The sequence below is a fragment of the Pseudomonas sp. EYE_354 genome (assembly GCF_023148575.1).
In the GTDB taxonomy this organism is placed as follows: domain Bacteria; phylum Pseudomonadota; class Gammaproteobacteria; order Pseudomonadales; family Pseudomonadaceae; genus Aquipseudomonas.
Map to the genome: position 1 here is coordinate 173,015 of NZ_JAHXNQ010000005.1, position 56,108 is coordinate 229,122.

Sequence of the window (56,108 nt, forward strand, 5' to 3'; positions counted from 1 at the left end):
ATTTCCTACCGGGCCTGTGGCTGATGGTGGTGCTGGCGTTTGCCGAGTACCTGCTGGTACTGCGCGGCATGCCGGCGCTGGAAGCGATGAAGGAAAGCTTTCGCCTGACCCGTGGGCATTTCTGGCGAATCCTGGTGTGTCTGCTGTGTGTGATGACACCCCTTTGGCTGCTCAAGGGCGCCAGCGTCGCGGCCTATCCCGACCCGGCGCCGCTGCTTGGGCTGTTGATGGACAGCGTCCACAGCTTCCTGCAACTGTTCACCAGCGTGGTGCTGTTCCGTTTATTCATGCTGATCGGTGGCGATGCCGACGCACGGTGATATGCTCCGTGCCATTCCTGAAACGCCATAAGCCGAGCCGATGACCCGTTTATTGCGCATCACCCTGTTGGGCCTGTTGATCATCGCAGGCCTGCTCACCGCCCTGATCTACAGCCTGACCTGGCGCCCCGCCGCCAAGGAGACCCTGCCGGTGAGCTGCGTCGCGCCTCGTGCGCCGACCCTGCTGCCGGGGCAGGCGCTCAAGGTGATGACCTGGAACGTGCAATACCTGGCCGGCAAGAACTACGTGTTCTGGTACGACACGCCCGACGGCAGCGGCCCGGACGATCGCCCTACCGTGGAAGACATGGCCGTGAGCCTGGACGAGGTGGCGCGGGTGATTCGCGACGAGCAGCCCGACATCCTGCTGTTGCAGGAACTCGACGAAAACGCCAAGCCCTCCCACTACCAGGACCAACTGGCGCTGTTGCAAGAGCGCCTGGTCGACCTCTACCCCTGCAGCACCCAGGCGTTCGACTGGAAAGCCGACTTTGTGCCCGACCGGCATATCTTCGGCAGCGTCGGCCGCAAACTCGCGACCCTGAGCCGCTACCAGATCGAACACGCCGAACGCCTGCAACTGCCAGCGCCGGACACCAACTTCATCAGTCGCCAGTTCCAGCCCAAGCCTGCCTTGCTGCTGACCTACCTGCCCCTGAGCGACGGCGGCCAACTGGCGGTGCTCAACACGCGCCTGGACGACGACGCGCCGGGCCGCAGCGCGGTGCAAGAGCAGGTGCAAGCCGCCGTGAAGTTGCTGGATAAATTCGAAGGCCGTGGCACGCCATGGCTGATCGGCGGTGACTTCAACCTGCTGCCCCTGGGGCAATTCCTGCGCCTGGACGCGGGCAAGCGCGGCCAGTATTCACCGGACAGCGAGCTGCACCTGCTGTGGGACAAATACCCGATGATCCCGAGCAACAGCGAATCCAGCGGCATCGACCGCGAAAAATGGCTGACCTATTTCCCCAACGACCCCAGCCTGGACAGCCCGGATCGCACGGTGGACTACCTGTTCTACAGCTCGCGGATCAAGCGGCTGGAGGCGAAAGTGCGGCAGGACGATACCTTGCGTATCTCCAACCATTTGCCGGTGATTGCACGGTTCCTGCTGCCCGCCGCGCAGTAGCCGCAAATTATCCCCGCAAAGGGGACAATTAATTTCATTCCTGCCCAATTGTCGCTCACTCGATTCGACCGTACATTCACTGCCAAGCCAACAGGCGGCCAGGATGCAAAAAAGCCCGCGTTCAACGCGGGCTTTTGCTTATTTGCGCGGTTTGATCCGCGCGATGGCTGCTCATGGCCGTGAGACTTCCGGTTTTCATCAATGCCTGTTCTGTACTCCGGGCACATCCATGTTGATCTTGCGCCAGAAGGCTTCAGAGAAACTGTAAACCGAGAAAGCAATCAGCCCTGAGGCCATCACCATCAAAAGCAACCAACCGGCAGGTAGGTTTTGGAGCGCATCCAGTGACTCCTTCATACCAGGCGGATCCATGGCTTGATAAGCGGAACCGCTGATTGCGAGCAGCAACGCAATCTCTATAAAAACAACCCCGCGCGCGATTAGGCCGAACCGCGAGACCGGGCGAACGTAGCGCATGACGTCTTCGTCGGCCTCAAAATATTTCTCGAACGAGGCCTTCCATCCCTTGATGAGGTGAGCAACACCCACACCAAGCGGGACGAGTGCGATCAGGTACACCACCAAACTCGAGTGATCCCAAGACAAAAAATGCGCCAGCCAGTCTTTGGTCTGCCCACCGGAATGACCCGAGCTTCTAACGCCGCTAATGAGTAGACCCAGCGCAAAAACCGCTAGAGCACCATTGACCACACCTCCGGCAAGCAGACCTGCGCGAATCACCAAGCCTTTGAGTTTTTTCCCATGATGATCGACATCACGCGTAGCTTGCAGAACGCGCCAAGCCGCAAACGCAAGAAGACCTGCCACAACAAGCCCAACTAAAAAATAGCCAAACGGTTGGCTTAGCAATGCTTCCAGGCTTTTGTGGCTGTCTTTGGGCTTCGTCGAATCTTGTGCTGCCAGGAGCGCGAAGATACCGATGATCAAATAAAGCAATCCTCGAGCGGCGTAGCCTCCTCGAGCGAGTATTACCAGGCTATGTTGCGCGGACATTCGATGCATTCCCAGATCTGATAAAGAGCAGACCCTTCTTGCGGGATGGGGTTCTATTTCAGTGTCAGACGAGCGCCCTCTATGTCCCTCTCGGCTTCGCACGGGCCGTCGCCTCGGCAACCAGTGGATCATCCGGCCAGTAATGCTTCGGATACCGCCCCTTCAAATCCTTTTTCACCTCGGCGTACGTGCTGCGCCAGAAGTTCGCCAGGTCCTGCGTCACCTGCACCGGCCGCCGCGCCGGGGACAGCAGGTGCAACTTGACCACCTGACGCCCGCCGGCGATGCGCGGGGTGTCCGCCAACCCGAACAATTCCTGCAAGCGCACCGCCAGAATCGGTGGCTGTTCGCTGTAGTCCAGACGCACCGATGAGCCCGACGGCACTTTCACATGCTGCGGCGCCAGTTCGTCCAGGCGCTGGGGCAGCGGCCAGGGCAACAGGTTGTGCAGGTAGCTGGAAATATCCAGGCTGGCGAAATGGCTCAGGCGCGAGACTTTGCCCAGGTAGGGCATCAACCAGTGTTCCAACTCGGCGAGCAAGGCCTTGTCGCTGACATCTGGCCACTCGCTGGTTTTGTCGGCGCCCAGTTGGCGCAGCAGCATCACCCTGGCCTGCCATTGACGCAGCTCGGGGGTCCAGGGCAGCAGTTCCAGGCCTTTACGGCGCACCAGGTTGACCAGCGCCTGGCTGCGCGCGGATTCGTCCAGGCCCGTGAGCGGCTCGCGGCTGAGCACCAGTTCGCCGACTTTGCGTTGGCGTTCGGCGCGCAATACACCTTCGCGCTCGTCCCAGTCCAGTTGATCGACGTTGCGCACTTGCTCGGCGAGTACCGTGTCGAACAGGGCCGGATCAAAGTCCGCCGCCAGGTAGATGCGCTCTTCGCGCTGGCCCTGGCGGCTACCCAGGTCTGCAATCACCAGCCAGGCTTGTTTCATCAGGCTGTCGGCTTCTGCGAACAGCGCCGCGCGGCCATTGGCCAGGCGGTATTCGGCGCCGCCTGGGCGACGTTGCTGGGCGACGCGGTCGGGGTAGGCCAGCGCCAGCAAAGCCCCCAGCCAGCGCGGGTGATCGGGATCGGCCACCGGTTGCGTCGGCTGGCCTCTTAGATAACTGCGATATTGCCGCGCCAGTTGCTTGGCCCGCTGCACACCACCTTGGGTGCCGCGTGCACGCTCTTCGCCGGACAACAGCGCCAGGCGACTGTGCAAGTCCGCGCCAGCACCGCGCAAGATATCGCGCTCGCCCAACAGCGCGGCGACGTCACAGGCCATCGCCGCCAGCCCCAGGTCCTGCCCACGCAACAGCAAATGGGCAATACGCGGGTGGGCCGGCAACTCGGCCATGTTCTGGCCATGAGCGGTGAGCGTGTCTTCGTTTAATGCGCCAAGACGCACCAACAGGTCCTGGGCCTGGGCGTAGGCGGCGCTCGGCGGCACATCCAACCACACCAGTTGCGTCGGCGTGACGCCCCAGCGCGCCAGTTGCAAGGCCAAGCCGGCCAGGTCGGCGGCGAGGATTTCCGCACTGCCGTACGCGGCCAGGCCTTCATGCTGGTCCTCGGACCACAACCGATAACACACCCCCGGCTCCAAACGCCCTGCCCGGCCAGCACGCTGGGTGGCGCTGGCGCGGGAAATACGCTGGGTGTCGAGGCGGGTCATGCCGCTGCCGGGGTCGAAGCGCGGCACCCGTGCCAGCCCGGCGTCGATCACCACGCGCACACCGTTGATGGTCAGGCTGGTTTCGGCAATGTTGGTGGCCAGCACCACTTTGCGCTTGCCGGCGGGCGCCGGGTCAATGGCGGCGCGTTGGGCGTTGAGGTCCAGCTCACCATGCAAGGGGCATAGCAGGACGTCGGCGCGATCACCCAACGCGTCAGCCAATTGCTGATGCACACGGCGTATCTCGGCCTGCCCCGGCAGAAACACCAGCACGCTGCCGGGTTCGTCATGCACGGCTTCAAGGACGGTCTGCACCACGCGTGGCTCGATAAATTCGCCCGGTTGGTAAGGCCGCCCCCAACGCATCTGCACCGGGAACATGCGCCCTTCGCTGCGCAGGATCGGCGCGTCGTCGAGCAAGCTGGCCAGGCGTTCGCCTTCGAGGGTGGCGGACATGAGCAGGATTTTCAGCGGTTGCTCGTCACGGAACAGCTCTCGGCCGTTGAGGCTCAGGGCCAGCGCCAGGTCGGCGTCGAGGCTGCGCTCGTGGAATTCGTCAAAAATCAGCAACCCCACGCCTTCCAGCGCCGGGTCATCCTGCAAGCGGCGGGTAAGGATGCCTTCGGTGACCACTTCGATGCGCGTCGTGGGCCCGACTTTGCTGTCGAGGCGGATGCGGTAGCCCACGGTCTGACCGACCTTTTCTCCCAGCTCACTGGCCAGGCGTTCGGCAGCCGCACGGGCGGCCAGGCGCCGCGGTTCGAGCATCAGGATGGTTTGCCCGGCCAGCCAGGGCTCGTTGAGCAAGGCCAATGGCACGCGGGTGGTTTTACCGGCGCCGGGGGGCGCTTCCAGCACGGCTTCATGGCGATTCGCCAAGGCGTCACGCAGGGCGGATAAAACATCATCGATCGGCAACGAATTCATACTGGCTCCAAAGCAGAGCGGCGAGTATAACGGCGAACTGCCGCCTGCCGACGCTGGTCTCAAGGTCAGTGTTATATAGTCGCGTATCAACCGAATTCAGGAGAGTCCCTATGCGTATCGCTTCCCGTGTTATCGGCGGTGTTCTGGCCGTCACCCTGTTGAGCCAGCTCACCGCCTGCGGTTCGATTTTCTACCCTGACCGCCGTGGCCAGATCGACGGCAAGATCGACCCGGCGATTGCCGCGCTCGACGCTGTGGGCCTGCTGTTCTACGTGATCCCTGGCCTGATCGCATTTGGCGTCGACTTCGCCACCGGTGCGATTTATTTCGAGCCAGGCAAGACCGCCCAAGTCGCGCCGGAAAAACTCCAGCAAGCCATCGGCGCCGATGGCAAGGTCGACAACGCCAAGCTGCAGACCATCATCCAGACGGAAACCGGCCGCACCCTGCCCCTGGACGACCCGCGCATGATTCAGTTCAAGGGCAGCGTGCAGCAACTGGCGGCCCTCGGCCTGCAACCCGCCGCGTAAGGACTGCTTATGACCAGCAGCCCCGAACACGCAAGGCTCCTGCGCCTGGCCACCCGCGCCTCTGTCGGCGTGGCCTGTGCGTTGATCATCACCAAAGCCATTGCCTGGTGGTTCAGCGGCTCGGTGAGCATGCTCGCCGGGCTGACCGACTCACTGCTCGATGGCGTGACCTCGCTGTTGAACCTGCTGGCGGTGCATTACGCACTGCGCCCGGCCGATGACGACCACCGTTACGGGCATGGCAAGGCCGAGTCATTGGCGGGCATGGCCCAGGCCATGTTCATTGGCGGCAGTGCGGTATTGATCGCGCTGCAGGCCTACGAACGTTTGCAGCATCCGCAACCGGTGGGTGCGCCGTGGCTGAGCATTGGGGTGATCGTCTTTTCGCTGGTGCTGACCGTGGCGCTGCTGATGCTGCAACACCGGGTCGTGCGCGAAACCGGCTCCAACGCCGTGCGCGCGGACTCGCTGCACTATCGCTCCGACCTGCTGCTCAACGGCAGCATCCTGGTGGCATTGGTGCTGGCCGCCATCGGCCTGCATCAGGTGGATGCGTGGTTCGGCCTGGGCATCGCCGCCTACATTTTGTGGAGCGCGATCCACATCGCCCGGGAGAGCTTTGCGGTGCTGATGGATGAGGAACTGCCGCCGGAGGTGAGCCAGCACATGCTCGACCTGGCGCGCGGCGTGCCGGGTGTCCTGGGCGCCCATGACCTGCGCACGCGGGTCTCGGGCAACCATTGGTTCGTGCAGTTGCACCTGGAGTTACCGGGCGAACTGACCCTGTCGGTGGCCCACGGCATCAGCGATAAAGCCGCCGATGCCATCCACGCGGCCTACCCTAAGGCCGAAGTGCTGGTGCATGCCGATCCTGCGGATCAGCTTCAAGCCACAGGCCTCAAGCCGCACGTTTGAAACCTGCCGCTTGAAGCTTACGGCTACCATTGCACTTGATAGCCGCGACTGCCCAGGCAGTTGCCCTGGGCCTGGCGGTAGGTTTGCACCACTGCAGGGTCGGGGGCGTAGGTGACGGCCTGCGGGTCGAAGCCGCTTTGCTGCACCGCCCAGCGATAACAGTCATAGCCGTCCTGCTGCACTTGGGCCGGTGACTGTCCGTTGGCGGGATACGCCACCACGTCATAGCCATTGCCTTGCGGCGCGGGCGGCGGCGATGGCACTTGCGCCGGCGGTTGCACCACCACGTACTGTTGGGTGCTTTGTTCGTAGGCGTAGTAGGCGCCGGCGGCGAGGAACAACAGCGAGCCGCCCACCCACACTTCGCGCGCATAGTCGGGCAAATAATGCACGCGAATGCCATAGGGCGGCGCCACTACCACGTAGCGCGGGCCTTGAGGACGGTACCAGTAGCCGCCCGAGAAAAAATAGTCCTGGCCGCGATAGGGCACGCGGTAATTGCGGTCGGGGAAGCGGTCGACGACATAGCCCGGACGATACTGCGGGCCGGGGCCCCAACCGTTGCCATGGCCGTCCGGACGTCCCGGCCAGCGATGATCATCCGGACGTGGACCGGGGCGCGAGCCTGGGCCGCCGGCGTCCCAATGCCGGTTGTCGTCGTTGCGCCGAGGGATATCGCGGTAGTAGCCCTGGCGCGGTTCCTGGGTCTGGCGCACGGTGTCGGGGCGCCCCTGGATCGGCAGGTTGTTCGATGGCTGCGGCTGCGGCGCCGGCCGGCTCTGTTCATTGCCTTGTGGACGAGCTTGCCACTGCCCGCCGCCATTGTGAGCGCCACGTTCGCCCGGCTGATTCTGCTGGCGTGGCTGATTGTTCTCAGGGCGTGGCGCGTTATTTTGCGGCCGTGGCGGCTCATTGCCCTGCCGCCCGCCCTCCGGCCCTCGTTCATGCTGACCACCGCCTTCTGGGCGCGGTGCGTTATCACGCTCGTCGGCCGCTACGTGGCTGCCCACGGTGACCATCAGCAAACCTACACCTGCCAAACGCCAGATGCGCTTCATGCTATTCCTCACTGCGGATTAGGGCCTGTCCATGAGACTGGAAAAGCGCGGCCCGGTTCTCGCACAGGTTATCAGTCACGAGAAGATTGTTCGCAGGCAAAAGAAAAGGGGTGACCCGTCGGCCACCCCTTGAGAACTTCGTCCGTGCTCAACGCTTTTGGCGCTGGCTCACCTCACGCAGCCTTCTGGGCCGTGTGCAGCCTGGAGGCCGGCTCAACCCTGCTGGGGTGGCGGCCGCAGCGGGCCTGATTGGGCGGGCTGCTGTGGACTGTTGTCCAGGCGGTGATTCTGTTGATAAAGATACAGTCCCGCGCCCGACAGATGATTGCGAAGATTGCGTCAATAAACAGTGCTTGCGCAATTTTTAACCCTTCATGGATAATTCGCCGCAATAGTTACGACAAAGGCCAACCCAATGAGCAAGCTTGACCGATACGACCTGAGTATTCTGGCGGAATTGCAGCGCGACGCGAGGATCTCCAACCAGGAGTTGGCCGAACGTATTGGCCTGTCGCCGTCGCCCTGCTCGCGCCGGGTCAAGCAACTGGAAGACGACGGCTACATCTCCCGCCAGGTCGCGCTGCTCGACCGCAAGATGCTCGGCCTGAGCCTCACTGCCTATGTACTGATCGGCATGGACCGCCACACCCCCGAGCGTTTCGAGAACTTCGAAGCTGCCATCCGTACCCTGCCCCAAGTGCTCGAATGCAGCCTGGTCACCGGTATGGATGCGGACTATCAGTTGAAAGTGGTGGTGCCGGACATGGATCACTATCAGAAACTGCTGCTGGGCCACCTCACCCGAATCGAAGGCGTGACCAGCGTGCGCTCGAGTTTTGTGCTCAACCAGGTACTGAACAGCACCGAGCTGCCGCTGACTCACCTGCGTACTTAACATCGGCGAGGGTCAGATGTGGGAAGGGGTGAGCCCACTCCCACACCTGGCTTGCACGTCGATCCAGGTCAATGTTGCAGCCGCGACGCTGCCGTATACTTGCCGCCTGCCCACCGGAAGAGTTCCATGAATAACATCGACCCCGTCCTGTTCGAAGAATGGATGATGACCGGCCTGGTTACGATCCTGATCATTTTCATGGGCTTTATCGTCTGGGACCTGGCGAAAAAATCCAAGGCCGGGCGCTTTGGCTCGTTCATTCTGTTTTTCGTGCTGGGCCTGGGCGTGGCCGCGTTCATCATCAAGAGCGTGGTGATCGGCCTGATCGAGTCCGGCGCTTTATAAGCGCGCCGGCACCGCCTTCCATTGGCCTTGATCGAGGCCTTCGATCGACCAGTCCCCAATGCGCACGCGCACCAGGCGCAACGTCGGCAAACCCACCGCCGCGGTCATGCGCCGCACCTGGCGGTTACGCCCCTCCCGAATCACCAGTTCCAGCCAGTGGGTCGGCACGCTCTTGCGAAAGCGCACCGGCGGGTTGCGCGGCCATAACGCGGGCTCTTCCAACTGCCGCGCTTGGGCGGGCAAGGTCTTGCCGTCGTTAAGTTCGACGCCGTCGCGCAAGCGCTGCAGTTGCTCTTCCGTCGGCTCACCTTCCACTTGCACCCAGTAGGTTTTCGCCAGTTTGTGCTTGGGGTCGGCAATGCGCGCCTGCAACTGGCCGTCGTTGGTCAGCAACAACAGGCCTTCACTGTCACGGTCCAGGCGGCCGGCGGGGTAGATGCCGGGGATGTCGATAAAATCCTTGAGGGTAGCGCGCCCGCCTTCGTCGCTGAATTGGGTCAACACGTCAAAAGGCTTGTTGAACAGGATCAGCTTGGGCTCGGCCGGTGGCGCCTTGGCGACACGACGCGCAGCGGAATGCGGAGGTTTCACACCGGGGCGGCGCGAATCAGGGCGAGTAGGACGGGACATGGCAAAGGAACATCTAACGGTCAGGACCGACAATGCTAGTGGCCTGACCGTTAAATAACCATCCCAACCGCTTAGCGGAACGGCGGTTCGTCGAAGCTGCGCAGTTTGCGCGAGTGCAGCGAGTTGAGTTCGGTGCGCAGCAGGTCCACCGCCTCGATGCCGATTTTCAAGTGCTGGCTGACCGCGCGCTCATAGAACGCGTTGGCCGAACCCGGCAACTTGATCTCACTGTGCAGCGGTTTATCCGAGACACACAGCAAGGTGCCGTAGGGCACACGCAAACGGTAGCCCTGGGCTGCGATGGTGCCGCTTTCCATGTCCACGGCAACGGCGCGAGACAGGTTGATCAGCGGCCGTTCCTGGGCCCAGCGCAGTTCCCAGTTGCGGTCGTCGTAGGTCAGCACAGTGCCGGTGCGCAGGCGTTTTTTCAGCTCTTCGCCTTTTTCGCCGGTGACGTTCGCCGCGGCCTGCTGCAAGGCCATCTGCACTTCGGCCAAGGCCGGGATCGGAATGTTCGGCGGCACCACACGGTCGAGGATCCCGTCGCGACGCATATAGGCGTGGGCCAGTACGTAGTCGCCGATGGTTTGCGATTGGCGCAGGCCGCCACAGTGGCCGATCATCAGCCAGCAGTGCGGGCGCAGCACGGCGAGGTGGTCGGTGATGTTCTTGGCGTTGGACGGGCCCACGCCGATGTTCACCAGGGTCACGCCATGGCCGTCGCTGGCCTGCAGGTGGTAAGCCGGCATCTGGTAGCGATGCCAGACCACGCCCGCCGCGATGGCCGACGCTTCGCCGTGGTCCATGCTCTTGTCGATGACCACGTTGCCCGGCAGCACCATGCGGATAAACCGCGGGTCGCTGCGCAATTGCTCCAGACCATGCACGATGAACTGGTCAACGTAGCGGTGGTAGTTGGTCAGCAGAATCCACGGCTGCACATGGCGCCAGTCGCTGCCGGTGTAATGCACCAGGCGGCGCAGGGAAAAGTCCACGCGGGCCGCATCGAACAGCGCCAGGGGCAGCGGGTCGGTGTTTTCCCAGTCGTAGAGGCCATCGGCGATGCCGTCGGTGGCGGCCGACAGGTCGGTACTGGGAAACACACGTGCCAGGGTCGCAGCGGTGACGCCGGAACCGGCCAATTCATCGCCCTGCTCCACTACGTACGGGTACGGAATGTTCTGCTGGCTGACGCCCACTTCCACCGTCACGGTGAAGTCGTGCATCAAGGGCACCAGTTGCTCAAGCAGATACTTACGGAACGCTGCCGGATGGGTGACGGTAACGCTGTAGGTCCCCGGCAATTGCACCTTGGCATAGGCCCGGGTGGTCTGTGGGACTTCGCCGTGGCAGTGGTAGGTCAGGCGCAGTTCCGGGTAGCGAAACAAGGCGCGTTGTGCGGCGTCGGGTTCGACGCGGTCCTTGAGGTATTGCTTGAGGGCCTGATTGAGTGCGCCGGTAGCGCGCTCATGCAGAGCCGCCAGCCGATCCACGGCTTCTTCGGCGGTTTGAACGACAACAAAAGCTTCGGTCACGGTAAGCATCCTGTGTTCTGACGTGCAGGCCTTTATCTTGCCTGTATCCCCGCCTCACTGAAACAGCGGCGTTGGATTGCGCTCGATAATGTGGGACGGCGCTCGCCACCGATTGCAGCGCGTCCGCCGGCCACGCGTTCGATGACTTACCGAGCCTCCTCTCACATCTGAACAGCGTCTACAGGGATGAATGAGGGGTGGAGCGCGCGACGATGGCTTCCACGTCCACGCCACGCGGCAAGGTGCCATACACGCGCCCGGAGGACGCTCCCAACCGGCTGGCAATAAACCCATCACTGACCGCCGCATTCCCGGCCTCCAGCAGCAATTTGGCCTGGAGTGCCACCGCAATATCTTCGGTCAGTTGCCGCGCACGGTACTGAATACCCTGAGTGTCCATAAACGCCGTTTTAAGCTGCTCGATATGCTGCGCCAACTGTCTGTCGCCATGGCCAGTGCCGAGCTCGACAAACAACGCCTCCAGCACGCCCGGCTCCTTGGACAGGGCGCGCAGCACGTCCAGGCACTGCACATTGCCCGAACCTTCCCACGTTGAATTCACCGGTGCCTCACGGTACAGGCGCGGCAGGATGCTGTCCTCCACGTAGCCGGCCCCCCCCATGCACTCGGCGGCTTCGTTGATCATCGCCGGCGCGCGCTTGCAGATCCAATACTTGCCCACCGCGGTGACCAGCCGGGCGAACTTGGCCTGCTGCTCATCACCCAGGTGATCCAGGGCAAGCCCCATGCGCATGCTCAAGGCCAGGGACGCTTCGCTTTCCAGCGCCAGGTCGGCCAGCACGTTCTGCATCAACGGCTGTTCGCTGAGGACGCGGCCGCCGACCGAACGATGGGCACAATGATGGCTGGCCTGGGTCAGCGCCTGACGCATCAAGGCGCTGGAGCCGACCATGCAATCGAAACGGGTCATGGCGACCATCTCGATGATGGTTGGCACGCCACGGCCTTCTTCACCGATCATCCAGGCCAGAGCGCCGCGAAACTCCACTTCGCTGGAGGCGTTGGAGCAGTTGCCGAGCTTGTTCTTCAGGCGCTGGATGTAGAACGCGTTGCGTGTGTCATCCGGGCGGTGCCGGGGCAGCAGGAAACAGCTCAGGCCTTTGTCGGTCTGCGCCAGGGTCAGGAACGCATCGCACATCGGTGCCGAACAGAACCACTTGTGGCCCACCAGTTCATACGCCTGACCAGGGCCGCCCGCCCCCACCGGGTAGGCGCGGGTGGTGTTGGCGCGCACATCGGTGCCGCCTTGTTTCTCGGTCATGGCCATGCCGATAGTGGCACCGGCCTTGTGGGCGATGCCGACATTGCGCGGGTCGTAGTCGGTGCTGAGTATCTTCGGCAACCAGGTCTTTGCCAGGTCCGGTTGCAGGCGCAAGGCCGGGACGCAGGCGAAGGTCATGGTCAACGGACAACCGCTGCCGGCTTCGGCCTGGCTGTGCAGATACGTCAGCGCGGCGCGGGCCACATGGGCGCCGGATTGCGGGTGGGCCCAGGGCAGCGACGGCAGACCGTGTTCGACGGCGGTGCGCATCAACTCGTGGTAAGCGGGATGGAATTCCACCAAGTCGATGCGATGGCCGTAGCGGTCATGGCTGTTGAACACCGGTTTGTTCTGGTTCGCCAAAAAACCCGCCGCCATCAAGGGCCCGCCGGCCAGGGCGCCGTAGGCATCGATCCGCGCTTCTGCCCAGCCGCCACCAAAGCGGCGTGACCACTCTTGCAGGGGCAGGTCGATGCGGTAGAGGTTGGTACCGTCCAGGGACGGGGGCTGATTGGTGACGTCGTGGGTTTCGGCAAACTGATGCAGGTTCATGACGGGCCTCCTGGAAAAAAGGCCCGTTTGGTCGAGGCCTGAATTTCAGTTAAGCACCGTCACCTTGCTTAAAAAAGTGGCATACCCGCCGAATGCCCGGCGCTTTCGCCCTCAGCGAGACCCAACACCCGGCGCTGCAATACCGCCTGCAATGCTTCAAAACGGACGGGCCTGGCAAGGCGGTCGGAGACGCCGATACCAAGGCAGTGTTCGCGCTCCGGCACCTTCAGCGAGGCGCTCACAGCGATCACCGGCAGCTCACCGCAGCCAGGCAACGCGCGAATCTGACAGCATAACGAGAAACCACCTTCGGGCATGTCCAACAGTACGGCGTCGAAGGTGCCCCCCTGCAGGGCTGCCAGGGCATTCGCAGCGCTGTCGACGGTTTTGACCCGGTAACCGAGCCTGAGCAACATACCGCGCACCACCAGTTGGCCGACGCTGTTGTCGTCCACCAGCAGCACCGCGCAGTCCTGAGGCGCACGTCTGTCAGCCGGCGCGGCTTTGGGCTCGGATGGCACTGTTCGCACGAGCACCTCCAACTGGAAGCGACTGCCCTTGCCCGGCTCGGAGTGATGGGTCAGCCGCCCGCCCAGCAACTCGATCAACTGCCGGCAGATGGCCAGGCCGATACCCAGGCCGCCGTATTCGCGGGTAGTGGAGCCATCAAGCTGGAAAAAACGCTGGTATAAGGTGGCCTCGTCGAGGGAGGCAAAGCCGATACCGGTGTCGGTCACAATAAAACTCAGGCGCACGCCCCCATCACTCTGCGGCACACCCACGACCCGCAGGCGCACCGCGCCTTCGTGGGTGAACTTCAATGCGTTGTCCAACAGGCAATCCAGGCACTGCAGCAGTTTGTCGGCGTCGCCACTCACACGGTCCGGCAGTTCCTCGGCCACATCGATGGAAAACGCCACGCCTTTGCTGTGGGCACCGGCATTGAATTGCTGGCGCAACGTGTCGAGCACGCCCCGCAGGCTGAACACCTTGGGTTGCGCACTCAGGCGGCCGGCCTGCAATTCGGTGAGGGTGAGGATGCCGTTGACCATGCGCATCATGTCCCGCGCCGAACCGGCGGCGGTTTGCTGGTACTGCGCCAGGTCCGTGTCCAGGGGCATGGTTTGCATCAGTTCCAGGGAGCCGATCACGCCGTTCATCGGGGTGCGCAGTTCGTGGGTCAGGGTGGCGAGGAATTCATCCTTGAGCCGGTTACTGCGGGCCAACTGCTGGTTGAGCACTTCAAGCTTCTGGCTCGCGTCGAACAGGATCTGCGCCTGTTGCTCGCGCATCGCGTTGATGCGGTCGGCCAGGGCCAGGGACAGCAGCGCCACTTCGATCGCTGAACCGATCTGGCTGGCGTACATCGTGAGGAATACATTGGGCAGGTAGCCCAGCACCATCAGCGTGTTGACCACCCCACCCAAGAGGAACGCCGACCAGGCAATAATGAAATAGCGTGCCACCCGCTGGCCGCAATACCAGGCCTTGATGGCCGCAATAAAGATGGTCACGGTGAACACCAGCGCCAGCCCGGTCGCCAGGCGCAGCGCCAGGGCGTAGCTGGTCATCAACGACAGCAACATCACCACCGCGCCGCAGGCCACCAACCCCAGCAATAAACGATTGATCCACCGGCTGTGCTGCGCGGTGTGCAGAAAACTGCGCGCAAACAAGCTGCCAAACAACGCCGAGGCACCAATCAGGAACGGCGTCGCGGCATTCGCCCACCAGGGGTTGTTCGGCCAGAAGTACTCCACCGCCGCGCCATTGACCGACAACTGGTACATACCGAACGAGGCAATATAGAAGATGTAATAGAGGTAGCTGGTGTCGCGCACGCTGAGGTAGATGAACAGGTTGTACACCAGCATCCCCAGCAACACGCCGTAGATCAGACCCAGAACATAGAGGCGCAGCGGCTGTTGTTCGAGGTAGGCGGTGCTGGACCAGAGGGTCAGCGGGGCCTGGATCGAGCCTTCGCTTTGCAGGCGCAGGTAGACGGTTTTCGACTCGCCGGGGGTGAAGTCGAGCTTGAACAGGTAATTGTTCTGGCGGATCTCTCGGGCCGAAAACGGCAACGCATCCCCCGTGTGCCCAGCCAGGCGATAGGTGCCGGCGCTGTCGGGCAGGTACAGGTCGAGGTGATCCAGCGGCGGGTAAGCCAGCTCCAGCAACCAGGTGCGCTGAGCGTCAGGCGCGTGCGGCAGGTATTGCAGGTTGACCTTGAGCCAGAACACCGAGCGTGAGTAACCAGCGTTGAGGGTGTCTTTATCGTGGGGTTTGAACTGGCGGGCGGCGGACGGCGTGCTGACATCGGCGATGGTGAGCGCGTCGGTCGGGTCTTCGAGCACTTGCATGGCTCGGCCCAGCGGCAGGCTGCGTGTGTCCTGGTTGAACTCGATGGCGCTGGCGAGCAGCGGCAGCCCGCACAACAATAAAATCAGCAAATAGCGCATAGAGCCCCAGCGTGGCCTGTCCGGTTATGTCAAAAGCCCCCCATTCCTTTTGAGAAGACGTACACCGGCGATACAGTTAAGTTGTTTGGATCCACTTTAGCATAGCCGGTAAAGGCCATTAGACACCATTGAAGAATTTCCAGGACAGCTCTAGGGCAACGCTTTCAGCCTGCTATACCGATTAATCCCTGCTCAAAAAACGCTGCGTCCCGCTTAAAATTCACCTCTCGCCCGACGGCCACGCAAAAAGCGTTTGGTGGTAAGCTCGCGCACCATGAATATCTACAGCTCTCGCCCCGTTGTCCTCTGTCTCTCCGGCCATGATCCCAGTGGTGGCGCCGGCTTGCAGGCAGATATCGAAGCCCTGCTCGCCCAGGGTTGCCATGCGGCGCCTGCCGTCACTGCGCTGACGGTGCAGAACACCGTCAACGTCAGCGATTTCCGTGTGCTCGACCGCGAATGGGTATTGGCCCAGGCCAATGCCGTGCTTGGCGACTCCGAAGTGGCGGCGGTCAAGCTGGGCATGCTCGGCTCCACCGCGATGGTCGACACCGTGGTCGAACTGCTGCAGGCGCACCCGCACCTGCCCGTGGTGTGCGACCCGGTGCTGCGGGCCGGCGGCGGCGGCAGCCTGGGCAAGGACGAGGTGGGCTACGCGATGCGCGAGCGGTTGTTGCCGCTGTCGCTGATCGCCACGCCCAACCTGCCCGAAGCCCGCATCCTCGCCGAACTGCCCGAGGGCACGGCGGACGAATGTGCCGAGAAACTGCTGCCGTTTATCAAGCACCTGTTGATCACCGGCGGCCATGGCGACGAGCATCAAGTGCACAACCGCCTGTATAGCCGCGACGGCACGCGCCAGACCTTTACCTGCCAGCGCCTGCCAGGCAGCTATCACGGTTCGGGCTGCACGCTGGCCAGCGCACTGGCCGGGCGGATCGCTCAGGGCGAAGGCCTGGTCAGCGCGGTGCAATCGGCGCTCAACTACACTTGGCGCACCCTGCGTGACGCCGAACAACTCGGCCAGGGCCAATTCGTGCCTCGCCGGCTGCCGCTGGATTTCTGCGCTTAATACCAAGGGGCCTGCACGATGAAACTACGTGGCCTTTACGCCATTACCGACAGCCAACTGTTGGCCGGCAAATTCCTCGCCTACGTCGAAGCGGCGCTGGAGGGTGGCGTGACCCTGCTGCAATACCGTGACAAAAGCAGCGACGAAGCCCGCCGTCTGCGTGAAGCGGAAAAACTGCACGAACTGTGCTCGCGCTATAAAACCCAACTGATCATCAACGACGACGCCGAATTGGCCGCGCGCCTGGGCGTCGGCGTGCACCTGGGCCAGACCGACGGCCCGCTGGCGCCGGTCCGCGCCTTGCTCGGCCGAAAAGCGATCATCGGCGCCACCTGCCACAGCCAGATCGAGCTGGCCGAGCAGGCCGCGCGCGAAGGCGCCAGCTACGTGGCATTCGGGCGCTTCTTCAACTCCACCACCAAGCCCGGCGCCCCGGCCGCCACCGTCGAAATGCTGGCCGAGGCCCGCACGCGCCTGCACGTACCGATCTGCGTGATCGGCGGTGTCACCCTGGAAAACGCCGCCCCACTGGTGGCCCACGGCGCCGACCTGCTCGCGGTCGTGCACGGCCTATTCGGTGCAGACACCACCCAGGAAGTGACGCGCCGCGCCCGTGCCTTCAACGACCTTCTTAAAAATTCAGTTTAGAGAGCCCGATCATGTCTCGTTCCGAAACCCTGTTTGCCGATGCCCAGAAGCACATCCCCGGCGGTGTGAACTCCCCCGTGCGTGCGTTCAAAAGCGTCGGCGGCACGCCGTTGTTTTTCAAGCACGCCGAAGGCGCCTACGTCACCGATGAAGATGACAAGCGCTACGTCGACTACGTGGGCTCCTGGGGCCCGATGATCCTCGGCCACAGCCACCCGGACGTACTGGACGCCGTGCGCAAACAACTGGAACACGGCTTGTCCTACGGCGCACCGACCGCCATGGAAACCGAGATGGCGGACCTCGTGTGCGCGATCGTGCCGTCCATGGAGATGGTGCGCATGGTCAGCTCCGGCACCGAAGCCACCATGAGTGCCATCCGCCTGGCCCGTGGCTTTACCGGTCGCGACAGCATCATTAAGTTCGAAGGCTGCTACCACGGCCACTCCGACAGCCTGTTGGTCAAAGCCGGCTCCGGCCTGCTGACCCAGGGCGTGCCGAGCTCGGCCGGTGTACCGGCGGCGTTTGCCAAACACACCCTCACCCTGCCGTTCAACGACATCGCCGCCGTCGAGCAGATGCTCAACGAAGTCGGCCAGGACGTGGCGTGCATCATCGTTGAGCCGGTGGCCGGTAACATGAACTGCGTACCGCCGGCGCCGGGCTTCCTCGAAGGCCTGCGCGAGCAGTGCGACAAACATGGCGTGGTGCTGATTTTCGACGAAGTGATGACCGGTTTCCGCGTAGCCCTCGGCGGCGCCCAGGCGCATTACGGCGTCACACCCGACCTGAGCACCTTCGGCAAGATCATCGGCGGCGGCATGCCGGTGGGCTGCTTCGGCGGCAAGCGCGAGATCATGCAACACATCGCGCCGCTGGGCCCGGTGTACCAGGCCGGCACGTTGTCCGGTAACCCGCTGGCCATGGCCGCCGGCTTGACCACCCTGCGCCTGATCAGCCGCCCCGGCTTCCACGCCGAGCTGACCGACTACACCACGCGCCTGCTCGACGGCCTGCAACAGCGCGCGGATGCCGCCGGTATCCCGTTCGTCACCACCCAGGCGGGCGGCATGTTCGGCCTGTACTTCAGCGGTGCCGACGACATCGTTACCTTCGATGACGTGATGGGCAGTAACGCCGACCTGTTCAAACGCTTCTTCCACCTGATGCTCGAAGGGGGTGTTTATCTGGCGCCGAGCGCCTTCGAAGCCGGTTTTACCTCGATCGCCCATGGCGATGCAGAGCTGAAACTGACCCTCGACGCTGCCGAACGCGCCTTCGCGGCCTTGAAGTAACGGGCATAAAAATCTGACGTCGCCCCTGGCGGCGTCAGATTTGCTACTTTGCTTACAGATATTTCCTACTTTTCTAGAGAAATAACCTGCAATCCAGCAGATAACTTGCCTACGCAGCAGAAAAACGAGTAAAGACTTTGTAAGCAGGGGCCTGCTTATTTCATAATGCGCGCTTATTGGATCCCACGAGGATCCGCGTGCCCCGTCAGAGGTAAGTCGATTCCCATGAAACGCACCGGCCGCACCCTGGTACTGGGCTGCCTGTTGCTCCTTCAGCCGCTGCTGGCACATGCACAAGCAGGCGGCAACTCGTTGTTAATCCCAGCGATGGGTCGTTGCACCCTCAATACCCAGCCAGACAGCCAGGCCGAAGCCCTGAGCGCGTGCCAGAAACAGGCTGAAGCTGGGGATGCGCAGGCGCAATACGAGTTGGGCGAGTACTACCACGACAGCAAAAACCCTGACCGCGACCTCAACAAGGCCCTGAGTTTCTTCGAGAAAGCCTCGTTGCAGGGGCACGCCCAGGCGCAATTCCAGCTCGGCACCATGTTTTTCAAAGGTGAAGGCGTTCCGGCCAATAACGTTCAGGCCTACATCGTGCTGAAAATGGCCGCGGTCAACGGCGCCGAAGACGCGCTGGACACCGCCGACGAAGTCGCCGAGCACATGCAGCGCGATGAGCTGGAAGTGGCGACTCAGGTGCTGGGCCAGATCTTCCGCAACTACCTGCAGGAATTGCAGAGCGCCGATGGGCGCTCGCCCTTCTCACCCCTGCCCTGATTCTCAAGGCGATAGCAGATAACCCTGCCGATAAGCCCGCGCGCCCGCCACATGCGCAATCACCATGCCCGCAGTTGCCATGCGTCGCACCGAGCGGACATATAAAAGCCCTGCGTGCGTGCACACCACGGGGGTCACTTGGTCAGTGATCGGGTCGATGATTTCGGCCAGCATTTGCCCAGCCTTGAGAAAATCCCCCACCTGCGCGCAGAACACAATCAGCCCTCCGACCGGACTCGCCACAGGCTCAACCCCGGCCAGCGGTGTAGGCGCGTTGAGTAGTGGCGGTAACGGCGGCGCTTGGCCTTGTATGGCGCCCCTTTCCACCAAATAGTTGAGCAACGCTTGGCAATCCTGACGCGCCAGTCGATGGTCGACATCAGCCACACCGCGTAACTCCACGGTCGCGGCAAAACCGGGAGGCGAAAAGCGCCCGTCAAAACGTGCCTGCATCTGCGCCCAGAACACAGTGAAACTCTCGTCGAATGACTGGCCTCCCGCCTCTTTTGCCAAAAAGCAGGCTCGAGCACCCAGGTAGCGGGCCAGGGGCTCAATTGATGGCCAGAATTGCGGCGACAGGTACAAGTGCTGGACAGCCTCGAAATCACAATGCAGGTCCAGCACGATGTCGGCATCACAGGCCAGCCTCTGCAGGATCAGGCGCATGGAGTGCAATTGTGTCGCCGGTAGCTGGTCGGCAAGTGTTCGCCGCCAGGTCGAGCGGATCAGTTGCAGATTTTTGGCCGGGTCATCGGTCAATCTGCCTTGGACGTGATCGCCCACCTGCTGACTGACGTCGAGGAAGAATCGATTGAAATTCTCTCGGCTGTCGTTATCAAAGCGTCCCTGCGGCACGTCCATGCACACCTGCTCCAGTCCCAGCGGATTGGCCACCGGCACCAACACAACCGACCAGCGCAACAATCCTGCCGTTTCGATCCGCGCCAATTGCTGCTTCAGATGCCACAGCACCAACATTCCCGGCAGTTCATCAGCGTGCAATGACGCCTGGATATACACCTTGCCCGCCGCCGTGGCCGGGCCGTAGTGAAAGCTATGGATCTGCCGGGTCGTGCCGGGTACGGCCGTCAGCAATGAATGTACGTGAGTCTGCACGGAGGCCTCCTAACGGGTGAGGTCGAGAAAGCGCAGCCAGCGCCGTTCAGCCAGTCGAAACAGACCGACCAAGGCGAAGGTGATGCACAGGTAAAGGACGGCCGCGACACCAAAGGCCTGGAATGTCAGGAACGTCGCGGCGTTGGCGTCCCGGGCAACCTTGAGGATGTCCGGTACCGTGGCGGTGAACGCCAACGTGGTGGAATGCAGCACGAAAATTACCTCATTACTGTAGGCCGGCAATGAACGGCGCAGAGCCAATGGCATGATCAGGTGAACGTATAGCTTCCAGCCGTCAAACCCCAGGGACCGCGCCGCCTCAATTTCCCCCCGTGGCATGGCCCGGATGGCGCCCGCCAGTATTTCCGTGGTGTAGGCGCCGGTATTGAGGGCGAACGCCAACAGCGTGCAGTTCAGTGCATCGCGAAAAAACGCGTCCAGCACTGGCTGCTCACGCACGGCGGCAATGCTGTAGATGCCGGTGTAGAAGATCAGTAATTGGATATACAGCGGCGTCCCGCGAAACAGATAAGTGAACCCTTGCACCGGCCACCGCAGCCAACGCCGTGCAGACACCCTGGCGATGGACAGCGGCACTGCCAGGAGCAGGCCCAGGCACAGCGCGGCGCTGGTCAGCCATAGGGTCATGGCCAGTCCGGTGATTTGCTGACCATCGGAATAGATAAACGGCCGCCAATAATCCTGAATCAATTCGATCATCGTGATGCCTCCTGCACAGGGGGGCCGTAGCGTCGCGCCAACGCACGCAATCCCGCGTTTGAAGCACTGCTGAGCACCAGGTAGATCAGCGCGGCCAGCAGCAGGAAGGACAACATCTGCCCGCTGCTTTTGCCCGCCACCTGGGCCACTTTCACCAGGTCCGCCAAGCCGATGATCGACACCAGTGCCGTAGCCTTGAGCAACACCATCCAGTTATTGCCCAGGCCCGGCAGGGCTAACCGCATCATTTGCGGGAACACCACGTACGCAAAGCTTTGGGTGGCCGTCATGCCAAGGGCTTTGCCGGCCTGCAACTGCCCCCGGGGCACCGCCAGTAATGCCCCGCGAAAGGTTTCGGTGAAATAAGCGCCATAGATAAAACCCAGGGTCAGCACACCTGCACTGAACGGGTCAATGTCGATATAGGCCCAGCCCACCCTCTGTGTCAGGCGACTCAAGCCGGTTTGTACACCGTAGAACATCAGCAACATCAGCAAGAGGTCCGGCACACCTCGGATCAGCGTGGTGTAAAGCTGACCGCAGAAGCGCCAGGCCATTACCCGAGACAGCTTGGCGCAGGCACCGAGCAGACCGAACGCCAGGCCCAGCAGCAATGACAGCAGCGCCAGTTGCACGGTGACCCAGACACCGCGCAGCAACAATGGCGCAAAACCTTCCAGGGTCGCGGCAAATTGAGTGAAGTCAGGAAGCATGTCTGTGCCCTCGCTGGCGATTGAGGACGGTTATTGGCCGCTGTACATGTTCACGCCAGGAAAGTACTGCGCTTGCAGCCTGGCGTAAGTGCCATCGGCGTGCAGTGCAGCCAGCCCCTTATCCAGCAGGGCTTTAAGGGCCTGATTCCCTTTAGCGATGCCGATGGCGCTTTTGGAAGGCATCAGCTCGCTCTCAATCAGCGGGCCCAACACGAACCCGGCGCCGTGCCGAGCGCTTAGAAAGCCGCTTTGCGCCTGCTGCGCATCCTGCAACGAGGCATGCAAGCGACCCGCCACAAGGTCGGCATAGACCTGTTCCTGGTCGGCATACGCCACCACCTTGATGCCCTGCGCAGCGAGCACCTGGCGGGCGTAGGCTTCCTGGGTACTGCCCTGCAAATAACCCACGGCCGAGCCCTTGCCCAGTTCAATGCCAGGGCGAAGCACCATGGCCGTCGGACTGGAAAACACCTCCGAAGAGAAGTCGATCACCTTCTGCCGAGCATCCGTGACGGTCATTGAAGCCAGTATCGCGTCGATTTTGCCCGCATTGAGACTGGGGACCAACCCGTCGAAATCACTCTCAACCCATTGGCAACGAACCTTGAGGTAAGTGCAGAGTGCATTGCCTATATCAACTTCGAAGCCTGTCAAAGTTCCCGTATTGTCCTTATAGGCAAACGGCGCGTAGTTGGGGTCGGCGCCGAATCGGATCACCTCATAATCATTGGCAAAGAGCGACGTATTTATAAAAAGCGTGGCAAATAACATCAGGATTATTCTTTTCATTATTGTAGGCCTCGTTATTAATCAACTCGCGAAATGAGCTACACCTCGATAAAGGGTATTTCTCGACGTACCACTAAGGAGCCAGCGGGCGCATCAAACTCACGCGCAATGCGGTGACCCGAATACACGGCGGCCGCAAGGGTGCCGGGCGCCACGCAATCGCCGACCAGCGTCAACGTCCTGATGCCGGCGGCCAGCAAGGGCTCGGGCGCTTGAATCAAGGCCTGGTACAGCGTCTGCTCGGGCTCCCGGGAAGTGACCGACAACAGTGATGCGGCGGGGATGAAGCGTGGGCGCTGGGTGTAGACACACCCCACTACCACGCCCTCGGGCGTGCAGCTCTCCAGCGTGTGGGAGGCGATGATGGCGACGTTCAATTCCAGCAGGCGTCGCTGGATGCGGTGTTGCTCAAGGGTGTTATGGGTCCAGGCCGCCACGTCCGTCGCCGGCGTGACAAATATCACCTCCACGCCCTGTGCCACCAAATGTTCGGCCAGCACGCTGCCCATGTAGTAGTGGTCATCGTCGAACAGCAGCACCGGTGACGGCGGCAGGGCACCGGCCATCACATCATCCGGCGTGACCACGGGCAGGCATTCCAGGCCCGGTAAGGGATGGCGCAACGCACGCCCCAAGCCATCGCGCCGCCAGTGACAGCCGGTGGCGATAAAGACATGCTCGGCAGCGAAGTCGAGGACGTCCTGGGCCTGCAACGGACTTTCTCGATAGATTTGCACCGATGCGAGGCGGCTCAGGGCATCAACGCGATAATCGACCACCCTCGCCCAGCTCGCCAACCCCGGCAGGCGGGACTCCCGTGCCACGCGCCCGCCCAAGGTACGCAGGCTGTCGACCAACGCCACGTCCATGTGTCGCTCGCCTAATATCCGTGCGCATTCGAGCCCCGCCGGGCCGGCGCCAACCACCAGCGCCCGTCCCGGCCGCCCCGCAGGCGCCACCGATTCGGGGTGCCAGCCGCGACGCCATTCCTCGCCCATGGTCGGGTTCTGCGTGCAGCGCAATGGCGTGCTGGTGTGGTCGCCACTGACACAGATATTGCAACCAATGCACTCGCGGATCTGCTCGGCGCGCCCTTCTTCAATCTTCTTCGGCAGAAACGGATCGGCAATGGAGGGCCGGGCCGCTCCGATCAAGTCCAGCACGCCGCGGCGTATCAGTGAAACCATGGTGTCCGGCGAGGTGAACCGCCCGACGCCCACCACGGGTTTGCAGGTCAGCGATTTGAGGCCCAACAGAAAGGCCTCCTGATAGCCTTCCTGGGAAAAACGCGCCGTCATGCTGTCGTTAGCCCAATCGGCGACGTTGATGTCCCATAAGTCCGGCAAGTTCGCCAGCATCGAGAAAATTTCTGCGCCCTCGCCTTCGCGACACAGGCCACCGGCCATTTGCTCATCAACCGCCAAACGTACCGCCACGGCACACCGGTCGCCCACCGCGTCACGCGTGTCCTCAATCAACTCGCGCAACAGCCGTACGCGATTTTCCAGCACACCACCATACTCATCCATGCGCCGGTTATTGCGTGGCGTGAGGAAGTGGAACGGCAGGCTCAGGTCATGCCCGGCGTACACATAGATGATGTCAAAGCCCGCTGCCCGCGCACGTAGCGCAGCGGCACGGTGCAGGGCGCGCAGTTGCCGGATGTCGGCATGGCTCATGGCCCTGGCCTGCACCGGGTCATAGCTGCGCACCGGCGTATTGGACGGCGCCCAGGGAATTTCGCGGCTGTAACGGTTGGGCGCGGAGTAACCATTGAACGCCAGCTCCACGCCGGCCAGCGAGCCGTGCTGGTGGACCGCCTCGCACATGCGCGTCAATGCTGGTGTGTCGCGGTCATCCCACAGGCGCGCCTCGATATAGGGCGAGAACTCGCTCAACGGGCTGATTTCACACTCCTCGGTGCAGACCACGCCCCACCCGCCTTCAGCCTTGATGCCGCGCATGCGCGCCATGGCCGAAGGATGCACGTGGCCCATGCCATTACAGTGAGGAACTTGATAAAACCGGTTACGCGTGCGAACCGGGCCCAGCTGTACCGGTTCAAACAGAATGTCATAGCGAGGATCGCGCACAGGGCTACTCCCGAACAGATAAGTTCGTTAATGACTGCGTGAAAGGAAACTCTGCGCTAACTAAGGGCGTGACGTGGCCGTGTTAAAACACGTTGGAAGTTAAAGAGGCTATAAGTGATTTACAGCCAGGACGCCCTCTGCACATAAACAAAACTTGCTATCTTTCAAACAAAATGTCTATGCACAGAGCGGCAAATTCGGAAACGCCCTACAAAATAATTGAATGTCACTTCTCAGGCATCGGCATCGGAAACGGCATGACATTGCTCACGCCCCGCGCTTCGCTGATCTTGGGCGTGCCCAGACGCTCCACTTCGTCGATGCGCACAATCGAATGCATCGGCACAAAACTGCGCACAACGCCTTCGAATTGAGCCTTGAGCTTTTCCTCGCCCGGGTCGACGACCAACTGGGTGCGCTCGCCAAAGACGAACTCTTCCACCTCCAGGAAGCCCCACAGATCACTTTGATAGATCTGCTTGGCGTACATTTCGAACACCTGGCCCTGGTTGAGGAAAATCACCTTGTAGATTGGAGCTTCACGTTTGGTCATGGTGGGCGAGCAACACATCGCGGATATAAAAGAGGGCGCGAACTATAGCATGGCACCCGATGCACAGCGCTAGGAACCAATGGGCATGCCCCCTATAATGCGCGGTTCTTTACCACCAGTTGACGATTCCCATGGCCAAGAAGCTTTATATCGAAACCCACGGTTGCCAGATGAACGAGTACGACAGCTCGCGCATGGTCGATCTGCTGGGCGAACACCAGGCCCTGGAAGTCACCGCCCGCGCCGAAGATGCCGACGTGATCCTGCTCAATACCTGCTCGATCCGCGAACGGGCCCAGGACCGTGTGTACTCGCAACTGGGGCGCTGGCGTGAATTGAAACTGGCCAACCCGGACATGGTGATCGCTGTTGGCGGTTGCGTGGCCAGCCAGGAAGGTGCGGCCATCCGCGACCGCGCACCGTATGTCGACGTGGTCTTCGGCCCGCAAACCCTGCACCGCCTGCCGGAAATGATCGACGCCGCGCACATCACCAAACTGCCGCAGGTGGACGTGTCGTTCCCCGAAATCGAAAAATTCGACCATTTGCCCGAGCCCCGTATCGATGGGCCAAGCGCCTACGTCTCGGTGATGGAAGGCTGCAGCAAGTACTGCACCTTTTGCGTGGTGCCCTACACCCGTGGCGAAGAGGTCAGTCGGCCATTTGACGACGTTATGTCGGAAATCATCCACCTGGCGGAAAACGGCGTACGTGAAGTCACTCTGCTCGGGCAGAACGTCAACGGCTATCGCGGCCAGACCCACGACGGGCGCCTGGCCGACCTGGCGGAGTTGATCCGCGTGGTGGCGGCCGTGGACGGTATCGAGCGCATTCGCTACACCACCTCGCACCCGCTGGAGTTCTCCGACAGCCTGATCCAGGCCCACGCCGAGGTGCCGGAGCTGGTCAAACACCTGCACTTGCCGGTGCAATCGGGCTCGGACCGCATCCTGTCTGCGATGAAACGCAACCACACCGCCCTGGAATACAAATCCAAACTGCGCAAATTGCGCGCAGCGGTGCCAGGGATTTGCATCAGTTCAGACTTTATCGTGGGCTTTCCCGGCGAAACCGAGAAAGACTTCCAACAGACCATGAAGCTGATTGAAGACGTCGGTTTCGACTTCTCCTATTCGTTCGTCTACAGCCAGCGCCCAGGCACACCGGCCGCCGACCTGCTGGACGAAACACCCGAAGCGCTGAAAAAAGAGCGCCTCAACGCGCTACAGCATCGGCTGAACCAACAAGGCTTTGAGATCAGCCGACAAATGGTCGGTTCGATTCAGCGCATCCTGGTGACCGATTACTCGAAAAAAGACCCCGGCGAATTGCAGGGTCGTACCGAGAACAACCGGATCGTCAACTTTCGCTGCGACAATCCAACGCTGATCGGCCAGTTCGCCGATGTGCATATCGATGCGGCGCAACCGCACTCGTTGCGCGGGTCGTTGATAAATTGATCGTTCGGTCCCGATGAAGATCAAAGTGTGGGAGCGGACTTGCTCGCGCCCACATCGGAGCGGTGCAGCATTCCGGTGACGTAAGTGCTTTCGTACCCGCGCCACTGGCGTTATTCTCTCTTTCACCTCAACTGCCAAAGGGCGGCTAAAAGCGACCTTGAACGCACCCATAGTAGAACCCCATCGTTTCATCCTCGAGCCGTTTGAGGCTCGCCGTTTCGCCAACCTGTGCGGACAGTTCGACGAGCACCTGCGCCTGATCGAACAACGCCTGAGCATCGAGATCCGCAATCGCGGCAATCAGTTCGAGCTCATTGGTGAACCCCAACACACCACGTCGGCAGAAAACCTGCTGCGCCGCCTTTATCGCGAGACCAAGGGCAGTGAACTGTCGCCCGAAACGGTGCACCTGTACCTGCAGGAGTCCGCGGTGGAAGACCTGGCCAACAACCCTGTGGCCGAAGCCAGCGTGGCCCTGCGCACCAAAAAAGGCATGATTCGCCCGCGCGGCTTGAATCAGCAGCGCTACGTCAAAGAAATCCTCGGCAACGACATCAACTTCGGCATCGGCCCGGCCGGTACCGGCAAGACCTACCTGGCCGTGGCCTGTGCGGTGGACGCGCTGGAGCGCGAGCAAGTGCGGCGCATCCTGCTGGTGCGCCCGGCGGTTGAAGCCGGTGAAAAACTCGGTTTCCTGCCCGGCGACCTGGCACAGAAGATCGACCCGTACCTGCGCCCGCTCTACGACGCGCTCTACGAGATGCTCGGTTTTGAGTACGTGGCCAAACTGATCGAGCGCCAGGTGATCGAGATCGCTCCGCTGGCCTATATGCGCGGCCGTACGCTGAACAACAGTTTCATCATCCTCGACGAAAGCCAGAACACCACCGTCGAGCAGATGAAAATGTTCCTGACCCGTATCGGTTTCGGCTCCACCGCCGTGATCACCGGTGACGTCACCCAGGTCGACCTGCCCAAAGGCACCAAGTCCGGCCTGGCCCAGGTGATCGAGGTGCTCAAGGACGTGCCGGGTATCAGCTTTACGCACTTCATGCCCAAGGACGTGGTCCGCCACCCGCTGGTGCAGCGTATCGTCGAAGCCTACGAGCGCTTCGACCACCGCGATGACGCGCCGGCCAAGGACGTTCGCCGCGATGCTTGAGCTAGACCTGCAACTGGCCACCGAAGCCCCCGCCCCCAGCGAAGAGCAGTTCCGTCAATGGTGCGCCCTGGCCCTGCGCCAGCGCAGCGCCGACTCGGAACTGACCATTCGTCTGGTGGACGAACCCGAAGGCCGCGAACTGAACCACACCTGGCGCCAGAAAGACTACGCGACCAATGTGCTGTCGTTTCCCGCCGACGTCCCCGATGAACTGCTGGATATCCCGTTGCTGGGGGATCTGGTGATCTGCGTCGAAGTGGTCGAGCGTGAAGCCAAGGAACAGGGCAAGGCGCTTGAGGCTCACTGGGCCCATCTGGTTATCCACGGCTGCTTGCATCTCTTGGGTTACGACCATATAGACGATGACGAAGCCGAGGAAATGGAAACACTGGAACAAACGTTGCTTGCCGAACTGGGTCACCCTGATCCTTATGCAGACGACGAAACCGACCCTACACCTAACTGAAACAACAAAGGATTTAGAGTAATCGCTATGAGCGAAGACCGATCGAGCAACGGGCAAAAGTCATGGCTGGGTAAACTGACCCAGGCTTTTGCCCACGAGCCGAAAAACCGCCAGGAGCTGCTTGAGCTGCTGCGTGAGGCCCATCAGAACAAGTTGCTGGACAGCGAAGCGCTGGCCATCGTCGAGGGCGCCATCCAGGTGGCTGACCTGCAGGTGCGGGACATCATGGTCCCACGCTCGCAGATGATCAGCATCAAGGCGACCCAGACCCCACGGGAATTCCTCCCGGCCGTGATCGACTCGGCGCACTCGCGCTACCCGGTGATCGGTGAAAGCCATGACGACGTCATGGGTGTCCTGTTGGCCAAGGACCTGCTGCCGCTGATCCTCAAAGAGAACGGTGACAGCTTCAACATCAAGGACCTGCTGCGTCCGGCCACCTTCGTGCCCGAATCAAAGCGCCTGAATGTACTGCTGCGCGAATTCCGCGCCAACCACAACCACATGGCCATCGTGATCGACGAATACGGCGGCGTGGCGGGTCTGGTGACCATCGAAGACGTACTGGAACAGATCGTCGGCGACATCGAAGACGAGCACGACGTCGAAGAAGACAGCTACATCAAGCCGCTGCCAAGCGGAGACTTTCTGATCAAGGCGCTGACGCCGATCGAGAACTTCAACGAGTTCTTCGACAGCGAATTCTCCGACGACGAGTTCGACACCGTCGGCGGCCTGGTGATGAACGCGTTTGGTCACTTGCCTAAACGTAACGAAACCACCGAGATCGGCCCTTATCGCTTCCGCATCCTCAATGCGGACAGCCGCAGGATCCATCTGATTCGCCTGACACCTATTGCCCGCTAAGGACTGACATGCGCCGTTTGATCGCACCCGGCTGGCCCGGTAATCTGCTGGCCGTGGCGGCCGGCGCCATCACCACCCTGGCGCTGGCGCCATTCGATCTGTGGCCGTTTGCACTGGTGGCCGTCGGCCTGTTTTACCTGGGACTGCGGCACCTGAGCCCGCGTCAGGCCTTGGGCCGTGGCTGGTGTTTCGGGTTCGGCCTGTTTGGCGCCGGTACCAGCTGGATCTATTACAGCATCCACCACTTTGGCGGCGCTTCGGTGCTGCTGGCGGGCTTTTTGATGCTGCTGTTCACCGCCGCCATCGCCTGGTTCTTCGCCTTGCCTGCCTGGCTGTGGGCGCGCTGGCTGCGCCGCAATGAAGCGCCGTTGGCCGATGCGCTGACATTTGCCGCATTGTGGGTCGGCCAGGAAGCCTTTCGCGGCTGGTTCCTCACTGGTTTCCCCTGGCTGTACTCCGGTTACAGCCAACTCGACGGCCCCCTGACCGGCCTGGCGCCCGTCGGCGGCATGTGGCTGATTTCGTTTGCCCTGGCACTCACGGCCGCTCTGCTGTGCAACCTGCCGCGCCTGCTGGCCGGCAAGCGCAACGCATTTATCGGTGCGGGCCTGGTGCTGCTGGTTGCGCCGTGGGCCGTCGGCCTGGCACTCAAGCACCACGCCTGGACCACGCCCGCCGGCGCGCCGCTCAGCGTGGCCGCCATTCAGGGCAACGTTGAACAAAGCATGAAGTGGGACCCGCAGCAGCTCAATGCGCAACTGGCGCTGTACCGCGACATGAGCTTCAGCTCCAAGCCTGTCGACCTGCTGGTCTGGCCGGAAACCGCGGTGCCGGTGCTCAAGGAGTCGGTGGAAGGCTACCTGGGCATGATGGGCAAGTTCGCCGCCGACCGGCACACGGCACTGATCACCGGCGTGCCGATCCGCCAGGAAGTGCATCACCAGAAACGCTACTTCAACGGCATCACCGTGGTGGGCGAAGGCGACGGTACGTACCTCAAGCAGAAACTGGTGCCATTTGGTGAGTACGTGCCGCTGCAAGACATGCTGCGCGGATTGATCGCCTTCTTCGACCTGCCGATGTCCGACTTCGCCCGTGGCCCCGCCGATCAGCCGATGCTACAGGCCAAGGGCTATCAGATCGCGCCGTTCATTTGCTACGAAGTGGTGTACCCGGAATTCGCCGCCGGCCTCTCGGCCCAGAGCGACCTGCTGCTGACCATCAGCAACGACACCTGGTTCGGCCGCTCCATCGGCCCCTTGCAGCACTTGCAGATGGCGCAGATGCGTGCGCTGGAGGCCGGCCGCTGGATGATCCGTGCCACCAACAACGGCGTGACCGCGCTGATCAACCCGTTCGGGCAGATCAGCGTACAGATCCCGCAATTCGAACGTGGCATTTTGTACGGCGAAGTCGTGCCGATGCACAACCTCACGCCCTACCTGCAATGGCGCTCGTGGCCGTTGATCATCGTCTGCCTGGGGTTGTTCGGCTGGGCACTGCTGGCTGGCCGGATGGCCAAAACCGTCTGATCAACATCAGGCGGCGGCTGTGGCAGGCGGTGTTACCGGTAGAACAACCGATACCCCACCTGCCCAACCGCCTCGTTGATCAATTGCCCGCTCTGCCATACCGACTTGAACTCCGGCATCCAGCCGCCCAAAGGCCGGGCGTTGTCCACGCCCAGAAAGCCCACCGGCGCCGGCACCACCGTGAAGCCCGCCTTTTCAAAGCTCCATACCGAACGCGGCATGTGCCAGGCCTGAGTGACCACCACCACGCGCTTGACACCCTCGGGCAACAAAATCTCGGCACTCATTCGGGCGTTTTCCCAGGTGGTGCGGCTGCGCTCTTCCTTCCAGCGCACCGTCACGCCAAAGTCATCCTGCATCGACACCGCCATCAACTGCGCCTCGCTGGGCGGCGTGCCGTAGTGCAATCCTCCCGTGGTGAGCACCGGCAGGCCGGAGGCCTTGGCCAGCCTCGCGGCGTAACGCTGGCGCTCCAGGCCGATACCGGTGGGCTGGTCGCTGCCCCAGGCCGGGTCACCGCGCTCCCGCCCAGAGCCCAACACCACAATGGCATCAGCGTGCTGGGCCAGGGTGGACCAATCTTCACGGGCCAGTGGCGGCTCAGTCTCCAGGGCACGCGCGCCCCATTCCACCATCACCGGCAGGCTGATCAGCCACATGCCGCCCAACCCCACGGCGAAGCAGCAAGCGGCCAGACGAGGGCGGCTGCGACGAAACCACCAGGCAAGCGCCAGCAACAGCAAGAAGATGCCGGGGGGCAGGAGCAGTTGTTTAATGAAATAACGAATAGGCATCGGGCATCTCCACAGATGCCCGAAGCCTAAGGTGTAACGGGGTTTAACGACAATCTTTACGGTGATTCAACGCACGGGTTTCGCTGCGCGGGGAGCGAACTACTTGCAGCGGGCAGACCGGCGTGTTTCCGCGCCCCGACCGACCGGCCAGTCCTTGAGCCATACCACCTTGGCCGAGTGCGTGGTCTCCCTGGCTGGCGGGGCTGCCGCCACGGGAGGCGCACTGCGCGTGCTGCGTTCCAGGTAAGCCTTGATCAACTCCAGTTCTGCGCGGCTCAACCCACGCAATTCCAACTCAACGGGCCGTTCATCACGCAATCGGTCCGCTGTCCTCGCTGCATCCAATGCACGACCCAATCGGTCGATCAGTCCTTCGTAGATTTCCGGTTTCGTTGCGGTTCGCTGCGATTCAACCATCCCCTCACCTCATTGAAGAAAGACTTGCTCCCCAATAAACAGCGTAGCCCCCGTGGCTACGCCTGCCCGGCGCCGCGACAGACGGCCTCGACCGCGCAATCAGGGTTTCCCTCGATAGAGTGGGGTCATGTATGCTACGGCGCTTCCTGTAACTCCACTTCCCGCAGGGTTTGGGCACGGACGCGCCGCTTTTTGGTGTCGATTTGCCCGGACAGTGCTCCGAAGAGGATTAGGCCACCCCTATTCAGTTCAAAAGTAGCCATGCACGAACAATATCAGCCCCGTGAAATAGAAAATGCCGCCCAAACCTTCTGGGACGAGCAAAAGTCCTTTGAAGTCAGTGAACAGCCAGGCAAGGAGACATTCTACTGCCTGTCGATGTTCCCTTACCCCAGCGGCAAGCTACACATGGGGCACGTGCGCAACTACACCATCGGTGACGTGATTTCCCGCTACCAGCGCATGCAAGGCAAGAACGTCCTGCAACCCATGGGTTGGGACGCCTTCGGCATGCCGGCGGAAAACGCCGCGATGAAAAACAACGTGGCCCCCGCCAAGTGGACCTACGAAAACATCGCCTACATGAAGACCCAGCTGCGCAGCCTGGGCCTGGCGGTGGACTGGTCCCGTGAAGTGACCACCTGCAAGCCGGATTACTACCGTTGGGAACAATGGCTGTTCACTCGCCTGTTCGAAAAAGGTGTGATCTACAAAAAGAGCGGCACCGTGAACTGGGACCCGGTCGACCAGACCGTACTGGCCAACGAGCAGGTGATCGACGGTCGCGGCTGGCGTTCCGGCGCGCTGATCGAAAAGCGCGAAATCCCGATGTATTACTTCAAGATCACCGCGTATGCCGATGAGCTCCTGTCGAGCCTCGATGATCTGCCGGGCTGGCCTGAACAGGTCAAGACCATGCAGCGCAACTGGATCGGCAAATCCAAGGGCATGGAAGTGCAGTTCCCGTACAACGTCGACTCCATCGGCGTTGCAGGCGCACTCAAAGTCTTCACCACCCGTCCGGACACCCTGATGGGCGCGACCTACGTCGCCGTGGCTGCCGAGCACCCACTGGCCACCCAGGCCGCACAGAACAACCCTGAGCTGCAGGCGTTCATCGCTGAATGCAAAGGCGGCAGCGTGGCCGAAGCCGACGTCGCCACCCAGGAGAAAAAAGGCCTGCCAACCGGGCTGTTCGTCGAGCACCCGCTGACCGGTGAAAAACTGCCGGTATGGGTCGCAAACTACGTGTTGATGCACTACGGCGATGGCGCGGTAATGGCCGTGCCGGCCCACGACGAGCGTGATTTCGAATTCGCCACCAAATACGACCTGCCGATCAAATCGGTGGTGCGCACCCGCTCGGGCGACACCCACCCGGCCCCGTGGCAAGACGCCTACGGTGAGCACGGCACGCTGATCAACTCCGGCGAATTCGACGGCCTGGACTTCGTCGGTGCCTTCGACGCCATCGAAGTGGCACTGATCAAAAAGAACCTCGGCGCTTCGCGCACCCAGTTCCGCCTGCGCGACTGGGGCATCAGCCGTCAGCGCTACTGGGGCTGCCCGATCCCGATCATTCACTGCGCCGCCTGCGGTGACGTGCCGGTCCCCGAAGACCAATTGCCGGTCGTGCTGCCGGAAGACGTGGTGCCGGACGGCGCCGGTTCGCCGCTGGCGCGCATGCCTGAGTTCTACGAGTGCAGTTGCCCGAAATGCGGCGCGCCGGCCAAGCGTGAAACCGACACCATGGACACCTTCGTCGAGTCCTCGTGGTACTACGCGCGCTACGCCTCGCCGCACTACGAGGGTGGCCTGGTCGAGAAATCCGCGGCCGATCACTGGTTGCCGGTGGATCAGTACATCGGCGGCATCGAACACGCCATTCTTCACCTGCTGTACGCGCGTTTCTTCCACAAGCTGATGCGCGACGAAGGCCTGGTGAGCTCCGACGAACCGTTCAAGAACCTGCTGACCCAGGGCATGGTGATCGCCGAGACCTACTATCGCCGCGAAGCCAATGGCGCCTACACCTGGTTCAACCCGGCGGATGTCGAACTCGAGCGCGACAGCAAAGCCAAGGTCATCAGCGCCAAGCTGATCGCCGACGGCCTGCCGGTTGAGATCGGCGGCACCGAGAAGATGGCCAAGTCCAAGAACAATGGTGTCGACCCGCAGTCGATGATCGATCAGTTTGGCGCCGACACCTGCCGCCTGTTCATGATGTTCGCCTCGCCGCCTGATATGAGCGCCGAATGGTCCGACTCCGGCGTCGAAGGCTCGCACCGCTTCCTCAAGCGCGTCTGGCGCCTGGCCCATGCCCATGTCAGCCAGGGCTTGCCGGGCAAGCTGGACGTGGCCAGCCTGAACGACGAACAGAAAGCCATTCGCCGCAGCACCCACCTGGCCATCAAGCAAGCCAGCCAGGACGTGGGCCAGAACCACAAGTTCAACACCGCCATCGCTCAGGTCATGACGCTGATGAACGTGCTGGAAAAAGCCCCGCAGGTCACCGAACAGGACCGTGCGCTGGTACAGGAAGGCCTGGAAACGGTCACTCTGCTGCTGGCCCCGATCACGCCGCACATCAGCCACGAACTGTGGAGCCGCCTTGGCCACAGCGACGCGGTCATCGATGCGCGCTGGCCGGTACAGGATGACAGCGCCCTGGTACAGGACACGCTGCAACTGGTCATCCAGGTCAACGGTAAACTGCGCGGCCAGATCGACATGCCCGCCAGCGCCAGCCGTGAAGAAGTCGAAGCCGCCGCCCGCATCAATGAAAACGTGCTGCGCTTCACCGAAGGCCTGACGATCCGCAAAGTGATCGTGGTGCCTGGCAAACTGGTCAACATCGTCGCTAGCTAATCGGATCGGGCGCGGGGCTTGAGCCCTGCGCCGAATAAAGCCTTCAGGGCCTCGACAAGGCCCACATGGTTTCAAGGGGAGCAACAAAATGATCAAACGCAACCTGCTGGTTATGGGCCTTGCCGTACTGCTGAGCGCCTGCGGCTTCCAGCTGCGCGGTACCGGCACCACTGACCTGACAATCAAGGAACTGGACGTCAGCGCCCGCGACGCCTACAGCGAAACCGTCACTCAACTGCGCCAGGTCCTGCAAAACAGCGGTGTTCACGTCTACACCGGCGCGACCTACAAGCTGTTCCTGGCTAACGAGCAGGAAACCCAGCGCAACCTGAGCTATGCCAGCGCCGGGCGCGCCTCCGATGTCGAGTTGAGCACTGTGCTTAACTTCGAAATCCAGGGTCGTGACCATCTGCCGTTGATGGGTGACAAGATCCAGATTCAGAAAATCGTCAGCCACGACGGCAACAACCTGGTCGGTTCGGATTCCGAAATCATCCAGGTCCGCAAGGAAATGCGCCGCGAACTGGTGCAACGCATAGTCCTGCGCCTGTCTATGCTGACCCCGGAACAGCTCGAAACCCTGCAGCAAGCTGCCGACAACAAAGCCAAGGCGGATGCCGACGCATTGAAAGCCGCGAAAGAGTACGAAGACAACACGCCGAAACAATCGCCTGTTGAAGTACCTGCCGAGTAAGCCAGACGGGGCGCCCCAGGCGCCCCGTTCGCCCCGCCTATGAAACTCGCCCCCGCCCAACTCGCCAAGCACCTGCAAGGTGGCCTCGCGCCGGTCTACATTGTCAGCGGCGATGACCCGCTGCTGTGCCAGGAAGCCGCAGACGCCATCCGCACCGCCGCCCGCCAACAAGGCTTCGATGAACGCCAGGTATTCAGTGCCGACGCCAGTTTCGACTGGGGGACGCTGCTGCAGGCCGGCGCGAGCATGTCGTTGTTTGCCGAAAAACGCCTGCTGGAACTGCGCCTGCCGTCGGGCAAGCCCGGTGACAAGGGCGCGGCAGCCTTGATGGAATACTGTTCGCGCCCCGCGGAAGACACGGTGCTGCTGGTCAGCCTGCCCAAGCTCGATGGCAGTGCGCAGAAAACCAAGTGGGGCAAGGCCCTGGTCGAAGGCACGCAGACCCAGTTCATCCAGATCTGGCCGGTGGACAGCAACCAACTGCCGCAGTGGATTCGTCAGCGCCTGTCGCAGTCGGGATTGTCCGCCACCCAGGACGCCGTGGAACTGATCGCCGCTCGGGTCGAAGGCAACTTGCTTGCTGCCGCCCAGGAAATCGAAAAGCTCAAGCTGATGGCCGAGGACGGGCAGATTACCGTCGAGACCGTCCAGGGCGCGGTGGCAGACAGCGCCCGCTTTGACGTATTTGGCTTGGTGGATGCGATCCTCAACGGCGAACCCGCCCACGCCCTGCGCATGCTCGAAGGCCTGCGCGGCGAAGGGGTGGAGCCGCCAGTGATTCTCTGGGCCCTTGCCCGTGAGCTGCGGGTGCTGGCCAATATTGCGCTGCAATACAGCCAGGGCACCCCGCTGGACAAGTGCTTCAGCCAGGCCCGCCCGCCCGTATGGGACAAGCGCAAGCCCCTGATGAGCAAAGCCCTGCAACGGCACTCGGCGCAACGCTGGGCAAACCTTTTGCTGGAAGCGCAGCGCATCGATGCGCAAATCAAGGGCCAGGCGGCAGGTTCGCCATGGATGAGCCTCAGCCGTTTGTCGCTGTTGATGTCTGGGCAGCGCCTGGCTTTACCAGCGGAATAATCCTACCGCTCGACGGGCTTTACAGCGATGCCACTTCGGCAGATGATTTGCACCGCTGTAACCACCCATCAAGAGTCATGAGCATGAGCAAAAAGCCATCCAAGCATGGCCCCAACAAGGCCAAATCCATCATCGCCCAGCCACTGTTCCGCAGCCGTCAAGAACGTGCCGGCAAGGGCAAAGGCAGCTACCGCCGCGAAGCCTTCCAGTCTAATAGCTGGGAGGCTTCTTACTTTCTGGCTGCGTGAAGGCAAGCGCCCCTCCGGCATGATAAGGTCTGCTTCTGATTTGTAATCCCTGGACCTGTGCATGCCCTCTAGTCTTTCTCGTCGTTGGCACCTTCGCCAATTGATCGCTGCCTCCAGCCTTATTCTGCTGGTCGCCTGCGCGGAAAAGCCCACCGCCGCCGACGCCCAACCCCTGCCAAAACTCCAGACAGCCCCCGTGGCAGCACCCGCTGTCGTAGCGCCCCTGGCCGTGGACAACCTCGATATCCAACCGACCCAGACCTTCGCTGAATGGCAGGCCGGTTTCCGTGTAGACGCGCTGAAAGCCGGGATCACCCCAGCGGTCTTCGACAACGCCTTTGCCAACGTCACCCCCGATATGGCGGTGATACGTGCTGACCGCAGCCAACCGGAATTTTCCCGCCCGGTGTGGGAGTACCTCGACGGCGCGCTGTCGCCGCTGCGCGTGCGTAACGGCCAGGCGCTGCTGGTCAAGTACGCCGAAATTCTGCAACGCATCGAGCAACGTTATGGCGTCGACCGCCAGGCGCTGGTGTCGGTGTGGGGCATGGAGAGCAACTTCGGCCAGTTCCAGGGCAATAACTCGGTGATCCGCTCCCTGGCGACCCTGGCCTACGAAGGTCGCCGTCCGGCGTTTGCCCAGGCGCAACTGCTGGCCGCGCTGCAGATCATCCAACACGGCGACATCCAGGCCGACCAGATGAAAGGCTCCTGGGCCGGCGCGATGGGCCAGACCCAATTTATCCCCACCACCTACAACACCCACGCCGTGGATTTCGACGGCGACGGCCGCCGCGATATCTGGAACAGCCCCGCCGACGCCCTGGCCTCCACCGCGCACTACCTGCAAAGCTCCGGCTGGCAGAAAGGCCAGCCGTGGGGCTTCGAGGTGAATCAACTGCCGGCCAACTTCGATTACGCCCTGGCCGACGGCGGCATACGCAAAAGCGTTGCCGAGTGGATGAGCCTGGGAATCCAGCTGCCGCCGGGCGCAAGCATGCCGCCCAACGTCGACCAACTGTCTGCGGCCCTGCTGCTGCCTGCTGGTTACCGTGGCCCAGCATTCCTGGTGTTGGATAACTTCCGCGCGATCCTCAAGTACAACAACTCGTCGTCCTACGCGCTGGCGGTCGGCCTGCTGTCGGAACGATTTGGTGGCGGTGGCGTGATTCGCGGCACGTGGCCGAAGGATGAGTTGCCGCTGAGTCGTTCCCAGCGCATCGACTTGCAGGCGGCGTTGAGCGCCAACGGTTATGACGCGGGCAACCCGGACGGGATTATCGGCGCCAACACGCGCAAGGCGATTCGTGCGGCGCAGCAGGCGCTGGGCTGGCCGGCGGATGGGTATCCGACAGTGAAGCTGCTGGAGTCGCTGCAGAACCGCTAGTGCTGCTGAAGGCGGCTGCTGCTATCGGGGGGCAAGCCCCCCGATAGCCAACGGGCAAACACCAGCAGAGTCAGCCCCTGAACACCACATCCTGCTCCAGCACCACCCGCTGCTCCCCGGCGTCCAGGCGCACCCAAGCGCCCATTGGCAACGTCACGTTCGGATCACAATGCCCGCTGCGCCAGCCGCACAACACCGGAATGCGCAACGGTTCAAAGGTCTGCTTCAGCAACCGCGCCAGCACAACGCCGTCGACGCCCGCCACATCCCCGACCAGCACACCCGCAACCTGACCCAGCTTGCCTGCCAGACGCAGATGCGTCAGCAGGCGGTCGATGCGGTAAATCGGCTCGTTGACGTCCTCGATGAACAGGATGATGCCCTCGGCATCGATTTCGTACGGCGTGCCCATGACCGCCGCGATCATCGACAGGTTGCCCCCCAGCAAGCGCCCACAGGCGACACCTGGCTCAATCGTAGTCAACGGGAAGGCCACCGGGTGCGCCAGCGTATCGCCGGCGCCGAGCTGGCCGCGCAACAGGCTGAACAAGGATGACTCGGTGGGAGGCTGTTTACCGCCGAGCAGGTCAGCGTTGAGCATCGGTCCGTGGAAGGTCACGAAACCGGCGTAACGGTTGATCGCCAGGTGCAGCGCGGTGATGTCGCTGTAACCCACGAACGGCTTGGGGTTGGCCCGGATCAGTTGAAAATCCAGCGCGTCCAGCAAACGGGGCGTTCCGTAGCCGCCGCGCAGGCAGAAGATCGCGTCGATGTCGGGGTTGGCGAAAGCGGCATGCAGGTCGTGCAGCCGTACTTTGTCGCTGCCGGCGAGATAGCCGTCGCGCTCATACACGCCGGGGAAGATATGCAGATCGTAGCCGCGGGCACGCATCCATTGCCCGGCTTTGTCGACATCCAGCGCGGCAGGACCGGCGGGAGCGATCAGACCTATGGTGCCTTCAGCACGAAGGGCAGGTACGGCAACAGTCATCCACGGCTCTCCCTAATCAACGCAGAACGAAATGTGGGAGCGGACTTGCTCGCGAACGCGGAGCATCAGCCGATTCATCAGTGACTGAAACACCGCTTCGCGAGCAAGCCCGCTCCCACATTGGATCAGCGGCGCAGCGCAAATTGCAGTTACGAGATCAGGCTTGCCTTGACCAGCTTGGCCTGTTCGTCGGCGTGGTACGAGGACCGTACCAACGGGCCCGAAGCGACGTTCTTGAAGCCCATTTTGTAGCCTTCCTCGGCGAACCAGGCGAAGGTGTCCGGGTGCACGAAACGCTGCACCGGCAAGTGGCTGCGCGACGGTTGCAGGTACTGGCCCAGGGTCAGCATGTCGATGTCGTGTTCGCGCATGCGCTTCATGACTTCGATGACTTCTTCGTCGGTCTCGCCCAGGCCCAGCATCAAGCCGGATTTGGTCGGGATGTGCGGCATCATCTGCTTGAATTTCTGCAGCAGGGTCAGCGACCACTGGTAGTCAGAACCCGGGCGCGCAGCCTTGTACAGGCGTGGCACGGTTTCCAGGTTGTGGTTGAACACATCAGGTGGCTCGGCGGCGGTGATTTCCAGCGCCACGTCCATGCGGCCACGGTAGTCGGGCACCAGGGTCTCGAGCATAACGTTCGGCGACAGCTTGCGGATTTCGCGGATACAGTCGGCAAAGTGCTGGGCACCGCCGTCGCGCAGGTCATCACGGTCAACCGAGGTGATCACCACGTACTTGAGTTTCAGGTCGGCGATGGCAATGGCCAGACTTTCCGGCTCGTTGACGTCCAGGGGCTTCGGACGGCCATGGCCCACGTCGCAGAACGGGCAACGACGGGTGCAAATGTCACCCATGATCATGAAGGTGGCGGTACCACCGGAGAAGCACTCGCCCAGGTTCGGGCAGGAGGCTTCTTCGCACACGCTGTGCAGCTTGTGTTTGCGCAGCAGGGCCTTGATACGGTCGACTTCCGGCGAGACCGGGATACGTACGCGAATCCAGTCAGGCTTTTTCGGCAGTTCGGTGGTCGGAATGATCTTCACCGGGATGCGTGCAACCTTCTCGGCGCCGCGCAGCTTGACACCGGCTTCCACCTTGGCACGCGGGGCCGGGGCCGGACGTTCGGTGACGTCCAGCGTCGGGATCATGGTTTGCACTGCATCAGTAGTCATAATCAGTCGATTCCGCCCGTTAGGGTCGTCTGCTCAGCATAGTCGAGGTGTTTGACGAGCTGCGCGCGCAGCCGGGCACTTACCTCGGCAAATTTAATCGGTGTCGCGTGATCGCTCAGTTGTGTCATCGCCAACCCGGCGTAACCGCACGGGTTGATCCGCCGGAACGGTGCCAGGTCCATGTCCACATTCAGGGCCAGACCGTGAAATGAACAACCGTGACGGATCCGCAGCCCCAGGGAGGCGATCTTCGCACCGTCGACGTACACGCCCGGTGCATCCGGCTTGGCCACGGCGGTCACGCCGTAACTGGCCAGCAGCTCGATCAGGCAAGCCTCCATGCGGCTCACCAGGTCGCGCACGCCAAACCCCAGCTTGCGCACATCCAGCAGCAAATACGCGACCAGTTGACCGGGCCCATGGTAAGTCACCTGGCCACCTCGGTCGACCTGCACCACCGGAATATCACCCGGTAGCAGCAAATGCTCAGCCTTGCCGGCCTGGCCCTGGGTGAACACCGCCGGGTGCTCCACCAACCAGATTTCGTCGGGCGCCGAGCTGCCGCGTTCATTGGTGAACCGCTGCATGGCGTGCCAGACCGGCTCGTAAGCCATCTGGCCGAGCTCGCGAAAGCCCAGGACCTGTGACATCACAGCACCATGTGCACGAAGCCCGTGGCCCGCAGTTCGCTGTTGATGTCGTAGAGCTGGTCTTGACCGATCGCAACGATGTGCAACTGGATCGTGGTGTATTTACCGTTGGTACTGGAACGCTCGTCCACACGGTTATCGTTGATCGTGGCGTGTTTACGCACGATGTCGATGATCTTGTCTTTGTTGCCTACACCGGTATCGCTGATCACCTTGACGGGATAGTCCGTCACCGGGAACTCGATCTTTGGCGCCTTTACTTCGTTATCGGTCATGGCAGAACAGCCTCGTAAGCGGTAAGCCGTGGCGACGGGCAAAGCCCCGCGTCGGATCAACGCGGGGCTTTGCAGGTGCACACAATCAGTTGAACAAGCCGTAGAAGAATAGACGGATGCTATCCCACACGCGGCGGAAGATACCACCTTCGTCGACGGCGTCCAGTGCGATCAGATCGGCGCTGTGCACCACCTTGTCGTCCAGTTTCACTTCGACTTTACCGATCACGTCGCCCTTGGCGATTGGCGCAACCAATTGCGGGTTCATGGTCATGCTGGCGGCGAGCTTTTTCAGTTGGCCTTTAGGCATGGTCAGAGTCAGGTCTTCGGCCAGGCCGGCTTTGACCTGGGAGGTTGCGCCCTTCCAAACCGGTGCGGTCGCCAGTTCGGCACCCTTCTGATAGAAGGTCTGGGTTTCGAAGAAACGGAAACCGTAGGTCAGCAACTTTTGCGTCTCGGCGGCACGGGCCTGCTCGCTGTTGGTGCCGAAGACCACGGCGATCAAGCGCTGGCCATCACGGACGGCGGACGACACCATGCAGTAGCCGGCTTCTTCGGTGTGGCCGGTTTTCAGACCATCGACGGTCTTGTCGCGCCACAGCAGAAGGTTACGGTTAGGCTGCTTGATGTTGTTCCAGAAGAACTCTTTCTGGGAGTAGATCGCGTAGTGCACCGGGTCAACACGAATGATCGCGCGGGCCAGGATCGCCATGTCATGAGCCGACGAGTAGTGCTCCGGGTTCGGCAGGCCGGTCGGGTTCATGAAGTGGCTGTTGGTCATGCCCAGGTCGGCCACGGTTTTGTTCATCATGTCGGCGAACGCGTCTTCGCTGCCGGCGATGTGCTCGGCCAGGGCGACGCTGGCGTCGTTACCGGACTGGATGATGATGCCGTGCAGCAGGTCGCTCACGGTGACTTGCGAGCCCACCTTGATGAACATCCGCGAACCGCCGGTGCGCCAGGCGTTTTCGCTGACGGTCACAGGGTCGTTTTCGCCGATCTGGCCGCGACGAATTTCCAGGGTCGCGATGTAGGCCGTCATCAGTTTGGTCAGGCTGGCCGGTGGCAGGCGCTGGTCACCGTTGTTCTCGACCAGCACGTTGCCGCTGGCGGCATCCATGAGCACCCAGGCCTTGGCGGCCAGTTGCGGTGAAGCCGGCACCATTTCAACCGCCCAGGCGGCCGGGGTGATGATCAGCGAGATAAGCAGGCACGTGCGTTTGGCTAAGGTGGTGATGTTCATCCGTCTCTCGAAATTGCTTATGGAAACTTGCCCTCTCGGGCAAAACTTTTATTCAGACAGCCCGCTACCAGACTGTCACGTGTTCGGTTGCCCACTCACCCCTCGCCCCTGGGTTTTTATTCTTCAACGAGCCAACAACCAGGGTTCAAGCCCGCGCACGGGCCTGCACCATCAATCTTTTATTCGGCGGTGACCACACTGGGCTGCCCCAGATTGGCCATGCGCACGCTGTTCTGTACTTGCGCGACTTCGCTGGGAGAGCCGATCGGGCCCATCCGTACGCGGTGCAGGGTTTGCTGGTTACGCACAATGGAGCTGATAAACACCGGCGCGTTGACCATGCCGCTGAGTTTGGACCTTAACAGCTCTGCCGCATCCGGGTTGGCGAAAGCGCCCACCTGCAGGTATTGCCCGCCCGCCGCCGAGGCGCCAGGCGCCGCATGGGGCACAACCACCGTGTCCGGAGCATGTTGCTGCGGCGGCGGCGTCCACTGTTCGATCTTGCCGGTCGATGCGGTCACTTGCGGCTGCCGGGTTTGCGGTTCATTGAGCATCAACGGCGCCGGCTTGCCACGCTGGGCCCAGTACTGCGCCGGGTCGATGCCTTCGACCTTGACCCGCGCGGTGCCGGTTTCGGCGTAACCGAGTTTTTTCGCAGCGGCGTAGGACAAGTCGATGATGCGGTCCGAATAGAACGGCCCACGGTCATTGACCCGCAGGATCACCGTGCGGTTGTTGTCCAGGTTGGTCACCCGCACATAGCTGGGCAGCGGCAGGGTTTTATGGGCCGCGCTCATGCCATACAGGTCATAGACCTCGCCATTGGCGGTGTTCTGACCATGGAATTTGGTGCCGTACCAGGACGCCGTGCCCGATTGCACGTAGGTCTTGGAGTCTTGCAACGGGAAGTACGACTTGCCCAGCACGGTATACGGGTTGGCCTTGTAGGGGCCGGTGTGCAGGGTCGGGGTGGCGTCGGGGATCTTCGACACGTCGACGTCCCACCACGGCGCGCCGTCCTTGTGCGCGCGGTTGATGTCCAGGCCCGGCTGGGAACGCACCACGGCGCCACCGGACTTCGGCGCCGGGCCACGGCTGGTGGAGCAACTGACGACCAGCAGGGACAACGCGGCGAACGCCACCAGCTTGAGCGGTTGATTGAACGGCGATGCCCGCATTACTTGTTGCCCCGTGCTTGGACCAGCATGTCTGACAGCTGATGCACGGCCATGGCGTACATCACACTGCGGTTATAACGCGTGATTGCGTAAAAATTCTTCAGGCCCATCCAGTATTCAGGGCCATTTTCGCCTTCCAGGCGGAACGCCGTGACCGGCATTTCATCGCGTGGCGCATTCTGACTCGACCAGCCCAGCGCCCGCAACTCCCCGACCGTCTTGACCGGCTCAATGCCCTGGGTCAGGCCCTCATCGGCGCGCTCCCCGGTGACCTCGGCGCGAACCACAACAGGCTCGCCGCCGACCCAGCCGTGGCGCTTGAAGTAGCTGGCCACACTGCCAATGGCGTCGTCCGGGTTGCTCCAGATATTGATGTGACCATCGCCGTCAAAGTCCACCGCGTAGGCGCGAAAGCTGCTCGGCATGAACTGCGGCAAGCCCATCGCCCCGGCGTAGGAGCCTTTGAGAGTCAGCGGGTCGACCTGCTCTTCGCGGGCCAGCAGCAGGAATTCGCGCAGCTCCTTACGGAAGAAGTCGGCGCGCGGCGGGTAATCGAAGCCCAGGGTCGACAAGGCGTCGATCACCCGATAACTGCCGGTATTGCGCCCGTAGAAGGTTTCGATGCCGATGATCGCGACAATCACCTGGGCCGGCACGCCGTATTCCTGCTCGGCGCGGGCCAACACGGCTTCGTGCTGGCGCCAGAAGTCCACACCCCTCGCCACGCGGGCGTCGGTGAGGAACATCGGACGGTATTCCTTCCACTGTTTCACGCGCTCGGCGGGGCGGGAAATCGCGTCGAGGATCGCCTGCTTTTTCTGGGCTTCGCGGAACACGCCCATCAGCTGTTCACCGGCGAAACCATAGTCGCGGGTCATTTCACCGACAAATTCGGCGACCTGGGGTGAACCATCGTAGTCACCGGCCAGCGCCTCCTGCGTTGCGCCCAGCAGCCCAATCAGGCCCATCCAGGACGCATGCCGAGTCGCCCAGCCGCGCATTACTTGCATTGACATCTTCACCTTATTCAAACCTGTGCGATCCACTTGCGATGCGTATGAATCGACATCAAAACCCCAAACGCTGACAGCAATGTCACCAGCGAAGTTCCGCCGTAGCTAATGAATGGCAACGGCACCCCAACCACCGGCAACAGGCCACTGACCATACCGATGTTGACGAAAACGTAAACAAAAAAAGTCATGGTCAGGGCACCGGCGAGCAATTTGCCGAACAGCGTCTGCGCCTGCGCGGTGATCACCAGGCCACGCCCGATCAGCAGCAAATAGATCAGCAACAGCGCGCAAATGCCCACCAGGCCGAACTCTTCGCCCATCACCGCAATAATGAAGTCGGTGTGGCTCTCGGGCAGAAAGTCCAAATGAGACTGGGTGCCCAGTAACCAACCCTTACCAAATACGCCGCCGGAACCGATGGCCGCTTTCGACTGGATGATGTTCCAGCCGGTGCCGAGCGGGTCGCTCTCCGGGTCGAGGAAGGTGAGAATCCGTTGTTTCTGGTAGTCGTGCATGAAGAAGAACCACATGGCCACCGCCACGGGTACCGCAGCGGCCAACACGCTGAGGATCCAGCGCCAGCGCAGCCCCCCCATAAACAGTACGAACGCGCCCCCGGCAAGGATCAGCAGCGAGGTGCCCAGATCCGGCTGGCGCACGATCAGCACAAAGGGGATACCGATCAGCAGCAGACTGATCCCCACGTGTTTAAGCTGCGGCGGCAAGGTGCGCTTGGACAGATACCAGGCGATGGTGGCCGGCATCAGGATCTTCATGAATTCCGACGGCTGGAAGCGAATAACACCTGGGATGTTGATCCAGCGGGTCGCACCCATGGCGTTGTGCCCCATCACGTCCACCACCACCAGCAGCAATACGCCGGCGACATACCCCAAGGGCACCCAACGCGCCATGAACCGCGGTTCGAGCTGCGCGATCACCACCATCGACAACAGGCCCAGGCCAAACGACGACGCTTGCTTGATCAGCAGGTCCCAGTTCTTGCCACTGGCCGAATACAGCACGAACAGGCTGCCGGCGGCCAGGGTCAGCAACAGGATCAACAACGGGCCATCGATGTGCATGCGCTGCAGCAACGTCGCACGGCGACGCATCACATCCTCACTGGAGAGGATGCGGTCAAAATTACTCTTCACTGGCCGTAACCTCGGGGATTGAAGGGGGGCCGCCATATTCGGGCTTGAGCCTGCCGTCGGGGGCCAGCAGCCAGGCATCCATCACCTGGCGCACCACGGGCGCGGCGACCCCGGAGCCGGACTCGCCGTTCTCCACCATCACGGCAACAACGATTTTCGGGTCGTCCGCCGGCGCGAAGCCGACGAACAAGGCGTGGTCGCGGTGACGCTCCTGAACCTTGGAGCGGTCGTATTTCTCGCCCTGCTTGATCGCGACCACCTGGGCGGTGCCGCTTTTGCCGGCAATGCGGTATTGCGCGCCGATGGCCGCTTTGCGCGCGGTGCCACGGGCGCCGTGCATCACCTGTTGCATACCATGGTTGACCTTGGTCCAGTCGGACGGGTCGCGCAGTACGATGTCCGGAATCGGATTGTCATCCACCGGTTTTTCGCCCTCGATGGTCTTGGCCAGGTGTGGACGGTTCCAGATGCCTTTGTTGGCCACCAGCGCGGTGGCCTGGGCCAGTTGCAACGGCGTGGCCTGCATATAACCCTGGCCAATCCCGAGGATCAACGTCTCACCCGGGAACCACGCCTGGCGTCGGGTCGCACGCTTCCACTCGCGCGAGGGCATCAGGCCCGGGGATTCTTCGAACATGTCCAGGGAGACTTTCTGACCGAGGCCGAACTTGCCCATATAGGCGGACAGGCGGTCGATCCCCAGCTTGTGGGCCAGGTCGTAAAAATAGGTGTCGTTGGAGCGCATGATCGCGGTATCCAGGTCGACATAGCCGTCGCCGGTGCGGTTCCAGTTACGGTATTTGTGATCGTAGTTGGGCAGCATGTAGTAGCCGGGGTCGTACACCCGGCTGGAGGCCGTGACCACGCCCGCATCCAGGCCGGCAATCGCCACCGCCGGTTTGATCGTCGAGCCGGGCGGGTACAGGCCGCGCAGTACGCGGTTGAACAGCGGCCGGTCGATGGAGTCACGCAACTCGGCATACGCCTTGAAGCTGATGCCGGTAACAAACAGGTTGGGGTCAAAACTTGGCTGGCTGACCATCGCCAGCACTTCGCCCGTCTTCGGGTCCAGTGCCACCACGGCGCCACGTCGCCCACCCAGGGCCATCTCCGCCGCTTCCTGCAACTTGATGTCCAGGCTCAGCACAATGTCCTTGCCCGGCACCGGGTCGGTACGCTTGAGTACGCGCAATACGCGGCCACGGGCGTTGGTCTCGACTTCTTCGTAACCCACCTGACCGTGCAGCTCGGGCTCATAGAAACGCTCGATGCCAGTCTTGCCAATATGGTGGGTGCCGCTGTAATTGACGGGATCGAGGCTTTTGAGCTCTTTCTCGTTGATCCGCCCCATATAGCCGACGGAGTGGGCAAAGTGCGGCCCCTGGGGGTAATGACGCACCAACTGCGCCACCACCTCCACCCCCGGCAGGCGGAACTGGTTCACCGCGATACGGGCGATCTGCTCTTCGGTGAGTTCGAACAGGATCGGCACCGGCTCGAAAGGCCGGCGCCCCTGCCTCATGCGTTTTTCGAAGATCACCCGGTCTTCCGGGGTCAACTGCAGCACCTCGACGATCACATCGAGGACCTGCTGCCAATCGCCGGAACGCTCGCGGGTCATGCTCAGGCTGAAGCTGGGCCGGTTATCGGCGACGACCACGCCATTGCGATCGAAGATCAACCCACGGGTCGGTGGAATCGGTTGCACATGCACCCGGTTATTTTCCGACAGCGTGGAGTGATAGTCGTACTGGATCACCTGCAGGAAATACAGACGGGCGATCAGCACCCCGATCAACACCACCACCATGATTGCGCCAAACACCACGCGCGCGCGTACAAGACGTGCGTCTTTCTCGTGGTCCTTGATGCGGATCGGCTGGGTCATCGGGAGGGGCGCAGATTATTTGTGATAAGGGTGCCCGGACAGAACTGTCCAGGCGCGATACAGCTGTTCACCGATCAAAATCCTCACCAACGGGTGCGGCAACGTCAGCGCCGACAGCGACCAGCGCTGGTCGGCCCGTGCGCAGACTTCCGGTGCCAGCCCTTCCGGGCCACCCACCATGAAGTTGACGGTACGCGAGTCCAGGCGCCAGCGGTCCAGTTCCACCGCCAGCTGCTCGGTGCTCCAGGGTTTGCCGTGCACTTCGAGGGTGACGATGCGCTCGTTGGGGCCGACCTTTGCCAGCATGGCTTCGCCTTCCTGACGGATAAAGCGCGCCACGTCGGCATTCTTGCCCCGGGTGTTGAGCGGTATTTCCACCAGTTCAAGGGACAGCTCAGCGGGCAGACGCTTGGCATACTCGTGCCAGCCCTCTTCCACCCACTTGGGCATGCGTGAACCGACAGCGATCAGACGCAGGCGCACAGCCGTTCCTTATTCCTGGTCTTTGTTGAGCTTGTCGAAGTGCGCATGGCCCACTTCCGGACTGTGGTGCTTGCCATCAGCGGCACGGCTCTGCTCGGCGCCTTTCCACAGACGCTCCAGGTCGTAGAACTGACGGGCGTTGGACGTCATCATGTGAACGATCACGTCGTCCATGTCCAGCAGCACCCAATCGCTGTCGCCCTTGCCTTCTTCACCCAGTGGCTTGACGCCTTGGGCTTTGACGGCTTCGCGAACCTTGTCCAGCATCGCGCCGATCTGACGGTTGGAAGTACCGGTGGCGATGATCATGAAGTCGGTGATGCTCTGCTTGTCGCGTACGTCCAGCACCTGGATGTCCTGGGCTTTCACGTCTTCAAGGGCGGCAACCGCAACTTTCACCAGCTCTTCGCCAGCCAGTTCCGGGCCAACGTGGGCTTCGACTGGCAGCGGGGCGCTTTTGAAGGTGCCTTTGCGCTTAACTTTGCTTACGTCTTTGTTCGTCATATAAAACTCGTTTTGCTCGTATGTTCGGGCGCCCGCTGCACGAGTGTTCGTGCGTTCAAGCGCGCCTTTTCAGTTCGACGCACGGTAAAGCCCGTGCGCATCGATGTAGGCCAGGACCGCGTCAGGCACCAGGAAACGTACCGACTTACCGCTGGCCAGCAGTTGACGGATCTGGGTGGCGGACACCGCAAGCGGGGTCTGCCAGACGAATGCAATATTCCCGTTCGGCCCGGTCAGGGCCAAGGGGTCACTTACCGACCGCGCGGCCAGCAGGTTGCGCAAGGCATCCGGCGGTTCGCTGTCGGCATCCGGGCGTTGCAGCACCAGGATGTGGCAATGCTGGAGGAGTTCCTCCCAGCGATGCCAAGAGGGCAGGCCGCAAAATGCGTCCCAGCCCAAAAGCAGAAACAACTGGTCATCGGCGGCCAACTCGGCGCGCATCAGCTCCAGGGTGTCGACAGTGTAGGACGGTTTATCGCGTTTGAGTTCGCGGTCGTCCACCACCAGCGGCGCGATGCCTTCTACCGCCAGGCGCACCATTTCCAGGCGTTGTTGCGGTGACACCTGAGGGGTGTCGCGATGCGGCGGCCGGAAATTGGGAATCAGGCGCAACTCATCCAATGCCAAGGCATCCGCGACTTCCAGGGCACTGCGCAAATGGCCGATGTGCACGGGGTCGAAGGTACCGCCGAGCAGCCCTATGCGTTTAGCCATCAAGTGCGCACGTGACCATCACCGAACACCACGTATTTCTCGCTGGTCAGACCTTCCAGACCAACCGGGCCACGGGCATGGAGCTTGTCGGTGGAGATACCGATCTCCGCCCCCAGGCCATACTCGAAGCCATCGGCAAAGCGCGTCGAGGCGTTGATCATGACCGACGCGGAATCCACTTCGGTGAGGAAACGCCGGGCATCGCTGAAGTGCTCGGAAACAATGGCGTCGGTGTGCTTGGAACCGTATTTGTTGATGTGTTCGATGGCCTGATCCAGGTCATCGACGATCCGGATCGACAGGATCGGCGCCGTGTACTCGGTGTACCAGTCTTGCTCGTTCGCCTCGATCACGTCCGCGCCCAGCAGCGCGCGGGTGCGCTCACAACCACGTAACTCCACACCCTTGTCGCGGTAGATGGCAGCCAGCGGCGGCAGCACGCGCTCGGCAATGCCGGCGTGCACCAGCAGGGTTTCCATGGTGTTGCACGGCGCGTAGCGGTGGGTCTTGGCGTTGTCGGCGATGCGGATCGCCTTGTCGATATCGGCGGCGATGTCGATGTACACGTGGCACACGCCGTCCAGGTGCTTGATCACCGGCACCTTGGCATCACGGCTGACACGTTCGATCAGGCTCTTGCCGCCACGCGGCACGATCACGTCGACGAATTCCGGCATGGTGATCAGCGCGCCCACGGCGGCGCGGTCGGTGGTTTCCACCACCTGCACCACTTCGGCCGGCAACTCGGCCACGGCCAGGCCCTGCTGGATGCAGGCAGCAATGGCGCGATTGGAATTGATCGCCTCGGAACCGCCACGCAGGATGGTGGCGTTGCCGGACTTGAGGCACAGGCTCGCGGCGTCGATGGTCACGTTTGGACGCGACTCATAAATGATGCCGATCACGCCCAGGGGCACGCGCATCTTGCCGACCTGAATGCCGGACGGCAGGTAACGCATATCGCGGATTTCACCGATGGGGTCAGGCAGCTTCGCCACCTGACGCAGGCCTTCGATCATGTCGTCGATACGCGCCGGGGTCAGCGCCAGGCGGTCCAGCAGGGCCGGCTCCAGGCCATTGGCGCGGCCGTTGGCCAGGTCCAGTTCGTTGGCGGCGGTGAGCTCGGAGCGCGAAGCATCCAGAGCATCGGCGGCGGCCAGCAGGGCACGGTTCTTCTGCGCGGTGCTCGCACGGGCGATCAACCGCGAGGCCTGACGGGCAGCGCGACCCAGGCGGGTCATGTAGTCAAGAACGGACTCAGTCATGGTCAGGGAGTCTTGGCAAAGAGGAAAGCGGCAGATTATAGCTGTGACGCCGCCTGACTGACAGCGGTGAGGGGCGGATGGTCGAAATGAACTGTAAAAACCCGAGGTTCAGGGGTAATTAAGGTGGGACTTGTTATGATTCCGTCACATTTAGCCGTATTCCCCCTGACCGCCATGCTCAGCTCCGCCCCCCAACGCCCCGCGAACGCCCTGCCCGACAGCTTCTTCGACCGCGATGCGCAAATGCTCGCGCGCGAACTGCTCGGAAAAGTCATACGCCATCGCATCGGCGAAATCTGGCTTTCGGCACGAATTATTGAAACCGAAGCCTATTACGTGGCCGAAAAAGGCAGTCACGCCTCACTCGGCTACACAGAAAAGCGTAAGGCTTTGTTTCTGGACGGCGGACATATCTATATGTACTACGCCCGTGGCGGCGACTCACTGAACTTCAGCGCCCACGGCCCAGGCAATGCAGTACTGATCAAATCGGCGTATCCGTGGGTCGATGACCTTTCCGGACCCGCCAGCCTGGCGCAGATGCTGCTCAACAATCCCATGGCCGATGGCAGCCCGCGCTCCTCGCAAAAGCTGTGTGCCGGCCAGACGCTGCTGTGCAAGGCGCTGGGCCTGAAAGTGCCGATGTGGGACGCCAAGCGCTTCGACCAGGAGCAGTTGTATGTGGAAGACGTGGGCCAGGTCCCGACACGCATCATTCAGACCACGCGCCTGGGCATCCCCAGCGGGCGGGACGAACACTTGATGTACCGCTTTGTCGATGCCGGCTACGCGCCCTATTGCACGCGGAACCCGCTGCGTCGGGGCCAGGTCGAAGGCCGCGACTACTTTTTGATTTGAATCTGTGGTGATGGAGTAACGATTTATGGGCCCATGGCTCGATAGCATGACCGGCTGGCTGACCCTGAACCCCCAATGGCTGGCGGCCGCGGTGTTTATCGTCGCATGCGTGGAATGCCTGGCTATTGCCGGATTGATCGTGCCCGGTACGGTGTTGCTGTTTGCGATCGCCGCACTGGCCGGCAGCGGTGCGCTGTCGCTGAGTGAGACCCTGCTGCTGGGCTTTCTCGGCGGCTTGTTGGGCGACGGGGTTTCGTACTTCCTGGGCCGACACTTCCACCAGAATATCCGGCGCCTGCCTGGCTTGCGTCACCATCCCGAATGGATGAATGGCGCGGAAAGTTACTTCCACAAGTACGGCATCGCCAGCCTGCTGGTCGGACGTTTCATCGGCCCTTTGCGGCCCATGCTGCCAATGGTGGCGGGCATGTGCGACATGCCGTTCCCGCGCTTCGCGCTGGTCAGCCTGCTCGCCGCAGCCGGCTGGTCGGTGGCCTACTTGCTGCCGGGTTGGGCCACCGGCGCCGCGTTCCGCCTGCCGCTGCCGCAAGGCTTCTGGCCTGAGGCCGGGGTTGTCACCGCGTGTTTGGCGGTGCTGCTGGGGCTGAGCCTCAACAGCAGCCTGCGTGGCCATCGGCGCGCAACACTGTGGGTCGGTTGTGCCAGCCTGACGCTGTTGATCGCACTGTTTATCGGCTACCCGCATTTGAACGATTTCGACCAAGGCCTCAGCGCCTTGGTCCAGGAGCACCGCAGCGCCTGGCTGGACGAGACCATGGTCAGCGTCACCCAACTGGGCGAGTTCAAGAAAATGTTCATCGCCAGCGCCATATTCACCGCTCTGCTGCTACTGGCGCGGCAATGGCGTCACGCTGTCTTCGTCGGCGCCACACTGGCCGGCACCGCTTTAATCAACACCGGCACCAAGCTGTTTTTCGCCCGTGGCCGCCCGGAGATCCTCACTGACCCACTGACCAGCTTCAGCATGCCCAGCGGTCACGCGTCCGGCGCCTTCGCGTTTTTCCTCGCACTGGCTGTGCTCGCGGGGCGCGGTCAACCAATACGGCTGCGCCTGACCTGGATATTGCTGGGCTGCATTCCAGCGGCCTTTATCGCCTTGTCCCGCGTATACCTGGGCGTTCACTGGCCCAGTGACATCCTGGCCGGAACGCTGCTGGCAATGACGGTGTGTGCGTTCAGCCTGACCGCCATCCAGCACCGCTGCCCACTGCCACCGATGCGCAAGCAAACCTGGTGGCTGCTGCTGCCGGCTATCGTGGCAGTGTTGAGTTTTATCGCACTCACCGGCACATCCCACGCACTGCTGCGTTACGCCTACTGAGTAAAGAGTTCGCCCTGCAGTTCGTCGAGCAGCATCTGGATCGCATCCAGCCGCTGCTGCGGGTCATTGAGTTGCAACAGGTCGACCTTGTCGGCCTCGGTGAAGGGCAACAGGTACGCCAACTGATTGCCCAAGGCTTGCTGGCCATCGGCGTGGGCGTCCATGTCCAGCGAGGCGACCATCGGATGTTCGGCCAGGGCCTGAAGCAACGCCAACAGATCGGCGTCCTCCTCTTCCAGCGGCTGGTCCGGCAGTTCCTCGAGCCACTGCACCTGCGCCACCAGCAACTGGTCCTTCTGCGCCTCGGCGCTGACCACCCGAAAACGGCGACCGCCTTCGACACGAATGCCAAGCAGGCCGTTGTCCTGCTGCTTGAAGTCGCGAATCAGTGCTTCACAGCCGATCCGCGCGTAGCCCTCCGGCGCCGTGCCGACTTCCTTGCCGTCGAGGATGCACACCACGCCGAAGCCTTCACCCTTTTTCATGCAGCGGCTGATCATGTCCAAGTAGCGCGCCTCGAACAGTTGCAGGTCGAGGGTGCAGCCTGGGAACAGCACGGTATTGAGCGGAAACAACGCCAGACTCATAAAGGTTTCCTTAAACCCGGTTAAACAATGACCGACACAGCCAACGGCAGGAACACCGCCGTGGCCACGCCCATCAAGCTCATCGCCAGCGCCGCAAAGGCACCGCACTCTTCGCTTTCCTGCAGGGCCACCGAGGTGCCGACAGCGTGAGCGGTCATGCCCAACGCCATGCCGCGCGCCTCCGGGCTGTACACCCCAAGCCCAGAGAGCAGCGCCGGACCCACCATGGCGCCCACCACTCCGGTGATCAGCACGAACACCGCCGCCAACGCCGCAACACCGCCAATCTGTTCGGCCACCAGCATGGCAATCGGCGAGGTCACCGACTTGGGCGCCATGGTCATCAACATCATGTGTTCGGCGCCAAACCACCAACCCAGCAGCACGCACAGGCCGGTGGCCAGCACCCCACCTATCACCAGCGTAGTAAAAATCGGCCAGAACAACTGGCGAATGCGCCGCAGATTTAGGTAGAGCGGTACCGCCAGGGCCACCGTCGCGGGTCCCAGCAGGATGCCCATGATCTCGGTGCTCTTGCGGTATTCGGTGTAGCTCAGACCACAGGTAAGCAATACGCCGATCACCAGCAACATGGACACCAGCACCGGTTGCAGGAAAATCCAGCGGGTCTTCTCGTAACCTGCCAGCACCAGTTGGTAAGCGCCGAGGGTGATGCCTATACCGAACAACGGGTGATGAATGACGGCCGTCCAGGCGCCGTGCCAGTCGAAGATCATTGATCTTTCTCCTTGCGCTTGACCATCTGCTGCATCAGCACGCCAACGAAGGCCATGGCCACCACCAGCGACAGCACCAGTGCGCCAACAATCGCCCAGAAATCAGCGGCGATATCCTTGGCGTACACCATCACCCCCACTGCCGGTGGCACCAGCAGCAACGGCAGATAACGCAACAGGCTGCTGGCTGCAAGGCTCAGGGGCTCGCCGACTTCGCCACGCCACACCAGATAGCCCAGCATCAGCAGCAGGCCGATAATCGGCCCCGGCAGCACCGGTACCAGCAAATGATTGATCGCCGTGCCGATCAATTGAAACAGCACCAGCCACGTCAGACCGCGTAACAACATCCGTTCTTCCCCCTTCAAGACCGCCCGCATTATAAGCACGCCCGCTCTATGCATCGGCATTCGCCAAAAGCATGGTGGGTTGACCGGGTTGATTGCCCATGATGATCTACATTGGTTCCCTGTCACCCATAAAACAGCTTCGATGAACCAAGGAGAGACGCAATGCCGTATGTACCTGTAGCGCAGCTCAACGACTATGTCGGCAAGGAACTGGGACGTTCCGAATGGCTCACCATCGACCAGGCCCGTATCAACCTGTTCGCAGAAGCCACCGGCGATCATCAGTTCATCCACGTTGACCCGGTCAAGGCCGCGCAAACCCCGTTCGGCAGCACCATCGCCCACGGTTTCCTGTCGCTGTCTTTGATGCCCAAATTGATGGAAGACATCCTGATCATGCCCGAAGGCCTGAAAATGGCGGTCAACTACGGCCTGGACAGCGTGCGCTTTATCCAACCGGTGAAGGTCGACTCCAAGGTGCGTCTGGCCGTGACCCTCACCGATGTCACCGAGAAAAAACCCGGGCAATGGCTGTTCAAGGCCACCGCCACCCTGGAGATCGAAGGCCAGGAAAAACCGGCCTACATCGCCGAGTCGCTGTCACTCTGCTTCGTGTAAGGCCTTCCCTGTGGTGAGGCAGCAAAACTCACCACAGGGTATGTAAATTTATGTATGAAACCTGCAGCTGCGGCATACTCGGCGCTCAATTATCCGGATCCCGCTATGCGCCCACTCGCCCCCCTTGCCCTCGCCCTGTTGCTCACCGCTTGCGGAGACGGCGAATCGCTGTTGCCGCCCGATGCGCGCCTGCCCGATGGCGGCCGTTACCGGGGCGATGTGGTCAATGGTTTGCTGCAAGGCCAGGGCCGCGTCGACTACCCCAACGGCAGCTGGTACGCCGGCGAGTTCGACAAGGGCCAATGGCATGGCCAGGGCGAATGGCATGGCAGCAATGGCGAAGTCTATAAAGGCCAGTTCAAGCAGGGCCTGTTTGACGGCCAGGGCAGCCTGACCACGGCGGGCAGCCACTATGTCGGCGGTTTCAGGAACGGCCGGCGCAACGGCGAAGGCACCCTCAAAGAGGGGCAAATGACCTATCGCGGCGAATTCAAGGACGACCAGTACTCGGGACTGGGGCGCCTGGAGCTGGCCGACGGCAGCCAATACCAGGGCCAGTTCGCCCACGGCAAACCCAACGGCGAAGGCCAGCGCAACGACGACAGCGGCAACCAGTTCAGCGGGCACTTCGTCAATGGCCAACTGGAGGGCAACGGTACCTTCAACAGCGCCGACGGCGACATCTATGTCGGCCAGTTCAAACAGAACCAGCTCAACGGCAAGGGCCGTTATGAAAACGCCGACGGCGACGTGTGGATCGGTCAGTTCAAGGAAGGCTCGCTCAGCGGCAAGGGCGAGTTGATCGGCGTGGATGGCAGCCACTACGTCGGCCAGTTCAGCGACTGGCGCTTCACCGGCGAAGGCCGCCTGAACCTCACGGACGGCAGCTTCTACATCGGTGGCTTCGACAGCGACAACTATCAAGGCCGGGGCACCCTGGTACTCACCGACGGCACCGTGCAGGCCGGCACGTGGGTCAACGGCATGCGCGTGCGTGACGCCGACGGCAAGCTGCTGCCCGACCCACTGGAAATCGGCGTGCTGGCCCAGGGTCGCTTGCTCGATGCCGCAC

The 56,108-nt window shown here is 62.0% G+C and carries 55 protein-coding genes (2 of these 55 running past the window's edge); 24 read left to right on the top strand and 31 right to left on the bottom strand.

Annotation, left to right across the window (positions count from 1 at the left end; translation table 11 throughout):
- Both KZX66_RS08935 and KZX66_RS08940 read left to right on the top strand, forming a co-directional pair.
- On the top strand, positions 1–320 hold the 3' portion of the coding sequence (locus tag KZX66_RS08935) for a YciC family protein (protein WP_248078466.1). Its footprint begins 340 nt before the window's first position; the window shows 320 of its 660 coding nt (coding positions 341–660); its start codon lies off the left edge, out of view; the stop codon is at positions 318–320.
- A 40-nt stretch (positions 321–360) separates the two neighbouring features.
- Positions 361–1,449 carry an endonuclease/exonuclease/phosphatase family protein gene (locus KZX66_RS08940; RefSeq protein ID WP_248078470.1) on the top strand — a complete coding sequence of 363 codons (1,089 nt, stop codon included), beginning with the start codon at positions 361–363 and terminating at the stop codon, positions 1,447–1,449.
- Between the two features lie 198 nt (positions 1,450–1,647).
- On the opposite strand, the gene KZX66_RS08945 is transcribed toward KZX66_RS08940, so the two are convergent.
- Positions 1,648–2,463 (bottom strand): DUF1206 domain-containing protein, encoded by an 816-nt coding sequence (locus KZX66_RS08945; RefSeq protein ID WP_248078473.1) that lies wholly within the window; start codon positions 2,461–2,463, stop codon positions 1,648–1,650.
- 79 nt (positions 2,464–2,542) lie between these two features.
- A complete protein-coding gene (gene hrpB / locus KZX66_RS08950) occupies positions 2,543–5,053 on the bottom strand; it encodes an ATP-dependent helicase HrpB (RefSeq protein ID WP_248078475.1) in 2,511 nt (836 codons plus the stop codon).
- A 110-nt stretch (positions 5,054–5,163) separates the two neighbouring features.
- On the opposite strand from hrpB, the gene KZX66_RS08955 reads away from it, so the two are divergent.
- Both KZX66_RS08955 and KZX66_RS08960 read left to right on the top strand, forming a co-directional pair.
- Positions 5,164–5,583 (top strand): polyribonucleotide nucleotidyltransferase, encoded by a 420-nt coding sequence (locus tag KZX66_RS08955; protein WP_248078478.1) that lies wholly within the window; start codon positions 5,164–5,166, stop codon positions 5,581–5,583.
- A 9-nt stretch (positions 5,584–5,592) separates the two neighbouring features.
- Positions 5,593–6,498: a cation diffusion facilitator family transporter gene (locus tag KZX66_RS08960; RefSeq protein WP_248078480.1), complete on the top strand. Its 906-nt coding sequence runs from the start codon at positions 5,593–5,595 to the stop codon at positions 6,496–6,498.
- Between the two features lie 23 nt (positions 6,499–6,521).
- Here KZX66_RS08960 and KZX66_RS08965 read toward each other — a convergent pair whose 3' ends face one another.
- Positions 6,522–7,556 carry a DUF6515 family protein gene (locus KZX66_RS08965; protein ID WP_248078483.1) on the bottom strand — a complete coding sequence of 345 codons (1,035 nt, stop codon included), beginning with the start codon at positions 7,554–7,556 and terminating at the stop codon, positions 6,522–6,524.
- A 415-nt stretch (positions 7,557–7,971) separates the two neighbouring features.
- Between KZX66_RS08965 and KZX66_RS08970 the strand changes: the two genes are divergently transcribed.
- Entirely contained in the window at positions 7,972–8,451 is a 480-nt protein-coding gene (locus tag KZX66_RS08970) for an Lrp/AsnC family transcriptional regulator (RefSeq protein WP_003176264.1), read from the top strand.
- 135 nt (positions 8,452–8,586) lie between these two features.
- Positions 8,587–8,796, top strand: a complete 210-nt coding sequence (locus tag KZX66_RS08975) for a DUF2788 domain-containing protein (protein ID WP_049713471.1) — start codon at positions 8,587–8,589, stop codon at positions 8,794–8,796.
- Here the strand turns inward: KZX66_RS08975 and KZX66_RS08980 are convergent.
- From KZX66_RS08980 to KZX66_RS08995, 4 genes are all read right to left on the bottom strand, one after another.
- On the bottom strand, positions 8,791–9,426 hold the full coding sequence (locus KZX66_RS08980) for a pseudouridine synthase (RefSeq protein ID WP_248078486.1): 636 nt from the start codon (positions 9,424–9,426) through the stop codon (positions 8,791–8,793). The two genes, KZX66_RS08975 and KZX66_RS08980, sit on opposite strands and share 6 nt — an antisense overlap.
- A 71-nt stretch (positions 9,427–9,497) precedes the next feature.
- Entirely contained in the window at positions 9,498–10,970 is a 1,473-nt protein-coding gene (gene amn / locus KZX66_RS08985) for an AMP nucleosidase (protein ID WP_248078489.1), read from the bottom strand.
- A 169-nt stretch (positions 10,971–11,139) separates the two neighbouring features.
- The gene (locus KZX66_RS08990; RefSeq protein WP_248078491.1) at positions 11,140–12,795 is read right to left on the bottom strand and encodes an acyl-CoA dehydrogenase family protein; all 1,656 of its coding nucleotides are present in this window, start codon (positions 12,793–12,795) and stop codon (positions 11,140–11,142) included.
- Between the two features lie 68 nt (positions 12,796–12,863).
- Positions 12,864–15,254: a 7TM diverse intracellular signaling domain-containing protein gene (locus KZX66_RS08995; protein ID WP_248078492.1), complete on the bottom strand. Its 2,391-nt coding sequence runs from the start codon at positions 15,252–15,254 to the stop codon at positions 12,864–12,866.
- A gap of 274 nt (positions 15,255–15,528) precedes the next feature.
- Between KZX66_RS08995 and KZX66_RS09000 the strand changes: the two genes are divergently transcribed.
- From KZX66_RS09000 to KZX66_RS09015, 4 genes are all read left to right on the top strand, one after another.
- A complete protein-coding gene (locus KZX66_RS09000) occupies positions 15,529–16,326 on the top strand; it encodes a hydroxymethylpyrimidine/phosphomethylpyrimidine kinase (protein ID WP_248078494.1) in 798 nt (265 codons plus the stop codon).
- An 18-nt stretch (positions 16,327–16,344) separates the two neighbouring features.
- Positions 16,345–16,974, top strand: coding sequence for a thiamine phosphate synthase (thiE, locus tag KZX66_RS09005; RefSeq protein WP_248078496.1), 630 nt, complete (start codon positions 16,345–16,347; stop codon positions 16,972–16,974).
- An 11-nt stretch (positions 16,975–16,985) separates the two neighbouring features.
- Positions 16,986–18,269: a glutamate-1-semialdehyde 2,1-aminomutase gene (gene hemL / locus KZX66_RS09010; RefSeq protein ID WP_248078498.1), complete on the top strand. Its 1,284-nt coding sequence runs from the start codon at positions 16,986–16,988 to the stop codon at positions 18,267–18,269.
- Positions 18,270–18,494: 225 nt separating this feature from the next.
- Positions 18,495–19,049 carry a tetratricopeptide repeat protein gene (locus tag KZX66_RS09015; protein WP_248078501.1) on the top strand — a complete coding sequence of 185 codons (555 nt, stop codon included), beginning with the start codon at positions 18,495–18,497 and terminating at the stop codon, positions 19,047–19,049.
- A gap of 3 nt (positions 19,050–19,052) precedes the next feature.
- Here the strand turns inward: KZX66_RS09015 and KZX66_RS09020 are convergent, their stop codons facing one another.
- The 6 genes from KZX66_RS09020 to KZX66_RS09045 all read right to left on the bottom strand — a co-directional run bounded on the left by KZX66_RS09020 (position 19,053) and on the right by KZX66_RS09045 (position 25,033).
- Positions 19,053–20,165 (bottom strand): succinylglutamate desuccinylase/aspartoacylase family protein, encoded by a 1,113-nt coding sequence (locus KZX66_RS09020; RefSeq protein ID WP_248078504.1) that lies wholly within the window; start codon positions 20,163–20,165, stop codon positions 19,053–19,055.
- 9 nt (positions 20,166–20,174) lie between these two features.
- Entirely contained in the window at positions 20,175–20,885 is a 711-nt protein-coding gene (locus KZX66_RS09025) for an ABC transporter permease (RefSeq protein ID WP_248078507.1), read from the bottom strand.
- Positions 20,882–21,598 carry an ABC transporter permease subunit gene (locus tag KZX66_RS09030; protein ID WP_248078510.1) on the bottom strand — a complete coding sequence of 239 codons (717 nt, stop codon included), beginning with the start codon at positions 21,596–21,598 and terminating at the stop codon, positions 20,882–20,884. Before KZX66_RS09030 ends, KZX66_RS09025 begins: the two co-directional genes overlap by 4 nt.
- Positions 21,599–21,628: 30 nt before the next feature.
- Positions 21,629–22,369 carry a transporter substrate-binding domain-containing protein gene (locus tag KZX66_RS09035; protein WP_248078513.1) on the bottom strand — a complete coding sequence of 247 codons (741 nt, stop codon included), beginning with the start codon at positions 22,367–22,369 and terminating at the stop codon, positions 21,629–21,631.
- Positions 22,370–22,425: 56 nt separating this feature from the next.
- Positions 22,426–24,480, bottom strand: a complete 2,055-nt coding sequence (locus KZX66_RS09040) for an NAD(P)-binding protein (protein WP_248078516.1) — start codon at positions 24,478–24,480, stop codon at positions 22,426–22,428.
- 226 nt (positions 24,481–24,706) lie between these two features.
- Complete coding sequence (locus tag KZX66_RS09045; protein ID WP_003236992.1) at positions 24,707–25,033, bottom strand: DUF1820 family protein; 327 nt, start codon at positions 25,031–25,033, stop codon at positions 24,707–24,709.
- 131 nt (positions 25,034–25,164) lie between these two features.
- Here KZX66_RS09045 and miaB point away from each other — a divergent pair, with 131 nt between their 5' ends.
- The 5 genes from miaB to lnt all read left to right on the top strand — a co-directional run bounded on the left by miaB (position 25,165) and on the right by lnt (position 30,520).
- On the top strand, positions 25,165–26,493 hold the full coding sequence (gene miaB / locus KZX66_RS09050; protein WP_248078519.1) for a tRNA (N6-isopentenyl adenosine(37)-C2)-methylthiotransferase MiaB: 1,329 nt from the start codon (positions 25,165–25,167) through the stop codon (positions 26,491–26,493).
- Positions 26,494–26,650: 157 nt separating this feature from the next.
- Positions 26,651–27,655, top strand: coding sequence for a PhoH family protein (locus tag KZX66_RS09055; protein WP_248078522.1), 1,005 nt, complete (start codon positions 26,651–26,653; stop codon positions 27,653–27,655).
- On the top strand, positions 27,648–28,121 hold the full coding sequence (gene ybeY / locus KZX66_RS09060; RefSeq protein WP_248078525.1) for an rRNA maturation RNase YbeY: 474 nt from the start codon (positions 27,648–27,650) through the stop codon (positions 28,119–28,121). The genes KZX66_RS09055 and ybeY overlap by 8 nt, the downstream gene beginning before the upstream one ends.
- 27 nt (positions 28,122–28,148) lie before the next feature.
- The gene (locus KZX66_RS09065; protein WP_248078528.1) at positions 28,149–28,988 is read left to right on the top strand and encodes an HlyC/CorC family transporter; all 840 of its coding nucleotides are present in this window, start codon (positions 28,149–28,151) and stop codon (positions 28,986–28,988) included.
- 8 nt (positions 28,989–28,996) lie between these two features.
- Positions 28,997–30,520, top strand: coding sequence for an apolipoprotein N-acyltransferase (gene lnt, locus KZX66_RS09070; RefSeq protein ID WP_248078531.1), 1,524 nt, complete (start codon positions 28,997–28,999; stop codon positions 30,518–30,520).
- Positions 30,521–30,552: 32 nt separating this feature from the next.
- Here the strand turns inward: lnt and KZX66_RS09075 are convergent, their stop codons facing one another.
- On the bottom strand, positions 30,553–31,314 hold the full coding sequence (locus KZX66_RS09075; RefSeq protein ID WP_248078532.1) for a YdcF family protein: 762 nt from the start codon (positions 31,312–31,314) through the stop codon (positions 30,553–30,555).
- A 99-nt stretch (positions 31,315–31,413) separates the two neighbouring features.
- Positions 31,414–31,731 carry a hypothetical protein gene (locus tag KZX66_RS09080; protein ID WP_248078535.1) on the bottom strand — a complete coding sequence of 106 codons (318 nt, stop codon included), beginning with the start codon at positions 31,729–31,731 and terminating at the stop codon, positions 31,414–31,416.
- A gap of 261 nt (positions 31,732–31,992) precedes the next feature.
- Here KZX66_RS09080 and leuS point away from each other — a divergent pair, with 261 nt between their 5' ends.
- The 5 genes from leuS to KZX66_RS09105 all read left to right on the top strand — a co-directional run bounded on the left by leuS (position 31,993) and on the right by KZX66_RS09105 (position 38,005).
- Entirely contained in the window at positions 31,993–34,599 is a 2,607-nt protein-coding gene (leuS, locus tag KZX66_RS09085; protein WP_248078538.1) for a leucine--tRNA ligase, read from the top strand.
- Between the two features lie 88 nt (positions 34,600–34,687).
- Positions 34,688–35,293, top strand: coding sequence for an LPS assembly lipoprotein LptE (gene lptE, locus KZX66_RS09090; protein ID WP_248078542.1), 606 nt, complete (start codon positions 34,688–34,690; stop codon positions 35,291–35,293).
- A 39-nt stretch (positions 35,294–35,332) separates the two neighbouring features.
- Complete coding sequence (gene holA / locus KZX66_RS09095) at positions 35,333–36,370, top strand: DNA polymerase III subunit delta (RefSeq protein ID WP_248078545.1); 1,038 nt, start codon at positions 35,333–35,335, stop codon at positions 36,368–36,370.
- 83 nt (positions 36,371–36,453) lie between these two features.
- Positions 36,454–36,618 carry an alternative ribosome rescue factor ArfA gene (gene arfA / locus KZX66_RS09100; protein ID WP_003176285.1) on the top strand — a complete coding sequence of 55 codons (165 nt, stop codon included), beginning with the start codon at positions 36,454–36,456 and terminating at the stop codon, positions 36,616–36,618.
- Between the two features lie 61 nt (positions 36,619–36,679).
- Positions 36,680–38,005, top strand: a complete 1,326-nt coding sequence (locus KZX66_RS09105; RefSeq protein WP_248078548.1) for a lytic murein transglycosylase — start codon at positions 36,680–36,682, stop codon at positions 38,003–38,005.
- Between the two features lie 70 nt (positions 38,006–38,075).
- Here the strand turns inward: KZX66_RS09105 and KZX66_RS09110 are convergent, their stop codons facing one another.
- The 13 genes from KZX66_RS09110 to KZX66_RS09170 all read right to left on the bottom strand — a co-directional run bounded on the left by KZX66_RS09110 (position 38,076) and on the right by KZX66_RS09170 (position 50,544).
- Complete coding sequence (locus KZX66_RS09110) at positions 38,076–38,996, bottom strand: LD-carboxypeptidase (RefSeq protein WP_248078551.1); 921 nt, start codon at positions 38,994–38,996, stop codon at positions 38,076–38,078.
- A 149-nt stretch (positions 38,997–39,145) separates the two neighbouring features.
- Positions 39,146–40,147 carry a lipoyl synthase gene (lipA, locus tag KZX66_RS09115; RefSeq protein ID WP_169875998.1) on the bottom strand — a complete coding sequence of 334 codons (1,002 nt, stop codon included), beginning with the start codon at positions 40,145–40,147 and terminating at the stop codon, positions 39,146–39,148.
- Between the two features lie 26 nt (positions 40,148–40,173).
- Positions 40,174–40,821: a lipoyl(octanoyl) transferase LipB gene (lipB, locus tag KZX66_RS09120; protein ID WP_248078554.1), complete on the bottom strand. Its 648-nt coding sequence runs from the start codon at positions 40,819–40,821 to the stop codon at positions 40,174–40,176.
- Positions 40,821–41,096 (bottom strand): DUF493 domain-containing protein, encoded by a 276-nt coding sequence (locus tag KZX66_RS09125; protein WP_248078557.1) that lies wholly within the window; start codon positions 41,094–41,096, stop codon positions 40,821–40,823. The genes lipB and KZX66_RS09125 overlap by 1 nt, the downstream gene beginning before the upstream one ends.
- Positions 41,097–41,181: 85 nt before the next feature.
- Positions 41,182–42,339 (bottom strand): D-alanyl-D-alanine carboxypeptidase family protein, encoded by a 1,158-nt coding sequence (locus tag KZX66_RS09130; RefSeq protein ID WP_181079840.1) that lies wholly within the window; start codon positions 42,337–42,339, stop codon positions 41,182–41,184.
- A gap of 179 nt (positions 42,340–42,518) precedes the next feature.
- Complete coding sequence (locus tag KZX66_RS09135) at positions 42,519–43,517, bottom strand: septal ring lytic transglycosylase RlpA family protein (RefSeq protein ID WP_248078560.1); 999 nt, start codon at positions 43,515–43,517, stop codon at positions 42,519–42,521.
- A complete protein-coding gene (mltB, locus tag KZX66_RS09140) occupies positions 43,517–44,527 on the bottom strand; it encodes a lytic murein transglycosylase B (RefSeq protein WP_248078563.1) in 1,011 nt (336 codons plus the stop codon). Before mltB ends, KZX66_RS09135 begins: the two co-directional genes overlap by 1 nt.
- A gap of 17 nt (positions 44,528–44,544) precedes the next feature.
- Entirely contained in the window at positions 44,545–45,648 is a 1,104-nt protein-coding gene (gene rodA, locus KZX66_RS09145) for a rod shape-determining protein RodA (RefSeq protein WP_248078755.1), read from the bottom strand.
- Positions 45,649–45,679: 31 nt separating this feature from the next.
- On the bottom strand, positions 45,680–47,578 hold the full coding sequence (gene mrdA / locus KZX66_RS09150) for a penicillin-binding protein 2 (protein WP_248078566.1): 1,899 nt from the start codon (positions 47,576–47,578) through the stop codon (positions 45,680–45,682).
- 15 nt (positions 47,579–47,593) lie between these two features.
- On the bottom strand, positions 47,594–48,061 hold the full coding sequence (rlmH, locus tag KZX66_RS09155; protein WP_003176297.1) for a 23S rRNA (pseudouridine(1915)-N(3))-methyltransferase RlmH: 468 nt from the start codon (positions 48,059–48,061) through the stop codon (positions 47,594–47,596).
- 9 nt (positions 48,062–48,070) lie between these two features.
- Complete coding sequence (rsfS, locus tag KZX66_RS09160) at positions 48,071–48,565, bottom strand: ribosome silencing factor (RefSeq protein WP_003176298.1); 495 nt, start codon at positions 48,563–48,565, stop codon at positions 48,071–48,073.
- 69 nt (positions 48,566–48,634) lie between these two features.
- Positions 48,635–49,279 (bottom strand): nicotinate-nucleotide adenylyltransferase, encoded by a 645-nt coding sequence (gene nadD / locus KZX66_RS09165; protein WP_120450098.1) that lies wholly within the window; start codon positions 49,277–49,279, stop codon positions 48,635–48,637.
- Positions 49,279–50,544, bottom strand: a complete 1,266-nt coding sequence (locus KZX66_RS09170) for a glutamate-5-semialdehyde dehydrogenase (protein ID WP_248078569.1) — start codon at positions 50,542–50,544, stop codon at positions 49,279–49,281. Before KZX66_RS09170 ends, nadD begins: the two co-directional genes overlap by 1 nt.
- Before the next feature lie 174 nt (positions 50,545–50,718).
- Between KZX66_RS09170 and KZX66_RS09175 the strand changes: the two genes are divergently transcribed.
- Positions 50,719–51,402, top strand: a complete 684-nt coding sequence (locus KZX66_RS09175) for a DNA-3-methyladenine glycosylase (RefSeq protein WP_248078758.1) — start codon at positions 50,719–50,721, stop codon at positions 51,400–51,402.
- 25 nt (positions 51,403–51,427) lie between these two features.
- Positions 51,428–52,744 carry a bifunctional DedA family/phosphatase PAP2 family protein gene (locus tag KZX66_RS09180; protein ID WP_248078572.1) on the top strand — a complete coding sequence of 439 codons (1,317 nt, stop codon included), beginning with the start codon at positions 51,428–51,430 and terminating at the stop codon, positions 52,742–52,744.
- Here KZX66_RS09180 and KZX66_RS09185 read toward each other — a convergent pair.
- The 3 genes from KZX66_RS09185 to KZX66_RS09195 are packed head-to-tail and all read right to left on the bottom strand — an operon-like array spanning position 52,738 to position 54,418.
- A complete protein-coding gene (locus tag KZX66_RS09185) occupies positions 52,738–53,331 on the bottom strand; it encodes an LON peptidase substrate-binding domain-containing protein (RefSeq protein WP_248078575.1) in 594 nt (197 codons plus the stop codon). The two genes, KZX66_RS09180 and KZX66_RS09185, sit on opposite strands and share 7 nt — an antisense overlap.
- Positions 53,332–53,351: 20 nt before the next feature.
- Positions 53,352–54,068 carry an LrgB family protein gene (locus tag KZX66_RS09190; RefSeq protein WP_248078578.1) on the bottom strand — a complete coding sequence of 239 codons (717 nt, stop codon included), beginning with the start codon at positions 54,066–54,068 and terminating at the stop codon, positions 53,352–53,354.
- Positions 54,065–54,418 carry a CidA/LrgA family protein gene (locus KZX66_RS09195; RefSeq protein ID WP_248078581.1) on the bottom strand — a complete coding sequence of 118 codons (354 nt, stop codon included), beginning with the start codon at positions 54,416–54,418 and terminating at the stop codon, positions 54,065–54,067. Before KZX66_RS09195 ends, KZX66_RS09190 begins: the two co-directional genes overlap by 4 nt.
- A 162-nt stretch (positions 54,419–54,580) precedes the next feature.
- On the opposite strand from KZX66_RS09195, the gene KZX66_RS09200 reads away from it, so the two are divergent.
- Together KZX66_RS09200 and KZX66_RS09205 are read left to right on the top strand one after the other, a co-directional pair.
- Positions 54,581–55,036: a MaoC family dehydratase gene (locus KZX66_RS09200; protein WP_248078584.1), complete on the top strand. Its 456-nt coding sequence runs from the start codon at positions 54,581–54,583 to the stop codon at positions 55,034–55,036.
- Positions 55,037–55,141: 105 nt separating this feature from the next.
- Positions 55,142–56,108 carry the 5' portion of a C13 family peptidase gene (locus KZX66_RS09205; protein ID WP_248078586.1) on the top strand. Its footprint extends 752 nt past the window's final position, so the window shows 967 of its 1,719 coding nt (coding positions 1–967); the start codon lies at positions 55,142–55,144; the stop codon falls past the right edge of the window.

What these genes read in the sequence shown, in the direction of transcription:
- KZX66_RS09175 (WP_248078758.1), top strand. Translation starts at nt 50,719, where the DNA reads ATGCTCAGCTCCGCCCCCCAACGCCCCGCGAACGCCCTGCCCGACAGC.
- KZX66_RS09135 (WP_248078560.1), bottom strand. Translation starts at nt 43,517, where the DNA reads ATGCGGGCATCGCCGTTCAATCAACCGCTCAAGCTGGTGGCGTTCGCC.
- KZX66_RS08940 (WP_248078470.1), top strand. Translation starts at nt 361, where the DNA reads ATGACCCGTTTATTGCGCATCACCCTGTTGGGCCTGTTGATCATCGCA.
- rodA (WP_248078755.1), bottom strand. Translation starts at nt 45,648, where the DNA reads ATGCGTCGCCGTGCGACGTTGCTGCAGCGCATGCACATCGATGGCCCG.
- leuS (WP_248078538.1), top strand. Translation starts at nt 31,993, where the DNA reads ATGCACGAACAATATCAGCCCCGTGAAATAGAAAATGCCGCCCAAACC.
- thiE (WP_248078496.1), top strand. Translation starts at nt 16,345, where the DNA reads ATGAAACTACGTGGCCTTTACGCCATTACCGACAGCCAACTGTTGGCC.
- KZX66_RS08960 (WP_248078480.1), top strand. Translation starts at nt 5,593, where the DNA reads ATGACCAGCAGCCCCGAACACGCAAGGCTCCTGCGCCTGGCCACCCGC.
- holA (WP_248078545.1), top strand. Translation starts at nt 35,333, where the DNA reads ATGAAACTCGCCCCCGCCCAACTCGCCAAGCACCTGCAAGGTGGCCTC.
- KZX66_RS08995 (WP_248078492.1), bottom strand. Translation starts at nt 15,254, where the DNA reads ATGCGCTATTTGCTGATTTTATTGTTGTGCGGGCTGCCGCTGCTCGCC.
- amn (WP_248078489.1), bottom strand. Translation starts at nt 10,970, where the DNA reads ATGCTTACCGTGACCGAAGCTTTTGTTGTCGTTCAAACCGCCGAAGAA.
- KZX66_RS09190 (WP_248078578.1), bottom strand. Translation starts at nt 54,068, where the DNA reads ATGATCTTCGACTGGCACGGCGCCTGGACGGCCGTCATTCATCACCCG.
- KZX66_RS09075 (WP_248078532.1), bottom strand. Translation starts at nt 31,314, where the DNA reads ATGCCTATTCGTTATTTCATTAAACAACTGCTCCTGCCCCCCGGCATC.
- KZX66_RS09065 (WP_248078528.1), top strand. Translation starts at nt 28,149, where the DNA reads ATGAGCGAAGACCGATCGAGCAACGGGCAAAAGTCATGGCTGGGTAAA.
- KZX66_RS09170 (WP_248078569.1), bottom strand. Translation starts at nt 50,544, where the DNA reads ATGACTGAGTCCGTTCTTGACTACATGACCCGCCTGGGTCGCGCTGCC.
- KZX66_RS09035 (WP_248078513.1), bottom strand. Translation starts at nt 22,369, where the DNA reads ATGTTATTTGCCACGCTTTTTATAAATACGTCGCTCTTTGCCAATGAT.
- KZX66_RS09105 (WP_248078548.1), top strand. Translation starts at nt 36,680, where the DNA reads ATGCCCTCTAGTCTTTCTCGTCGTTGGCACCTTCGCCAATTGATCGCT.
- KZX66_RS09045 (WP_003236992.1), bottom strand. Translation starts at nt 25,033, where the DNA reads ATGACCAAACGTGAAGCTCCAATCTACAAGGTGATTTTCCTCAACCAG.
- arfA (WP_003176285.1), top strand. Translation starts at nt 36,454, where the DNA reads ATGAGCAAAAAGCCATCCAAGCATGGCCCCAACAAGGCCAAATCCATC.
- KZX66_RS08980 (WP_248078486.1), bottom strand. Translation starts at nt 9,426, where the DNA reads ATGTCCCGTCCTACTCGCCCTGATTCGCGCCGCCCCGGTGTGAAACCT.
- lipA (WP_169875998.1), bottom strand. Translation starts at nt 40,147, where the DNA reads ATGATCCCGACGCTGGACGTCACCGAACGTCCGGCCCCGGCCCCGCGT.
- KZX66_RS09000 (WP_248078494.1), top strand. Translation starts at nt 15,529, where the DNA reads ATGAATATCTACAGCTCTCGCCCCGTTGTCCTCTGTCTCTCCGGCCAT.
- mltB (WP_248078563.1), bottom strand. Translation starts at nt 44,527, where the DNA reads ATGCAAGTAATGCGCGGCTGGGCGACTCGGCATGCGTCCTGGATGGGC.
- KZX66_RS09195 (WP_248078581.1), bottom strand. Translation starts at nt 54,418, where the DNA reads ATGTTGTTACGCGGTCTGACGTGGCTGGTGCTGTTTCAATTGATCGGC.
- KZX66_RS09030 (WP_248078510.1), bottom strand. Translation starts at nt 21,598, where the DNA reads ATGCTTCCTGACTTCACTCAATTTGCCGCGACCCTGGAAGGTTTTGCG.
- KZX66_RS08955 (WP_248078478.1), top strand. Translation starts at nt 5,164, where the DNA reads ATGCGTATCGCTTCCCGTGTTATCGGCGGTGTTCTGGCCGTCACCCTG.
- KZX66_RS09130 (WP_181079840.1), bottom strand. Translation starts at nt 42,339, where the DNA reads ATGAACATCACCACCTTAGCCAAACGCACGTGCCTGCTTATCTCGCTG.
- KZX66_RS09180 (WP_248078572.1), top strand. Translation starts at nt 51,428, where the DNA reads ATGGGCCCATGGCTCGATAGCATGACCGGCTGGCTGACCCTGAACCCC.
- KZX66_RS09125 (WP_248078557.1), bottom strand. Translation starts at nt 41,096, where the DNA reads ATGACCGATAACGAAGTAAAGGCGCCAAAGATCGAGTTCCCGGTGACG.
- KZX66_RS08945 (WP_248078473.1), bottom strand. Translation starts at nt 2,463, where the DNA reads ATGTCCGCGCAACATAGCCTGGTAATACTCGCTCGAGGAGGCTACGCC.
- KZX66_RS09025 (WP_248078507.1), bottom strand. Translation starts at nt 20,885, where the DNA reads ATGATCGAATTGATTCAGGATTATTGGCGGCCGTTTATCTATTCCGAT.
- KZX66_RS08965 (WP_248078483.1), bottom strand. Translation starts at nt 7,556, where the DNA reads ATGAAGCGCATCTGGCGTTTGGCAGGTGTAGGTTTGCTGATGGTCACC.
- KZX66_RS09080 (WP_248078535.1), bottom strand. Translation starts at nt 31,731, where the DNA reads ATGGTTGAATCGCAGCGAACCGCAACGAAACCGGAAATCTACGAAGGA.
- lnt (WP_248078531.1), top strand. Translation starts at nt 28,997, where the DNA reads ATGCGCCGTTTGATCGCACCCGGCTGGCCCGGTAATCTGCTGGCCGTG.
- KZX66_RS09200 (WP_248078584.1), top strand. Translation starts at nt 54,581, where the DNA reads ATGCCGTATGTACCTGTAGCGCAGCTCAACGACTATGTCGGCAAGGAA.
- nadD (WP_120450098.1), bottom strand. Translation starts at nt 49,279, where the DNA reads ATGGCTAAACGCATAGGGCTGCTCGGCGGTACCTTCGACCCCGTGCAC.
- ybeY (WP_248078525.1), top strand. Translation starts at nt 27,648, where the DNA reads ATGCTTGAGCTAGACCTGCAACTGGCCACCGAAGCCCCCGCCCCCAGC.
- hrpB (WP_248078475.1), bottom strand. Translation starts at nt 5,053, where the DNA reads ATGAATTCGTTGCCGATCGATGATGTTTTATCCGCCCTGCGTGACGCC.
- rsfS (WP_003176298.1), bottom strand. Translation starts at nt 48,565, where the DNA reads ATGACGAACAAAGACGTAAGCAAAGTTAAGCGCAAAGGCACCTTCAAA.
- KZX66_RS08990 (WP_248078491.1), bottom strand. Translation starts at nt 12,795, where the DNA reads ATGAACCTGCATCAGTTTGCCGAAACCCACGACGTCACCAATCAGCCC.
- KZX66_RS09110 (WP_248078551.1), bottom strand. Translation starts at nt 38,996, where the DNA reads ATGACTGTTGCCGTACCTGCCCTTCGTGCTGAAGGCACCATAGGTCTG.
- KZX66_RS08970 (WP_003176264.1), top strand. Translation starts at nt 7,972, where the DNA reads ATGAGCAAGCTTGACCGATACGACCTGAGTATTCTGGCGGAATTGCAG.
- hemL (WP_248078498.1), top strand. Translation starts at nt 16,986, where the DNA reads ATGTCTCGTTCCGAAACCCTGTTTGCCGATGCCCAGAAGCACATCCCC.
- KZX66_RS09185 (WP_248078575.1), bottom strand. Translation starts at nt 53,331, where the DNA reads ATGAGTCTGGCGTTGTTTCCGCTCAATACCGTGCTGTTCCCAGGCTGC.
- mrdA (WP_248078566.1), bottom strand. Translation starts at nt 47,578, where the DNA reads ATGACCCAGCCGATCCGCATCAAGGACCACGAGAAAGACGCACGTCTT.
- miaB (WP_248078519.1), top strand. Translation starts at nt 25,165, where the DNA reads ATGGCCAAGAAGCTTTATATCGAAACCCACGGTTGCCAGATGAACGAG.
- lipB (WP_248078554.1), bottom strand. Translation starts at nt 40,821, where the DNA reads ATGTCACAGGTCCTGGGCTTTCGCGAGCTCGGCCAGATGGCTTACGAG.
- lptE (WP_248078542.1), top strand. Translation starts at nt 34,688, where the DNA reads ATGATCAAACGCAACCTGCTGGTTATGGGCCTTGCCGTACTGCTGAGC.
- KZX66_RS09015 (WP_248078501.1), top strand. Translation starts at nt 18,495, where the DNA reads ATGAAACGCACCGGCCGCACCCTGGTACTGGGCTGCCTGTTGCTCCTT.